This is a genomic window from Ideonella sp., assembly GCF_036277275.1.
Taxonomy (GTDB): Bacteria; Pseudomonadota; Gammaproteobacteria; order Burkholderiales; family Burkholderiaceae_C; genus Ideonella.
This window is the reverse complement of the sequence record NZ_DASUNH010000009.1, coordinates 1-55765: the sequence shown is the minus strand read 5'-3', so window position 1 is coordinate 55765 and position 55765 is coordinate 1. Positions and strand designations below refer to the sequence as shown.

Genomic DNA, 55765 nt, shown 5'->3' with positions numbered 1-55765 from the left:
GGCGTCGGCGAATCCACCGTCAGCGTGCCGGCCACGTCGCTCGACAAGGTCAGGGTCAGGGCCGTGGCGTAGCCCCCCCTGCCGTCGACCTTGAGCGTGTACGTCCCCGAGGCCGGCAACGCCGGGAAATCGCACTCGAAGTCGGTCGAGCCCGAGCCGCAGTCGGCGACCACGGCGCCAGTCGGGCCGTGCAGCTTGACGGCCACGTCGCCACCTGCGGGTGTCGTGGCCACGCCCGAAACGCCCAGGCCCAGGCGACGGCCTGCCACGCCGGCGAAGGTGTACTGCCCGTTCTGGCCCGCCAGCAGGTTGACTGAAGTCGGCGCCCCGTCGATCGTGAGGCTGCCAGCGGCGGTTTCCGCCAGCGCGAGACGCAGCTGACCGGTGGCCGCACGGAACGGGTCGACAAAGACGCTGTAGGTGCCGGTTGCAGGAACGTTGGAGACATCCACGGCGGGTGGCGGATAGCCCGCGCCGGTGTAGCCCTGGGCCAGTTCCGTGCCGTCCGGCGCATGGACGGTGACGTTGGTCCAGGTGCCGGGGATGGTGACGTCGCTCAGCGCGATGCTGTAGTTCCGGCCCGTCGTGCCGCTGAAGGTGTAGCGGCCGTTCTGGCCCGGACGGGTCGTGTTGAAGGTCGTCGGGGACGGGGCATTGACGACCAGCTTGTCGGCGATGTCGGCCGACAGCGTCAGGGTCATCGCGGCCGCATGGATGCCCGCCGGATCGACCTTGACCGAGTACTTCCCTTGCACCGGCAGCGGCGGGAAGTCGCACTCGGTGTCGGACGTGGCGGCTCCGCAGTCGGCCACCAGGGCCCCGGTCGGGCCGTAGAGCCTGACGTGGACCGACCCGCCGGCGGGTGTCGTGCTCAGCCCGGACAGACCCAAGCCCAGTCGCCGGTCGGCCGCGCCGGTGAACGTGTAGACACCGTTCTGCCCCGGCAGCAGGCTCAGGGCCGCAGGCGCACCGTCGATGGCCAGGCTGCCGGCTGCAGGCTCTCTCAGCGCGAGCTTGACCTGCCCCGCGCCGGCACGATAGGGATCGACGAAGACCGTGTAGGTGCCGGTGGTCGGCACATTGACGACATCAACCGTCGGTGGCGTGTGGCCGGCCCCCACGTAGCCATAGACCAGTTCGGCACCGTTCGGCGCCAGCACGCGGACGTACGTCCACGTTCCGGGGATGGTCACGTCACTGAGGGCGATGCCGTAGCTGTTGCCGACGCTGCCGGCAAAGGTGTAGCGCCCGTTCTGCCCCGCGCGGGCCGCCGTGAACGTGACCGGATCGGCGTTGGGCACGAGTGCGGAGCCGCCGTCCGTGCTGAGCACCAGGTTGAAGCTTGCCGAATGGGCGCTGTCCGCCCGGACCAGCACCTGGTAGGTCCCGCTCTGTGGCAACGAAGAAAGGTTGCAGCTGCCGTCGCCATATCGCGCCTCCACCGAGGTGCATTTCGGATCGATGGCCGTCCCGTCCGGCGCCCTGAGCAGCACGGAAACCGTGCCGTTGCCATCGGCCGGCAGCCCGGTGAAACCAGAGAAACCCAGGCCGAAGCTGCGGCCCGCGACCGCGTCGAACAGGTATTGGGCGTACTTGCCCGCCGCCAGGTCGGCGACGGCCACCGGCGCACCATCGGGCTGGATCCGCCCTCGCTCCTGGATGTCCGCCGAACTGATGCCGGAGGGCGTCACGAAGAAGTCGGCTGAACTGGTGGCACTGCCCGAGGGCGTCCTGACGGTGAATTTCCCGGAAGTAGCCTGCGCCGGCACGACGACCTGGAGCTTGGTCGACGTGGCCGTCGTGACGGCGGACGCGCGGCCGTTCAACAGCACCAGGTCGTTGGCTTTGTCCGGGTCGAATCGGGTTCCGGTCAGGGTCACGGCCGTCCCTGCATCCCCGAAGGTCGGCGTGAAACTCGTGATCTTTGGCGCGGCGCCCGGTGCGGCACCGACGACGAATGCCGCCGCGGACGAGACGGTGTTCGTCCCGACCTTGACCGAAACCGGACCGGTCGTCGCATCGGCCGGTACTGTCACCGTCAAGGTGTTGGCCGTCGCTGCAGTCACCATGGCGACCGTGCCGTTGAAGCGGACGGTGTTGCTGGCCGGCGTGGTGCTGAATCCGCCGCCGTGCAGTGTCACGGACGTGCCCGCCGGACCGACCGCCGGGGAGAACTCGCCCAGCCACAGTTCGTTCACCGCGAACTGCTTGATCGACTTGATGTTGCCGGCCCGGTCGTACTCGTACCGCGCGCTGCCGCCGTTCGCGTCCACCACGCCCACGAGCCGACCGGCACGGTCGTACACGTACTGGACATCACCAGCCCAGGCCACTGAGCCGGCGCAGAGGATGGCGACCACGGCCAGCTTCTCCAGCAGCCGCGCTCCGGCGTCCAGCCCGAGGGATCCGCCGCGGACAACGGGCAGTGCACGATCCATCCTGGCCGACCGACGCGGAAACAACCCGCCCACCTGCCGCCACGCACTCGCAATGACCTGGTGCATTCGCCCCTGCCTCCTCACTTGGACACGCGCACCCAGGCCCCCCGCCAGGCGGGCGCGGTGCTGCGCGCCGTTCATTTCGTCTGCTGCGAAGAGGCCACGCCGCACCCTCTTCGCACAGGAAGATTCACGTTTTCACAGGGGGCCCAATGCGCACCTGCCAGCCTGGCCATGGCCTTCGCGGGCGCGTCTCCTCCCGGTTTTTTGTCGTCGCGGCCCAAGGCGCTCCGACCATTCGTTACGGCGCGATGTTAGGTAGGCCAAACCGCAGTCGGCAATTTACGTTACCGACCGTTTCATTCGGGTCCGCACGCCAGCGCGTCATCCAGCGCGTTCCCTCATCTAACAAGGCATCAGGGTTGACAGGTGCATCGGGACCTTGGCCCGAACCCTTCAGCTCAAAGGTTCGGCCGCGGCGGCCGAGTGTCGCCACATCAGCCCAAGCAATCGGGCGACTTCACGCAGCAACAGCTCGCGGTCGACCGGTTTGGGCAGGAATGTCGAGGCCGGCAGGTCCGGCACCGCGCGCATGTCCGCCGCATCGACCGACGCCGACACGATGATGATCGGCACCGCGCGCAGCGATTCGATCTGGCGTATCGCGGCCATCGCCTGGCGTCCGTCCATGACCGGCATCGCGATGTCCATCACAATCAGGTCCGGGTTGATTGCCCGGGCGCGTTCCACGGCCCGCCGGCCGTCGGCCGCTTCGTCGATCTCGAAACCCAGCGGCAGCAGCAGGTCGCGCATCACCAGCCGATTGGCGGCCAGGTCGTCGACGATCAGGACGCGCTTGCGCGGCCCCTCGTAGCCCACGATTTCCGCCTCGGCCGTGGCGGTGGCTGTTGCGGGCGGCACGACGCGAAACTCCAGCTCGAATGAAAACACCGTGCCTCGCCCCAACTCGCTGGCCACCTGGATGTCGCCCCCCATCAGCTGCACCAACTGACGGCTGATGGCCAAGCCCAGGCCGGTGCCGACCGTGCGCCGGCGCGCATCGCCCGTCTGCTCGAAAGGCTGGAAGACCTTCTCCAGTTGGTCCTGCGGCATGCCGACGCCGGTGTCGCGCACCTCGAAGCGCAGCACGGCGTGGTGACGCACGGCTTCACCCACGCGGTGCACGCCCAACACGACCTCGCCCCGGTCGGTGAACTTCACCGCATTGCTCAGCAGGTTCAGCAAGACCTGCCGGAGCCGCTTCTCGTCGGCCAGCACGGTCGGCGGCACATCGGGCCCCACGTCGACCCGGAACACCAACCCGGCCTGGTCCGATTTGACGCGGATGATGTCCGACGTGACGCGCAGGCATTCGAGAAGGGACATGCCGTCCAGGCAGAGCTCGAGCTTGCCGGCGTCGTGCTTGGCCAGGTCGAGCAGGTCGTTGATCAACGCCAGCAGGTGCTCGCCGCTGCGGCGGATGGTCTCGGCCGCCAACGCCTGCCGCTCGGACAAGGACGTGTCCAGCTCCAGGATCTGCGCGTAGCCCAGCACCCCATTCAACGGCGTACGCAGCTCATGGCTCATCGTCGCCAGGAACGCCGCCTGGGCGGCGCGCGCTGCCACCGCCGCATCGCGTGCAGCGATCAGGTGTTGCTCGGCCTCCTTGCGCAATGTGGCGTCGCGGATCACCAGCACGATCAGGTCGCCGGCGCGGCCGGCCACCCGGTTCAGCGACGCCTCGACCGGGATGTGGCACCCGCCGCCGCTGCGCGCCGTGGCGTCGAGCGTCACGCCCGGCAAGGTCGGCGCCTGCCAGTCGAGGCCGGGTATCAGCTCTTCGCCTGGAAGGCCGGTGGCCTCGGCCTGGCGCAACCCGAACATTCGCTCGGCCGCCCGGTTCAGCTGCCTCACCCGGCCGGCCTGCAGCACGACGATGCTGTCGGCCGTGTTGTCGATGATCGCGGCCAGGCGCTGCTGCTCTTCCTCCAGCCGCGCCTGGGTCAGCGCCAGCTGGCGCCGGTCGCGCAGAAACTGTTCGACCGCGCGCGCCATCTGGCCCACTTCGTCGTCGCCGTGCACGGCCGCCAGCGTCGATGTCGGCAACGCCTGCACGTCGACGTCGACGCTGCGCAGGGTGAGGCTGACCTGCTGCAAACGCGCCAGCACGTGTCGGCCCAGCAGGCGCCGCGCAATCAGCCAGGCGCCCAGCAGGCTGAAGGCCAGCCAGCCGACGACCCACCACGCGCTGACGTGTGAGGCGTCGACCACCCGCTGCACGGCCGCCTGATAGGCCCGCGTCAGCTGGTCGGACTGTGTGCGTGCGGCGCCGACCATCGCCAAGGCGTGGGCCTGCATCTCGTCGCGGTAGCTGGCCAGTGCCACCGCCCTCACCTCCGGAGCGCCGCCCATCGACGCATCCCCGCGCACGTGGCTGATCACATGGGCGGAGTTGCGGAACAGCTGGCTGGCCATGTGCAGGTCGAGCACCGAAGCATCGTCGCTGACGGCGAGCCGTGCCGTCAGTTGGTCCAGCTCGTCGAGCTTGCGCAGGATCTGCTCGTAATGGCGCCGCACGGCCGGGCCGGTTTCGGCCGCCACCATGCGGTCCGACAACAACTGGATCTGCTGCGTGTGCTGCTGCAGGTCCTGCGCCACCTCGACCAGCGCCAGCCGCTCTTGCGACACCTGGCGCGCCGCGTCGCCGGTGGCACGAAGCGCATAGACCGCCGTCACGCCACCGGCCACCACCAGGGCGCCCATGGCCATCAGCGCGGCGGCGAACTGCCCCTGCAGCGAGTGCGGCATCCAGCGGTCCAGCCGCCCGGCCGGGGGCGGCTGAACAGGGCCGTCGGTAGCGGGCCGGCGCGGCATGGGTCAGCGGCCCTTCCAGATGCGCAAGTAGGCTTCGCGGTAGCCGTTGGCCGGGTCGTACACCTGGCGTGCCCCCCCTTCGGTGGCTATGTTGGCCGCGTTGATCAGGTGGACCGGCGCGATGAACCTGCTGACCGCCTGGCCGTGCATCAGCCGGTTCAACTCGTCGACGACCTGCCAACCCTGCATGTTCAAGGGTTCGGCCACGGTGCCGGTCTGGTACGAGCCGGCGCGAATCCGCATGAAGGCCGGCGCACTGCCATCGCCGGCCGACAGCAGGCTGATGCCGGCGTTCGGCACGCCCATCGACATCAGCGTCGGCACGGCATAGTCGAAGTAGATGTCGTTGATCGCCAGCGCGTGCGTCCAGCGGCTGCCATGGCGCGCCAGCAGTTCCCGCGTCACCGTCGGCATGCGCGACGCCGCCTCGGAAATCGCGACATCGCGGACTTCGAGCAACGCGCAGCCGCCGCACCGGCGGATGACGGCCGCCATCGCTTCGGACTTCGCGGTGGCGATCCGGAAGCGTGAATCGGTGAAGACCACCACCCCGGCTTGCCCTGCGGACTGCACCACGGCCGCCATCGCGGTGGTGCGGGCCACGGCCAGCGGGTCGGTGGTCACGTTGGTCGCCACCGGCGTGCCCTCGACTGGCCCGGCCTCGGCCGCCGCATGCCAGCCGACCACCGGTGGCAGGCGATCGCCGCCCTCCTTCAGCGCCGACAACAGTTCGTAGGCGTCGGAGCCGCAGATCGCCAAGCCGTCCGGCCGCCCGGCCAGCGCGTCGGCCACCGCCCGCTTGCGCCCGGCGGGCGTGCCACCCGCGTCGTAGACTCGGACCGCCCACCCGATCTCGCGCGCCGCCTCGCGGATGCCCTGCGCCACGCTCAGCACGCCGCCGTTGCGCAGGTCCTCTGCCAGCACGGCCACGGTCTTGCCGGGCTGCGCGCTCGGGCCCGCGACGGGCCCGCTCCATCGGGTGGAAGGGCGCGTGGCCTGCTCGACCACCGCTTTTGCCGATTCGAGAGAAAACGTTTCCGCCAAAGAGCCTGGCGCAGGCGACACACCGGCCAGCAGCACGCCAACCAGCGGCAACACCGAACGCCAACGCCCGCAGCAAACCCCACCCAGGCGACTCAACGTGTTCTCCTCGCCACGCCACGAGATGGCGGGGCCAGCCTGTGCGGCTCCCTGGCTCGCAGGATAGCGCCGCTCACCAGGGCGCGGCAAGCCGCCGGGCAGGGCCCATGCACGGGTCCGTCAGAACCCCGGGCACTCTGATTGCTCCGCCCCTCGCCATGGGCGTCACCCGCCGGGCTCGGCGACCCGTTCAAGTCAAAGCTTTTCTTGCGGAGGGGTTTCTGCCCATGTCGAACATGCTTGATCAGTCGCCCGCTTCCCGGGCTCGACTGCCCAAGGCGGCCACCGGTATCGCGGGGCTGGACGAGATCACCGGCGGCGGGCTGCCACGCGGACGGCCGACGCTGGTCTGCGGCAGCGCCGGTTGTGGCAAAACCATGCTGGCGGCCGAGTTCCTGGTCCGCGGCGCGGTCGAACAGGGCGAGCCCGGCGTCTTCATGATGTTCGAGGAAAGTGCGGCGGAGCTGACGGCCAACATGCGCTCGATCGGCTTCGACCTCGACGACTTGCAGCGCCGCAAGCTGCTCGTGCTCGACCATGTGCACATCGAGCGCACCGAGATCCAGGAGACCGGAGAGTACGATCTGGAGGGCCTGTTCATCCGCCTCGGCCACGCCATCGACACGATCGGCGCCAAGCGGGTGGTTCTGGACACCGTCGAGGCGTTGTTCTCGGGGCTGCCCAACCACGCGGTGTTGCGTGCCGAGTTGCGACGCCTGTTCCGCTGGCTGAAAGACCGCGGCATGACGGCCGTGATCACCGGCGAGCGCGGCGAAAGCTCGTTGACCCGCTTCGGCCTCGAAGAGTACGTGGCCGACTGCGTGATCATCCTGGACCACCGGATCGTCGAACAGGTCTCGACCCGCCGGCTGCGCGTGGTCAAGTACCGCGGGTCGGCGCATGGCACCAACGAGTACCCGTTCCTGATCGGCGCAAAAGGCCTGTCGGTGCTGCCGATCACCTCGCTGCAACTCGACCACGAAGCACTCGATGACCGCGTCTCGACCGGGGTCGCCGGGCTGGACGCCATGCTGGGCAGCCAGGGTGTGTTCCGCGGCAGCAGCGTGCTGGTTTCCGGCTCGCCGGGCACCGGCAAGAGCACACTGGGCGCAAGCTTCGCCGAGGCCGCCTGCGCGCGCGGTGAAAGAGCGCTGTACTTCGCGTACGAGGAATCGGCCAGCCAGCTGTTCCGCAACATGCGCTCGATCGGCATCGACCTGGCCCGCTGGCAGCGCGACAACCTGCTGCACGTGCATGCTTCGCGCCCGACCCTGCACGGGCTGGAGCAGCACCTGGTGCAGATGTACGAGCTGGTGCGCGAGCTCAAGCCCCGCGTGGTCGTCGTCGACCCGATCAGCAACCTGTCGATCGAGAGCAACGACGCCGCGCTCAAGCCCACGCTGATGCGGTTGATCGATTTCCTCAAGCACCGGGGCGTGACGGCCATGTTCACCAGCCTCACCTCCGACTCGGAGGGGTCACAGGCCGACTCCGAAGTCGGCGTGTCGTCGTTGATGGACACCTGGCTGCTGCTGACCAACCATGAGCACAACAGCGAACGCATACGCACGCTGCAGGTGCTGAAGTCGCGCGGCATGGCGCATTCGAACCAGGTGCGCGAGTTCGTGATGAGCGCCCACGGGGTCGACCTGATCGATGTGTATGTGTCCGGCAACCAGGTGCTGACCGGCTCTGCCCGCGTGCGCGCCACCCGCAACGTGCAGACCGGCGCGCCGAGCGCCGGCAAAGGCAAATGATGACCAGCTTCTCCCCCTGCCTGATGCCCAGCGCGGCCCCCCCGCCCGCCAGCGAGGCGCCCACGCCGGAATGGCAACTGAAACTTTATGTGGCTGGCCAGACCGCCAAGTCGATCGCCGCGCTCGAGAACCTCCAGCGTGTCTGCGAGACCCACCTGGCCGGCCGTTACCAGATCGAGGTGATCGACCTGCTGGTGAACCCGCGCCTGGCCGCGGGCGACCAGATCCTGGCGGTGCCCACGCTGGTACGCAAGGTGCCCGAGCCGATACGCAAGATCATCGGCGACCTGTCCAACGAAGAGCGAGTGCTCGTCGGGTTGGATGTGCGGCCCTTGATGAAGTAGCCCATGCTTCATCATCGGCTCTGTCTCTATGTCGTCGGTACCACACCGTCTTCGTCCCGCGCCATCGTCAACGTGCGCAAGCTCTGCGAAGAACACCTGGAAAGCGGCTACGACCTGCAGGTGGTCGACATCTCGCAAAACCCGTCGATCGCATCGCAGGCCCAGGTCATCGCCGCGCCCACCCTGGTCCGTGAGTTGCCGCCGCCGGAGCGCCGCTTCATCGGCGACATGTCGGACACCGCGCGCCTGCTGTCCGGCCTGGGGCTCACCGCGCCGCCGGCGCCTGAAACCACGTAGCCGATGCCACCCATGAAAGACGACGCCTGCCCGCCCCCCCACGGCAAGGACTGCGCAAGCCTGCTCGCCGAGATCAGTGCACTTCGGATGCGTCTGGAGGAGGCGGAAGAAACACTGCGCGCGATCCGCGGGGGCGAGGTGGACGCGCTGGTGGTGGGCGACCGGCTGTACGTGCTGGAAGGCGTCGAAGCGGCGTCGAACCGGTTCCGCAGCGAGGTGATTGCCCAGATCGACGACGCGGTGATCGCGGTCGACAACGAACAGCGCGTGACCTACATGAACGAAGCCGCCGCGCGGCAGTATGGCGTGGCCGTGTCGCACGCGCTGGGCCGGCCTTTGCCGGCGCTGTATGACTACCGCTGGCTCGACCCCGCCGATGCGCAGGCGGCGGCCACCGCGCTCGCCCGCACCGGCTCTTGGCGCGGGCGTAATGTGCACGTCAAGCACTCGGGCGAGCAGATCCATGTCGAGTCGACCGTCACGGTGACGCGCGACAACGCCGGCGAACCGACCGGGCTGCTCGCGGTGGTGCGCGATGTCAGCGAGCGGGTCAAGGTAGAGGCAGCCCTGGAAGACGCCGACCGCCGCAAGGACGAATTCCTCGCGACGCTGGCGCACGAACTGCGCAACCCGCTGGCGCCGATCCGCAATGCGCTGCAGATGATGCAGATCGCGCCGGACACCGACATCCACGCCGAAGCGCACGGCATCATCGAGCGGCAGCTCAAGCAGATGGTGCACCTGGTCGACGATCTGCTCGACGTGAGCCGCATCAGCCAGGGCAAGGTCGAACTGCGGCGCGAACACGTGGACCTGGTCAGCGCGATCCAGGCCGCGATCGAAACCAGCAAGCCGCTGATTGCGGCCGGGCGGCATGAGTTGACGGTGCGGCTGCCTGCGCCGCGCACGCTGATCGTCGATGGCGACCTCACCCGGCTGACCCAGATCATCGCCAACCTGATGAACAACGCCGCCAAGTACACGCCGGAAGGCGGGCACATCACGCTGTCGGCCGAGCGCGACGGCGAGCAGGTCGCCATCCAGGTATGCGACTCGGGCATCGGCATCCCGCGCGACATGCTGCCGCGGGTGTTCGACCTGTTCGCGCAGGTCGATCGTTCACTCGAGCGTGCGCAAGGCGGGCTGGGCATCGGCCTGGCACTGGTGCGCAAGCTCGCCGAGATGCACGGCGGCAGCGTGGACGTCGACAGCGACGGCGCGAACCGCGGCTGCACCTTCACCGTGCGGCTGCCGCTCCTGCACGCGCCCGCCGACCGTGATGCCGATGCGGCAGGCCCGCTGCCGCGTGGGGTGGCCAACGACATCCGCGTGCTGGTCGTCGACGACAACATCGACAGCGCGCAAAGCATGTCGCTGCTGCTGTCGATGCTCGGCTACAGCACCCGCACGGCGCATGACGGGCTGGAGGCAGTGCGCGCGGCCGGCGCCTACCAGCCCCAGGCCGTGATCCTCGACATCGGCCTGCCCAAGCTGAGCGGGCTCGACGCAGCGCGGCGCATCCGCGAGCAGGCATGGGGGCAGGAGATGCTGCTGATCGCGCTCAGCGGCTGGGGCCAGGACGAAGATCGCCAGAGAACGCGCCAGGCCGGCTTCGACCACCACTTCGTCAAGCCGGTGGCGGTCGACGCGCTGATCCAGGTGCTGGCCGAGGTTCAGGCGGTGCATTCGCCGTGCGAATAGGCCGTTATCACTAAAGCATTGCTTGCGTCGCAGCGAAGCGCCCCGCACAGTTGGGCTTCCCCGCCACTTCGACTGCGCCCCCCATGACCAAACCCGCCCCCGGCGCGCCGCGCCTGAAGGTTCCGCTGCGGCCCGCCGATGTCCGCGGGCTGTCGCGCCTGGGCGTGGATGCCGTGGTCGGCGTCACGGACCTCGTCGAGACGATGCACCACACGATCGCGTCGGTCAGCGGGATCACCGGCAGGGCGCCCGACGGTCGGCCTTCAGGCATCACCGGCTTCGTCTACCGCGCGGTGCGCGGCACCGCACGCACGGTAGGCCAAGGCCTGGACGTACTGTGGGGCGCGCTGCCGTTCGACACCGCCACCTCCACCCCTGAGCGCGAAGCGTTCGTCGCGGCGCTGAACGGCGTCTGGGGCGACCACTTGGTCGACACCGGCAACCCGCTGGCCATCCCGATGTCACTTCGCATCGGTGGTCGGCCGTACCGGCAAGCCCTGGCCAACGCCCGCCCCACCGGCAAGCTGCTGGTGTTGGTGCATGGCCTGGCGATGAACGATCTGCAGTGGTCGCGCCGCGGGCACGACCACGGCCAGGCGCTGGCGCGCGATCTGGGCTTCACCCCCGTCTACCTGCACTACAACAGCGGCCTGCATGTGTCGCAGAACGGGCGCGCGTTCGCAGCGCTGCTCGACGACCTGGTGGCCGACTGGCCGGTGCCGGTGGACGAGCTGGTGATCGTCTGCCACAGCATGGGCGGGCTGGTCACCCGCAGCGCCTGCAGCGTGGCGGAGGGTCGTCCGTGGATGGCCGCGCTGCGCAAGCTCGTCTTCCTCGGCACGCCACACCATGGCGCACCGCTCGAACGCGGTGGCCGGCTCGTCGACACGCTGCTGGGCGTCAGCCCGTACGTGGCGCCATTCGCCCGCCTGGGCAAGACACGCAGCGCCGGCATCACCGACCTGCGCTTCGGCAACCTGCAAGACGCCGACTGGCAGCACCGCGATCGCCACGCCCAGAAGCAGGACGACCGGCGGCCCACACCGCTGCCTGATGGCGTGCAATGCTTCCTCGTCGCCGCCACCACCTCCGCCCAGAGCACGGGGCTGCGCAGTGCCATGCTGGGCGATGGGCTGGTGCCGGTAGCCAGCGCATTGGGGGTGCACCGCGATCCGAAGCTCGCATTGAACGTGCCCCAGAGCCACCAGATGGTCGTCACCGCCGCCAACCACTGGGACCTGCTCAGCCGCGGCGACGTCTACCAGCAGATCCGCACGTGGCTGACCTGACAGCTCTCAGCGACCATCGGTCGTGAACGGTTGAGGGGGTGCGCCAAGCGGCTCGCTGTCCAGGCGTTCGTATTCGGCGATCACCTGGGCGCCGAGCAGCAACAGCGTCGCGCCGATCTCCAGGCTCAGCAACACGGCAATCGCCGTCGTCAGCGAGCCGTAGACCGCGCTGATCTGCGACAGCGTGGCGAAGTACCAGACCAGCACGCGCCGCGAGACCTCCCACAGCAGCGCCGCGACCACCGCCCCCACGAGCGCATGGCGCCACGACAACCGGCCGACCGGCATCACCATGTAGATCGAGGCCAGCACGAACACCTCGCCTCCAAAGCCGACAAGGTAGAGCAGCACCCGCGACAGGCCGGTCATCGACCACTCGCGGCCCAGCAGCCGCAGCTCCTCGTCGCCCATGGCCTGCAGGCCGCCCGCCACCAGCGTCACAAGCAGCAACCCCAGGCCCAGGCAGAAGATGTAGCCATACGGGATCAGCGCCGACACCATGAAGTGCCGGCGGCGGATCGCGACGCGGTGGTGGAAGATCACCGACATCGCGTTCTCGAGCACCGTGAACGCAAGCGAGCTGAAAAACAGCATCGTGACCAGCAGCAGCCAACCGATCACGTCGCGGTGCGCCAGGAAACGGGCGAGCTCGGCGACGATCGTCTCGGACTGCCCCGGCACCAGCCATTCGAGGTAGCGGCCGACGGTCTGCAACAGCTCGGCCTGGTCCACCACGTGCGACAACGCGATCGCCGTGATGATCAGCAGCGGCACGATCGACAACAGCGCGTAGTACGCAACCGCACCAGCCAGCAACAGGCCCTGGTTGGCGCGAAAGGCCTTGAGCGTGCGCAAAACGAACGCGACCGGATGGCGCGCGAGCTGCCACGCGGCATCGTGCGGACGGCTTCCACTCAACGCCACACCGGCGCGCTGCCACGGCCGCGACGGGCCGGGGGACGGCGCCGCGAGGTGATCAGGTTCCTGCAGTTCATGGGTCAGGGGCAGCAAGCCGTGTGCCGGAAAGTTTGTACCGGTCAGAGACGTTCCACCAGCGCAAGAAGTTGCGCCAGCAGCCTACGCTACCAGCTCCATGCGCGCCGACAGGGCCGACGAGCGCGCCCGCAAGAAAGTCCACAGCTGCGCCGGGTAGTCCGGCTGAACCGCCGACGACACCGAAGGTCGTCGTGCCAGCGAGCCTCGCCAGCGATCGAGCCTGGGCAAGCCTGCGAAGAAGCCGAAATCGTCGATCGCATCGAAGGCGTCGAAGTAGCGAAAGACCGGCCCGAACACTGCGTCGACCAGGCTGAAGCGCTCGCCCGCGAAGTACGGACCTTCGCCGAGCACCGGGTCCAGTTGCCGCAGCCGCGCGCGAATGTCCTGCGCGCGGGCCTGCAGGCTGGCTTCGTCAGGCGCCGAGTAGAAGGCCCCGATCGTGTTCAGCAGCGCGGAGCCGAACTCCATCCATCCGCGGTGTCGGGCACGCTGCAGCGCATCGACCGGGTGCAGGCGCTGGCCACGGGTCTCGTCCAGGTACTCGCAGATCACCGCCGATTCGAACAAAGCCTGGTCGCCCACCTGCAGCACGGGCGTCTTGCCGAGCGGCGAGATGGCGAGGAACCAGGCCGGCTTGTGCGCCAGGTCGATGTCGCGCCGCTCGAAGGCGATGCCCTTCTCCGCCAACACGATGGCGGCACGCTGCACATACGGGCACAGCACATGCGACACCAGGGTCAACGGCGTGCTCATCGCCCCCCCTGCGCGAAACGCGGTGCCAGCAGCGAGCTGCGCCGGATCACCAGCGCACCATCACCCAGCAGCCACAGAGCGAGCGAAGCGAAGACCAGGAACACCGGGTACTCCCAGCCGCCGTTCGGGCTGGTGAAGACCCAGCCGTTGGGCATGTGCACCCAGGCCGCAGCGACCATGATGGGCACCAGGGCCAACGCCACCTGGCGGGCGTAGATACCCAGCACCAGGGCCAAGCCGCCGAGCAGCTCCGCCGCGAAGACCGGGTAGGCCAGAAAGCCCGGCAACCCGACGCTGTCGAAGAACTGCGCTGTGCCCGGCAGCGTGAAGACGAGCCACTTCAGCAGCGCGTGGGCAAGCCACATCACGCCCAGGCTGAGGCGCAACAAGGTGATGCCGAGGGGAGCGGTGGCGGCGGGGTCGGACGTGGTCATGGGCGCTTCTCCAAGATTTCCCAGGGTTGATCGATGGCCGGACTGTAGGATTGCAGACTTGCCATGAAAACTGGCACGATGGCAAACCATGAATGCACGACTGCAATACCAACTGACCGCGACGGATCTCGAGGTCGTGCTCGCGATGGTCCGCACCGGCACCTTGGCCGAGGCGGGCGAGCGACTGGGCGTGGATGCATCGACCGTGTTTCGCGGCTTGCAGCGCATCGAGCGCGGCCTCGGGCAGGCCCTGTTCGAGCGCTCGCGCACCGGCTATGCCGCCAACGAACTCGCGCTGTCGCTGGCTGATCAAGCCGAGCAGGTGGAGGCTGCTCTGGAAGCGGCACGCTCGGCCGCGCAACTGCTACCGGAGCAGGTCTCAGGCACCGTGCGCATCACGACGACGGACACGGTCCTGCATGCACTCGTCGCACCGGCGCTGGCGGACCTGCATGGCCGGCACCCGCGCCTGAGCTACGAATTGCATGCCGGCAATGAACTGGCCAGCCTGACCCGGCGCGACGCCGACATCGCCGTGCGGGCCACCAAGCGCCCGCCGCAGCACCTGGTCGGCAAGCTCATCGGGCCGGTGCGCGTGGCGCTGTACGCCAGCGCCAAAGGGCCGGTCAAACGATGGGCGGACGTCACGGCAGGCAAAGCCGCATGGGTCGCACCGGACGACGCCCTGCCCGAGCATCCGTCGGTCGTCTGGCGCAAGCGCCATTTTCCCAAGGTGGTGCCCAGCTACCGCGTCAACAGCATCCTGACGGTGATGGAACTGATTGCGCTCGGCTTGGCGGTGGGCGTGCTGCCGTTGTTCCTGGCCGGCCGGCGTCGAGACCTGCGCCAGCTGACTGAAAGCCTCGACGATGCCCAGACCGACCTGTGGCTGCTGACGCACCCTGAATCGCGCCATCTGCGCCGAGTGGCCACGGTGTACAGCCACCTGACGCAAACACTGGTGCTGGACTGACGGCGAATCACGCCGTCACGGCCCCACGGCGGTGGCGACACCTGCCTGAGGCATTTGGGCCAGCGGTCACCGAAGCTTTCAACCGGCCTGATTGATTGCCTCGGCGACTGCGGCTCGTTCAGCGCCGCACCTTGCCGTACTCCGCGAGCATGGTCAGGTCGACGAAGGTCGATCCGGTGTGCTTGCGCGGCCCGAAGCTGACGTTGAAGCCGCCAAAGCCGGTGTCGATCGACTCCAGCGCCGTGACGAAGGCCTCGGCCCCATTGCCGCCTCGCATGCGCTTCAAACCTTCGCAGAACACCTTCGCCGCCAAATAGCCTTCCATGCTGGAGTAGTTCGGCTCGGCCCCGGCGGTGCGGCTCGCCGCCAGGTACTCTCGCGACAGGCCGGACACCGCGGCAAACGGATAAGGCACCACCTGGCTGACCACCACGCCGCGGCTGTCGGGGCCCAGCTCGTCCGCCAGGGCCTTGGTGCCGACGAACGAGACGTTGTAGAAGGTGCCGCCGTAGCCCGCGCGGCGGGCCTCGCGGATGAACGCCGCGCACGAGCGGTAGGCGCTGATCTGCACAACGGCGTCGGGCCGCTCCTTGACGATCGCCGCCACCGCGTCGCCCACGGCCACCGTGTTGCGCTCCACCGTACCGAGTGCCGCGGGCTTGAGGTTGCGCGCCTCCAAGGCGCGGGTGACACCCGCCAGGCCGGCCTTGCCGTAGCTGTCGTTCTGGTAGAACACGGCGATCTTGCCCATCCCCAACGACGTCACGTGCTTGACGATCTCGGCGGTCTCGTCGAAGTAAGACGCACGGACGTGGAAGGCGTAGCGGCTGAACGGCTCACGCAACCCCTGCGCACCGGTGAAGGGCGCGAAGAACGGGACACGCGCCTCGTTCGCCAGCGGCAATGCCATCAGGCTGGTGGGCGTTCCGACATAGCCGAAGAGCGCAAACACCCCGGCGTCGATCAGCTTCTTGGTATTGGCTTCGCAGCGATCAGGCTCATACCCGTCGTCCAGTGTCTGCAGCTCGATGGTCCGCCCGTCGATGCCACCAGCCGCATTCACCGCATCGAAATATGTTCGGGCGCCGAGGTTCATCTGGATGCCCAATTGCGCCGCCGGTCCGGTGAACGCGGCCGACTGCCCCAGCACGAGCCGGTTGCCGCTGCCAAGCGCCCTCAAGCCCGTGCCGCACAAAAGGCTGGCCGCCACCCCTTGCAGGGTTTGTCGCCGTGTCCAGGTTCGTCCATTCATGTGTCGCCCTCACGCACATCGGTGTATGCAATGGCTCAAGGGCAGACTGATCGGAAGTGCCCCGCCACGACGCCGCCATTAGTAACACCCGGTTTCAGATTCGTCGAGACGGGTTCGTGAGCGCGGTGTGAACTTGTTGTCCCCCGTTGCGCGATGCCGGCCCCCTTCGTGAACTCGTCAACGCGGGATCAACAGGCGCCTCGGGTCCGGCGCATACTGCACGCCCGAACGGAGGCCCCTTCCCGATGCGAATCCTTTTCTCGATCGCCGGCCTGCTGGTCGTGCTGGCCATCATCGGCTTCACGGTGAAGCAACAGCTGAATGCCCTGGCACCACCCCCGGCGCCGGAGACCACGGCACCGGCCGACACCGATGCGACCGCGCCCTTCACCGAGATCCCCACCTCGGCGCCGCAGCAACGCGTGCAGCAAGTGCAAGGGGAAATCCAGCGGGCTTTGGAGCAAGGCGCCGCCCGCGCTTCTGAAGCAGAACGCTGACCCCTGCTCCACCTGTACGCCATGCCCGACGGCGGGCTCTACGGCACCGGCTCCCTCGCCAGCTTGTTCAACCAAGCAGCACCCGCGACAGCGAGCTGAATGTCGGCGGCATGCTGTTTCGCATCGGGCCTTGAAGGCCGCCGATTGACGTCGAAGTCAGCTTTTCGATCGAGGCCGCCAATCAGTGCGGGCTGCCTGAAACCCCGCTGGCATTGGCATGCACCACGGTCATGGTCATCGGCAGGCGTGTGGATGACACACCCGACCCGAAGCATCACATTCCCCGGTCGAAGGCCACGGCTGAGGGGAACTCATGGCGGATCCAGAGAAGCAAGAAGGCGCAGGGCCACTCGGTCGAATGCAGGGCTTTGTTGCGTTCCTCAGCGCGGTTGTTGGAGTTGTGGCCGCGATCCAGGCTGTCGGTTCGAAAGCGGACGCGGATCGATCTGCACAGGCGGCCGAAGAGTCCAAGCACGAATTGGATCGACGCGCCAACGACAGAGCCGACCGCGACACGAACGCCAAGTACGACGCGATCGCCTATGAGGCAGTCGTCAAGGTGCTGGAGATAGACCGTTCGAAGACTGCTGGCACGGTCGCCGAGAAACGCGAGCGCGCGGTGATGGCACTCGTCGCCGCCACGGCCAGTGAACCAATGAAGGTTGCACTATTCGACGTGGTCAGCACCGGGAACAACGTGACCCCGGCGGTGAAGGAAGACGCGACCAAGGCTGCCAACTTCTTGCGTGAAGTCGGCAGCCTGGCGAACGACTCCGCTGCGGCTGCAACAAGCAAGGAATCAACCAAGCCTGTCTCGCCCAACGACTCACCAACATCTCTCAGGGACTATCGCGTCGTGGTCTTCTACTGCCAGGCGCCCGATCAGAAGATCGTCGGAGTTCAGCGTCAGGCGGCCGAGCGTCTGGTGCAAGAGATGAGGGCAATCGGCGCATCCAGTGCATTGCAGATGACATGGGACATCAAGGAACTGCCCGAGGTCTTGAACGCATCGCCAGGCTACGGCATTCGAACAAACCAGATCCGCTTCAACCCTGCAGAGGGTGAGGAGGCGCCCAGCGTCGCATTGAAGTCATTGCTCGAAGGTTCAAACACGCTGAAGTCGGGCAACGTGCAGTTGGAGCGGCAGATTGTTCGCAAGCAGACGCCCAACTACTTGAGCGTTTTCTTGTGTGGCCTCAGCACGTGAGGTCGGCTCGGCCACACCAAGCACGGCGGTCCATTCCGACGTTAGTCGTACCAACCCACCCCGCGCAGACCCCGATTTCCCCAAATCGCTCAGGGCCTAAATTCCCGCGTTGCGCTGCGGTTGGGTGATCCTCTCACGTGGCGCGCTCAGGCCAGGCGCGCTACCCCGTGCCTGGAACCCCCACGCACCCGGAGATTTGCCATGACCCTGCGTCGATCGACGATGACTGCGGCCGCGGCCGCCCTGCTGCTGTCGATGGGGGCCGCGCCCCTGTGGGCCGGCGACCGCGCGAACAGCACCAACGACGAAACCACCGCCCAGAAGACGACCCGAGAGGCAGCCCGCGCGGCCGCCGAAGAGATGCGCCTGGCGCGCCAGCAAGAGCGCCAGCGCAACAACATCTACAAGGTCTGGTTCCCGGACAAGGCCACCGCCCGCAAGGCGGCGATCAGCTACCACCACGCGCTGCTCGAATCGAAGTACGACGCCGGCTACCTGGTGCTGCAACTGGAATCAGAGGAGTACGCAGCGCTGCAAGCCCAGGGCTTCCGCCTGGAGACGGCGGACGATTTCATCAAGCGGCGCAACGAGTTCCTCGACCGGTTCGACAGGGCCGCTGACGAGAACCGCAAAAGCGGCGGCACCGGCGACGTCGGCATCGAGTCCATCCCCGGCTATGCCTGCTACGAAACGGTCGAAGAGACCTTCGCCGCGGCGCAGGCCTTTGCCACCTCGAAGCCGAATCTGGCGCAGTGGCTCGACGTCGGCAACTCGTGGCAGAAGACTGCCGGCAGCGGCGGCTACGACATCCGCGTGCTGAAACTGACCAACACCGCCATCGGCGGCACCAAGCCCAAGCTGTTCGTCAACAGCGCCATCCATGCGCGTGAATACACCACCGCGCCGCTGGTGCTGGAGTTCGCCCGCTGGCTGGTCAACGGCTACGGCACCAATGCCGACGCCACCTGGATGCTCGACCACCACGAGATCCACCTGATGCTGCAGACCAACCCCGACGGCCGCAAGAAGGCCGAGGGCGGGTTGTCGTGGCGCAAGAACACCAACACCGCCTACTGCGGCGCCAACAGCAACAGCCGCGGTGCCGACCTGAACCGCAACTTCACCTTCAGCTGGAATGCCACCAATGGCCAGGGCTCGAGCGGCAACGTCTGCGCCGAGACCTACCGCGGGCCTTCGGCGCACAGCGAGCCCGAGACCCAGGCGGTCGAAAGCTACATCGCCAGCATCTTCCCGGACAACCGAGGCCCGAACCAGAACGACGCCGCCCCCACCAACACGATGGGCGTGCACCTGGACATCCACAGCTACAGCCAGCTCGTGCTGTGGCCCTGGGGCACCACCAACACGCCGGCACCCAACGGCACGGCACTGCGGACCATGGGGCGGCGCCTGGCCTGGTTCAACGGCTACACGCCGCAGCAGTCGATCGGCCTGTACCCGACCGACGGCACCAGCGACGGCCCAAGCTACGGCGACCGTGGCGTGGCGGCGTACACGATCGAGCTGGGCACCAGCTTCTTCCAGAGCTGCACGACCTACAACAACACCATCAAGCCGAACAACCTGCCTGCGCTGATCTACGCCGCACGCGTTTCACGCGCACCGTACCTGCTGCCCGCAGGCCCCGACGTGGCGAGCCTGTCGCACAACGGTGGCACGGGCGTCCCGGCCGGTACACCGGTGACGCTGACGGCCTCGATCACCGACACGCGCTTCAACAACAGCAATGGCACCGAGACGACGCAGGCAATCAACGCGGCCGAGGCCTACATCGACACGCCACCGTGGAGCCCCGGCGCCACCGCGATCGCGTTATCGGCATCCGATGGAACGTTCAACTCGACGACCGAGACCATCACCGGCACGCTGAACACCACCAACCTGTCGAACGGCAAGCACCTGGTGTTCGTGCGCGGCAAAGATGCGTCGGGCGCATTCGGCCCCGTCACCGCGGTGTTCCTCAACATCGGCCCCGGCACGCCGCCGGCGACCGAGACCGAGCCGAACAACAGCATCGACGCAGCGAACCCGGTGACAGCCCCGAACACCCTGAGCGGCACGATGAGCTCGAGTTCGGACAACGACTACTTCCGTGTCGACCTGCCTGCCGGCGCCACGCTCACCTCGACGCTGACGCCAAACGCCTCGAGCGACTACGACCTGTACGTCTACGACAGCGCCGGCACGCTGCTCGGCAAGAGCGAACGAAGCACAGGCCTCACCGACACGGTCAGTCTCACCAACTCGAGCGGCAGCACCGCTCAGCGCTTCGTGCGGGTGATGTACTACAGCGGCCAGACGGGCGGCAGCGGTACTTACAGCCTGCAGTTGAGCTGGTAGGCGACCGGATGGCGGCCACCCGCTGGGGTGGCCGCCATCGAACTGAGCATTGACGGGGCAAGCGGCTTGCTGGCGCTTGTTCGCGCCCTACGTGTTGCCCCGCAACTGCAACGACCGCACGAGCGCATCGGCTGGAGTTCGGCATGGTCGGGCTGCGTGGCGACGATGCGCGACGAGAACATCAGCCGGTACATGTGGGGGCGCGTGCGCGCGAACGCCAGGTAAGCCTGACCGAGCAGCGGCAGGTGCTGCGCGGCCGGCCGCTTGGCGATCGCCACTTGCAGTGCAGCGCCAAAGTCTTTGAACCCTTGCTATCCGGTCAGCGTGGCGCCGCATCGGCAGCATCGCCGCGGCCACGCTGCTGATCGGCTTCTTCCCGGTCAACGTGTATACGGCGTGGCACCACCAAGGTGGCGAGCCGGAGCGCGAGCAGGGGCTGTCGTACCTGTGGGTGCGCGCCCCGGTGCAGCTGTTCTTCATCGCCTGGGCGCTCGTGCCATTGAGCCGAACGAATCAGAGAGTAGTCCGCTGAGCGCGTCAAGGCAGCTCTGGCTTCACAGCGACGCAGCGACCGCGGCGATCAGCTCCCTGAACCACTGCTGCGCCGGGTGCGTGTCGTTGCGGCGGTGCCAGATCAGGTCGTAGGCGACAGTCGGCAACGCCACCGGTGGCGGAAACAACACCAGCTTGCGGCGGGCAGGCGAATTCAACGCCACGCGTTTCAGCACCGTGGTCGTCATGTTCGTCTGCGCCACGACGCTGGGCGCCGCGAACATGTGGGGCAGCGTCAGCGCGAGCGTGCGCTGCTTGCCCAACCGGGCCAGCGCCTGGTCGACATGCCCGTGGCGATCGCCCTCGGGTGACACCAGCACATGCGGCAGCGCCAGAAACGCCTTCATGTTCATGCCGTGCCTGGCCGTCGGGTGGTCGCGGCGGACCAGTGTCACGAACTCGTCCGTCAGGATGGTCTTGGTCAGGATCCGGCTCTCCTGCTGCGTGGGCGGCACGCCGATGGCGGCGTCGATCGTCCCTGCATCGAGCAGGTCCACCGCAAGGTCGCGGCCGGTGAAGGCATGAACGCTCAGTGAGACACCCGGTGCCTGCTTTCCCAGCGCTTGCAGCAGCGTGGGCAGCAGCACATGCGCCGGATAGTCGGACAGCCCCAGCGTCAACGTCAACGACACCTCGCTCGCCACGAACTCGGGCTTGCTGACCACCGCCGCTTCGATCTGACGCAAGGCCTGTGACACCGGCTCGGCCAGATCGCGGGCCCGCTGCGTCGGCAGCAAGCCATTTGCGCTGCGAATGAAGAGCTGGTCGCCGAACACCTTGCGCAAGCGCGACAACGCGGCACTCATCGCCGGCTGGCTCACGCCCACGCGCGCCGCGGCACGCGTCACGTTGCGCTCGCTCATCAACGCGTCAAGCGCAGCGAGCAGGTTCAGATCGAGCCCATGAAAATCCATAGAACGAATAGTGATCTATATCAGCCATTTGTTGGACAGATTTTAGGCGGCTTCCCAGAATGAAGCCGTTCCTGATCAACACCAAGGCCGATCGACATGAGCCCCCTGAACCTAACCAACAACATCACCGGCGACACCGCAAGGCTGAACGCCGAGCGCCAGGCCGTGGAAACGCTGTACCGCGCGTTCAGCGACAAGAACCCCGACCTGCTGGACATCGCCGTCACGCCCGACTGGGACGACATCCCGCTGGCGCCCGGGCAAGGCCCCGGCCCCGAGGGCTTGAAGCCGATCATCCGCGGCTTCATCGAAGCCCTGCCGGACGTGCACATCAAGATCCACGACCTGATCCAGCTGCCCGGCCGCATAGGCGTGCGCGCCGAGATCACCGGCACGCACCACGGGCCGTTGTTCGGCATCCCGGCCACCGGCAAGAAGGTCGGCTTTCGGCTGCACGAGTTCCACGAACTCAATGGCCAGCGCATCACGCGGACCTGGCATCTCGAAGACTGGTTCGCGCTGTTCCAGCAGCTGGGTGCCTTCCCTGCCTTTGACCAACACTGAACACGAAAGACAACCATGAAAGCCCTTCGCATCCACGAGTTCGGAACCCCGAGCCACACCATTCTGGAAGACATCGCACCGGCCACTGCCGGGCCAGACGAGGTCACCGTTCGCATCGAAGCCGCCAGCGTCAATCCGCTGGACCTGAAGATGCTGGCGGGTCACATGCAGCCCGTGTTCCCGGTGAGCTTTCCGTACACGCTGGGCACCGACTTCGCCGGCGTGGTCGAGACGCTCGGCGCGAACGTCCGCGGGTTCCAGCCCGGTGACCGCGTCGTCGGCCGGGCTGGCGCGTCGACCGGTGGCGCGTTCGCGCAGACCGCCGTCGTGCCCGCGAACTCGCTGTGCCGCATTCCAGCGAGCATGAGCTTCGAGCAGGCCGCCGCCCTGCCTACGTCAGCAGGCACAGCCTGGCAAGCTTTGTTCGGCGTCGGCAAGCTGGTGGCCGGTCAACGTGTGCTGATCCATGCGGCCGCTGGCGGCGTGGGCAGCTTCGCGGTGCAGTTTGCGAAGCAGGCGGGCGCCCGCGTCATCGTGACGGCCTCGTCGAAGAACCACGGTCTGGCCAAGGAACTCGGGGCGGACGAGGTCATCGACTACCGCCATGAAGACTTCTCGGCCCGGCTGCGGGACCTGGACCTGGTGATCGACCCGCTGGGCGGCGACACCGCCGGACGCTCATGGTCGGTACTCAAGCCCGGCGGCACCTTGGTGTCGCTGGTTGACCCGACCATCGCACCGCGCGGTGACGTCAACGCGGCGTTCGTCTTCTTCCAGGGCGACACCGAGGTCTTGCAGGGGATCACCAAGCTCTTCGAGGCGCGGCGACTGCAGGTGATCCTGGACTCCATCCACCCACTGGATGACGCCCGCGTCGCGCTGGAGCAGGTGGCCAGCGGTCACGCGCGCGGCAAGGTGATCATCCGCGCGTCGCGCTGATGGCCTCTCTCGCCTTGCGCGGTGCCTCGAGCCCGCGGCCCTGCAGCACCGGCAGGGCCCGCAGCTGCTCTGCCGCGAAGTGCACGAACTCGCGCACCTTGGCCGCTGCCACGCGGCCAGCGGGGTACACCAGGTGCACCGGCACCGGCGGCGGCTCATGCGCTTGCAGCACCACGCGCAGGCGGCCATCACGCACCTCGTCGGTCACCTGGTAGGCCAGTGCGCGCGCCAGGCCGTGGCCGGCCACGGCTGCGGCCACCTTGACGTCGTTGGCGTTCACCACCAGCCGCTCCTGTGGCGCCGCGGCGGCACGGCCACGCACGAAGTTCCAACCCGTGCGGTCTTGGCCTTCGATCGTGAAACCGATCGCGCGGTGGTGCTTCAAGTCGGCCGGCGCGCGCGGCGTGCCTTGGCGCTTGAGGTAGTCCGGCGAGGCCACGATCACCGCGCGCATCTTGCCCACCGGCACGGCCGTGAGGCCCGAATCTGGCAGGTTCGCGATGCGCAGGGCCACGTCGAACCCTTCGTCGATCAGGTGCACGAGCCGGTTGGTGAACAGAGCCCGGGCCTGCAGCTGCGGGTGCTGATCGAGGAACTCGAACACCAGCGGCGCGATGTGCCGGCTGCCGAACAGGGCCGGCGCCGTGATCGCCAGCGTGCCCTGCGGCTCGTGACGCGCCCCGGTGACCGCGGCCTCGGCAGCGTCCAACTCGGCCAGGATGCGACGGCAGTCGGCCAGAAAGGCTTCGCCCTGCTCGGTCAGGCGCAGGCTGCGTGTCGTGCGCTGCAGCAGCAGCGCGCCCAGGTGCCGCTCGAGCGTAGCCACCGCGCGCGTGGCCGCCGGTGCCGAAATCTCGCGCAAGCGCGCACCACGCGCAAAGCTGCCGCATTCGGCCACGGCCACGAAGGTACGCAGGCGTTGAAGATGGTCCATCAAGATTATTCCTCCAACTGCAATTCTCAACTGTATTTCGTGCGTCTTCATTCCGGCAACTGCAAGCCATACGCTTCGTTCATTCGTCATCTGGAGCCCCCATGAACAAGCCCATCCGCCTCTACCGCTTCGCCCTTTCCGGCCACGCCCACCGCGTGCAGCTGATGCTGTCGCTGCTCGACCTGCCCACCGAATTGATTGACGTCGACCTCATCGCCGCCGAGCAGAAGAAGCCCGAGTTCCTCGCCCGCAACCCGCTGGGCCAGGTGCCGGTAATCGAAGATGGTGACTTCACGCTCGCCGACAGCAACGCCATCCTGGTCTATCTGGCCCTGACCTACGACGAGCGTCGCCGCTGGCTGCCGGAGCAGGCCACCACGCAAGCCGAGGTGCAGCGCTGGCTCGGCGTCGCCGCCGGACCGCTGGCCTCCGGCGCAGCGCATGCCCGCTTCGCCACGCTGTTCAACCGACCCGTGAATCCGCAAGCGCAACCGACGGCGCGCAACTTGTTCGGCGTGGTGGAGAACCATCTGGAAGGACGCACCTGGCTTGCAACCACCGATCACCCGACGATCGCCGACGTGGCGATGTACAGCTACACCGCGCACGCACCCGAAGGCGGCATTTCGCTCGAACCGTATCCGAGACTGCGCGCCTGGCTGCAACGCATCGAGGCCCTGCCGGGCTTCGTCGGCATGCCACGCTCACCCTTGCCGGCAGCTGCATGATGGACGCGGCGCCCTTTCACACCGGTGAGCAGGCGCTGCAGGCACGCACCGGCGTGCGCGAGCGCATGGAAGAGATCGGCGACAAGGTGATTCGCGACCACATGCCGGATCAGCACCGCGAGCTCTTCGGCAAGCTGCCGACCATGTTGCTGGGCGCGCAAGACGATCAGGGCCAGCCCTGGGCGACAATGCTGCATGGGCCCGTCGGCTTCGTCACCAGCCCCGATGCGCGCACACTGCGGCTGCAGGCCAGGCCGGCGCCAGACGACCCGGTGGCGCCGTGGCTCAGTGAAGGCGCCGCCATCGGTCTGCTGGGCCTGGAGTTCCACACCCGCCGGCGCAACCGTGCCAACGGCCTTGTGCGGGCGCTGGGTGACGAGGGCTTCGAGGTGCAGGTGCTGCAGAGCTTCGGCAACTGCCCGAAGTACATTCACGCGCGCCGGCCAGAGGCTGTCGAGCGGAGATCGGCGTTGCCGGCACAGCGGCTCGAGCCCGCGCTGGATGGCCCGTCGATTGCGCTGCTGCGCCGCGCAGACACGCTGTTCATCGCCTCGGCCAGCAGCGCGCGCGCAGGTGAATCCAGCGCGAACGCCAAGAGCGAAGGGGTGGACGTGTCGCACCGCGGCGGTCTCCCCGGCTTCGTCCACGTGGCCACCGGCCCGCGAGGCCTGCGCCTGACGCTGCCCGACTACCAAGGCAACTTCTTCTTCAACACGCTGGGCAACCTGCTGGCTTGGCCGCGCGCCGGGCTGGTGGTGCCCGATTTCGACGACGGCAGCTTGCTGCACCTGGCCGCACAGGCTTCGATCTGCTTCGATGGCCCCGCGCTCGATGCCTTCCCTGGCGCGCAACGCCTGCTGCAGTTGGACGTGCGGCATGGCTGGTGGCGCCCCGCGGCGCTGCCACTGCGCTGGTCAACCCCCGAAGCGCCGCCGCAGTTCGGCGTTTGACGCCACGGCGGCGCGATGGCGCGCCCGGTCGTTCTAACCCTTCAGCCAAGCGGACATTTCGCAACGAGGCACACTGGCGCGTCTTCGAATCGGCAATGTCGCCGTCGCCCGCCGCTGGCCTCAAGCGCCACCCGTCTCCTGAAGGATTCGCTCCATGCCTTGGCTGAATGACCTTGCTTTGCGGTGCCGCCAATGCATCGATGCCGGTGGGGGCGCCGCCGAGATCCGGGACCTGGCAGCGAAGGCACTCTCTGAACAGAAGGCCGTGCCTGCGCAAACCGACATCGATCGCATCGTCTACCGCGCCGACGATCTTCTCGTTGTCAGTCTCGCGCAGCCGCCGTTCGGCAACACACCGATTCATAACCACGGCATCTGGTGTGTCATCGGCGTCGCCGTCGGCCGGGAAGACAACGCCTTCTACGAGCGCGGCCCGTCGGGGCTGGTGGAAACGCACCGAGTCAGGCTGGGTGCCGGCGAATGCATCGCACTCGAGCCGGACGTGATCCACAAGATCCGCAACCCCGATGCCGTTCAGTCTCAGGTCTTGCACATCTATGGCGGAGATCTCCTGGGTGCCAGCCGTACGATGTGGAACCCTCACACCGGCGAGGAGCGGCCGCTCGATCAAGCACAGTTCGAGGCCTGGTGCGAGGAACTGACCGACTTGGCCTCCAAGCCTATTGAGGCGGCGCCTGCTTGGTGAAAAGGCCGGTCACCAGTGCAAAGGATCGCTGCGATTTCAAGCCACTGCCGTTGGCGCGGCCGAAGTTGAAACGCCAGCGCCCACGGCGCTCAGACACTGCGCGACGTAGTCGACGAACTGCCGAACCTTGCCTGCACCGGCCGCTCGCGAGGTGGTCATTGCATGGATGGTTTGCTCTTGCAGGCGGTAGGTGGGCAACAGCTGGACGATGTGCCCATCGATGCGTTCACGCTGCCAGAACCATTCGGGCGTGACGGCTATGCCAAGGCCGCACAGCACGGCGTCCTGCAAGGCATCGACGCTGGACAGCATCAGCCGCCCGTCGACCCGAACGCTTGTCTTGCCTTGAGGCCCCTCGAAAGTCCATACCCCTGGCTGCTGCGCGTCGGCGAACAGCAGGCATTGGTGCTGCTGCAGATGCGCCGGTGAGGTGATCGGGCCATGCTTGCGCAGGTAGGCGGGCGTTGCGACCACGATGCGTCGTGACACCCCGACCGGCCGCGCAACGAGGCTGGAGTTCTGCAGCGGCGCGATGCGGATGGCGACGTCGACCTGGTCTTCGATCAGTTGGGAAAGCTGGTCGGACAGTCTCAGTTCAAGCCGCAATTGCGGATGCAGTGCCATCCACTGTCCGAGCGCGGGGATCAGAAGCTTGCGTCCGAACCCGTTCGAGCATGCCACCCGCAAGCGACCGCGCAGTCTTGCGCTCTCTTGCTGGACAGCGGACTCGGCCTCTTCATTGAGCGCCAAAAGACGCAGCGCGTGCTGCAGGTAAACCTCGCCCTGTTCGGTGAGGCTGATGGCGCGCGTGGAGCGCTGGAACAACCGGCACCCGAGGTGCGCTTCCAGGGCAGCCAGCTGGCGGCTGAGGGTGGCTTGTGCGATGCCGATGGAAATCGATGCGCCCGTGAGACTGCCCGCCTGCGCGATGGCCACGAAGGCTTTGATGTGTTCGTGCAGTCCGCTATTCATCCATTTTCATCATAACTCCAACGCCACCGGGTCGTTGAATCGCGTCGGTCCGATCTCTAGAGTCCAACCGTCGAAACCGAGAGACGGAAGACGGAAGACGGAAGACCTCATGTTCGATCTCATCGATTCCCACACGGCCACCATACCGATTGATCCATTTCAAACACCAGTGCAATACGGCCAAGTCGACCTCGATGGCCTCGTCGGCCAGCGGGACATCGTTCAGTTGTCGGCGCCGCAGGCCCCACCATTCGTCGGAGTGTGCGCCCTGGCGCCGGACGACACGCTGCAACTCGCCGACCGTGCGCGCCAGGACATCTATGTGCTCAGCGGCACGCTGATCGAGGGGGGCCGAACGCATTCGACCGGCAGCTTCCTTGGTCGCGGACATGCCGTGACGCTGCGCGCCGGGCCATCCGGCGCCATCGTGTTCATGTACCGCGACCACGTGGCACGCACCAGCGGGCACGAAACCCTGCACCCGAACGAACTCGCATGGCATGAAGGTGCGGTGGCGGGCATGACGGTGGCCCCCTTGTCCAAGACCCATCATCGGCTGGCGCTGGTGGGCTGGCGGCCAGGCACGCGCGCCCCTGCTCACAGCCATCCACACGGCGAAGAAGTCTTCGTTCTTCGCGGCGAGTTGCGCGACGAAAAAGGCGCCTACCCGTCAGGCAGCTGGCTGCGCTTTCGTCCCGGGTCAGGTCACGCCCCTTACGCCGAGCAGAGCACCTTGATCCTGCTCAGAAACGGCCATCTGTCGACTCGACCGGCCATCACCCCTGCATCGCCCCAACCACTCTGAAGGAAATCACATGACAACGAACTCTCACCGCACCCTGATCACCAGCTTGTTGAGCACGCTGCCGTTCATACTTGCCAACTCGGCGCAGGCCCATGCGCAGGCACAAGAAGCCCACTCGCACGGCCCCGTCGCCGTCAGTGCCAGCAAGCTCGTGCAAACCGATGCCACGCTGCGCGACCTCTGGCTGGGCCACGCCTTCTGGACACGCGCCGTCAGCGCTGAACTGCTGAGCGGCAACGAACCTGCGGCCGCGGCCGCCGAAGAGCAGGCTGTCGCCAACGCCCGGCAACTCTCGCAGGCAATGGCAGCCTTCTATGGCAGCGCCGCCTCCGAGCAGGTGTTCAAGCTGCTCGCGGGGCACTACGGGGCGGTCAAGCAGTACACGCTGGCGACGCGTGCGCACAGCGCACAGACCCAGGACGCCGCTCGCCAGGCCATGGTCAAGAATGCCGAGGAGATCGCCGTGTTTCTGAGCAGCGCCAATCCCAACCTGCCGATCGACGGCCTGCGCGGCATGCTGTTGGCGCATGGCGGCCACCACATGCAACAGATTCAGCAATTGGCCGATCGCCAGTACACGCAAGAAGCGCAGACCTGGGGCGCCATGAAGGACCACATGTATGGCATCGCGGACGCACTGACTTTGGCGATTGCCAAGCAGTTCCCCAAGCGATTCGACTAGCAAGCGAGTTGCTGCACCGTGGGCCGTGAATACTCCCGACCCACCATGGCTCGTGCGCCGAGGTATGCCGTTCGGAGCCGGAGCGTGAGTGAATCAATGTCAACGTTGCCCACCTTGTCGCACGGCACGGCAATGGCGCGTCCGCGGTCATACAAAGAGGTGAATCGCAACAGGTAGGAGCATGCGACCTCTGCGTTGGCGGGAGTATGCAAGTCCATGACGTTCCTCTTCTCACGCGCATCGAAGACGGGGAGCACTGCATCCGTCTCAACGTCTGCGCTGCTCCATTTCCGGGCGCCGGGCGCTTCATCGAGCACGACGCTCAGGTCATCCACCGGCCGCCGCGCGAATGTGCGATCCGGCAATCTGTGCAGTGCAGTACATACCAATTCCGGCGTCTGCACTGTGCGCTAGCGTACATGGAGCCGAGTCAGGCTCGCCAGCGTCACCCAGCCTGCACCAGCAGCGCGTCGACCATCGTGCGCATCCGCCGCCAGTGCGTGCCCTCCCAGAACACCCGCCCGCAACCTTCGCAGCAGGCAAAGCGTTCGTGGCGCTCCCGCACGCTAGTCGGCAGCCGCTCGACAACCTCGGCCTTGTCGATGGTGCGCAGCGGCGCATTGCAGCACAGGCACCGTGTGAAGGGCCGCGCCGAGCCGGCGAGGTCGAGCCGTTCGAACACTTCGCGCAATTGCTGATCGCGGTGCAGCGCGCGCACATAGCAGCCATGGGTGATGTCCCGGCGCTTGAGCAGCTCGCGGTCCCGCGTCAGCACGATGCGGCCTTGCTCGACCGCAAGGCGCACGATCTCGGCATCTTCGAAGTGGTTGTCGTAGAGCGTGTCGAAGCCGAACAGGCGCAGCTGGTGGGCGAGCCCGCCCAGGTGAGCGTCCGCAACAAAGCGTGTCACTCGCAATGCGCGCTCACGCACGCGCAGCAGCGGCGTCACATCAAGCGCCTCGAACACCGGGTACACCGCCACCCGGTCGCCATCGCCGAGCACCCGATCGAAACCCACCGAGTCACCGTTGACCAGCACCAGCTCGACCTCGGTGTGCGGCACGCCCAGCGCCTCGATCATGTGCTTGACGGTGGCATTGCTGGCGCAGCGGCAGCTGAACTCCCGGCGGCGCCTGTCGGGCGCAATGAAGTCATTCAGCTCCTCGTAGAAGCGGAAGGTGACGGTGGCGGGCGAGGCAGCCATGGCAGCAGGCTGAAGTTTGCACCTTTGCCCCCGGGCGCCGGGGTGGACCGCCCGCGCACAGCGGCGCCATTGGGACAACCTCGAATAGGGTATTCAAGCGGTGGGCGCCGAAAACGTCGCTTCCCAGAATCGACCGGCCCGCTACAGAACTTTGGTCACTTGCACCAATGCTCAAGCGAGGACGTCGTTGTCGCGGTTGAACCGCTCCATGCTTGAAGGAGACTGTGAAATGTTGAATCCCCTATCACCGTGGGCTGGCCTGGGACGCCGAGTGTGTCGCGCAGGGGCCAGCTTGTGCATGCTCGGCGCTTTGCTGGGCAGCGCTGGTTCGTTTGCCCAGGCCGCACCAGCGACGCAAGCACAAATCCAACTGCAGGAGACTGCTGCCTCAACGGCCGCAGCCCAAGACCTGGCCCGCTTCGCGCAGCATCACCAGAAGGTGCACGCCGATGCCCTGCCCAAGGGCTTCCCGCTCGCCGTCGACAGTGTGGCCGACCTGGCCCGCCTGCGCCTGGGCCGCGGCTTCGCGGTCTACACCGTCGAGCCCGCCGACATTGCATCCGGCAGCGACCTGAGCTCCGCCGCCAAGCCCACCGGCCAGTGGCGCTTCGTCGTGCGCCTGGGCAGCCGCCCGGTCGGCCTGGTCACGCTCGACCAGGCGAACGGCCAGTGGCAGGCCGTTTCATACGGCGGCGCCGCGTTGGCCGGCGACGTGGACGCGAAGATGCGCCAGCACGGCACACCAGACCGCGCAAACCTGCGCTTCGTCCGAATCTTCCAGGCGCACTCGGACTTCCTCGAAGTGGTGTCGCCGGCCGACGGCCGCGTGCGGCTCGCGCCACTGTTGTCGGCGCGCGCATCGCTGCGCATGCCGGTGGAGGAATTGCTGGAGCAAGGCGACGTTCTGCCTTCGCTGCGTGCCGCCGTTGCGGCCAACCTCGCTGAATTTCAGCCCTGAGCAGGCCCGACCCGGAGACCCGTCATGAAACTTGCAATCAAGCGTACCGTCGTCACCGCGTCCCTGCTGTCCGCCATGCCCTTGGCGATGGCCGATTGGCGCCAGCTGAACGTGGCCGAAACCATCCAGGAGCACAGCCAGTGGTGCTGGTCCGGCTCCAGCCGCGCGGTCATGCGCTACTACGGCACCAACTACAGCCAGTGCTACATCGTCAACTGGGCGTTCGGCATCAACTACGCCTGCGGCAACAGCTATTTCAACTGGAACAGCCCGGCCAACCAACCCAACTCGCTCTACGGCACCCCAGGCAGCGTGCAGTCGATCCTGTGGAACCTGGGCGGCATCTCGAACACGGCGTACAGCTACGCGTCGTCGTGGAACAGCGTGACCTGGGACATCAACAACAACCGCCCCTTCGTGATGCGCTACGGCTGGACCAGCGGCGGCGGCCACATCATGGTCGGCGACGGCTGGGAGAACTGGAACAACACCAAGTACGTCTACATCATGAACCCGTGGCCCGGCGAGGGTCAGGAGTACAGCACCTACTCGTACGCGGTGTCGGCCTCCGACCACCAGTGGACGCACACGCTGCGGATGAATCGATAGCGAGACCTTGCCGGCGCGCACCTCTCCGCGCCGGGTTCATCCTTTGACACGCCGCGGGCTCCTGCTGGTCCGCGGCGTTTTTTCTTGTGGCCCTTTTGTGCCTTGCGTGGGGTCGCCGGTCACGTCACGCAGCACGATGCGAAATCGGTTGCCCTGCAGATCACCGGGGCGCAGCTTCTTCCCATGGCGGCTCTGATTCGGGACGTTGAATTCCGGGTGCTGAAGCAGGGTCAGGTCGGGCGTCTCGCCTTTCCCTTTCCCATTCGGCAGATAGATGCTGAACCACTGACGGGTGATGGCGTAGCGGTCCTTGAGGCCGGCATAGCCCACGTCCCTTTCCTGCACGCAGGCGACCTCGGCCAGCTGCTGGGCGACGAAGGCGGTGTTGGCACCGTTCTTTTCGATGTCCAGCCAGATGTGTTCGCCCTCACCGCAGGGCAGCTGCAGCGGCAGTTCCGTCACGATGAAATCCTCGTCGAGGAGTTTCAGGGTGGCGCTGGCGCCGCTGGCCGGATAAGCGTGGGGCCACTGCGGCAAGGTCGCGTATTGAGCGTCGGTCATGAGGAGTCTGACGGCACCAGCTGTCGATAGGGACAGGCTGTCCAGCCGACCATGGGGTGGTCCAAACAGTGATTCTCTCCCTACCCGCATACCTTGACGAGCGTCGACAGACGCGACTTCAATGGGAACCGTTGTGCGCTACGACAGGCGGCTTCCGGGCGGCGACGTCAACTCACGGAGCTGTTTAGGGTTGTCGGACACCTGCCCGCGTGTGCAGCGAGCTGTCGATCTGCACCGGTCGGAGGGCAGGTGTCGGACAAGCCTCGGGGGAGGAAACCGCGGCGCACGCCACGGTGGTCAGTGAACGCGCGATTGCTATGGCGATAGCGGACGCGCCGCTTGTGTCGGAGTCGGCAATCGCGGCGTCCGCTGTGAGGCCGACGGCCGGCAATGCCGACAGTGAGCCACGCTGCGACGGCGGTTCTCGCGAAGCCTGCACCGAAGACGCGCGTCGCGCGTGGGTTGGCGCGAGGCGGCCCGGCCACCGTCGGACGGTGGACGTCGATGTGTGCTCGCGCTGGTCATACGGCAAACCTGTGGGGCGGCGCACGGATAGCAGGGTCGGGCTCAAGCAGCCGCACGATCAGCATCGGCTTGCCACAGTGCCGGCACACGAACGTGGGCGGCGCTGCGGCCTGCTCGGTGTTGGCCTGCGCTTCATCGCAGCCGGCGCTCGTGGTGCTGGCAGGCAGCACGAGCAGCCTGCGAATCGTCGCGAGGTTGTGGCGCCGATTGCCATTGGCCAGCAGCCCGTAGTGCCGGATGCGGTGGAAGCCGCTTGGCAGCACGTGCAGCAGGAAGCGGCGCATGAACTCGTCGGGGGCGAGCGTCATGGCCTTGTAGCGAGTGCGTCCCTTGGCTCGGTAGTCCTTCCAGCGGAAGGTCACGCCACGCTCGTCCAGCGCGAGCAGGCGGCTGTTGGAGATCGCCACGCGATGGGTGTAGCGCGACAGGTAGGCCAGCACGGCCTCGGGTCCGGCGAACGGTCGCTTGGCATAGACCACCCACTCGCATTTGCGCATCGGTGCCAGCCATAGCTTGAACGCCTGCGCATCTGCCAGGCCCTCGTGCACACCGAAGAACCGCAGCTTGCCCGCCAGATGCAGCTGCTTCAGCTCTTCGAGGAAGCGGCGCCGGAACAGTCGTGACAGCACCCGCACGGGCAGGAAGAACCCGGGCCGGCACGCGACCCAACGCCCACCGTCCGCGGACAACCCACCGCCGGGCACGATGCCGTGCACATGCGGATGATGGGTCAACGCCGAGCCCCAGGTGTGCAGCACCAGTGTCGCGCCGATGCGCGCTCCGAGATGCTTGGGGTCAGCAGCGATGGTCTGCAACACCCCGGCGGCCACGTCGAACAGCAGCCCGTAGATCGCGACCTTGTTCGTGTACGCGATGTCGGCGAGGGGTGCCGGCAGCGTGAAGACCACGTGGTAGTACTCCACCGGCAGCCAGTCGGCCTGCCGTGCGTCGAGCCAGCGTTGGGCCGCTGCACTCTGGCACTTCGGGCAGTGGCGGTTGCGGCAGGAGTTGTACGAGACCTGGTCGGTGCCGCAGCCTTCGCAGCGCAGCACATGGCCTCCCAGCGCCGCCGTGCGGCACTGGGTGATGGCCGACATCACCTTCAGTTGCGTCAGGCTCAGGTGGCCGCGCTGGGCTTCGCGCCAGGCCGGGCCGTGTGCGCGGAAGATGTCGGCGACCTCAAGGGCGGGCCGCCCCACGGCGCCGACCTCACGACGAGGGCGGCACCTCCTCCAGCGGGCCGATCACCTCGCGCAGCAGGTCGGTGGCCACGTGGGCGTAGATCGATGTGGTCTCGAGCTTCTTGTGGCCCAGCAGGACCTGGATCACGCGGATATCGACCTTGCGCTCCAGCAGGTGGGTGGCGAAGGAATGGCGCAGCGTGTGCGTGGTCACGCGCTTCGTAATGCCCGCGGCCGCGGCGGCGTCATGCACGGCGCGGTTGAGCTGTCGTGCGCTCAGCGGTTCCATCACATCCAGCCCCGGGAAGAGCCAGCCGCCGGGCAGGATCTTGCCCTGGGCATGGCCGATGCGCCACCAGGCGCGCAGCCGTTGCAGTACCACCGGGCTGAGCATGGCGTAGCGATCCTTGGCGCCCTTGCCCTGCTCGACACGCAGCGCCATGCGCTCGCTGTCGACATCGCCGACCTTGAGCCGGCAGACTTCGCTGGCGCGCAGACCCGCACCATAGGCCACCGACAACGCCGCCTGATGCTTGATATTGCGCGCCGCGGCGATCAGCGCCGCAGCCTCTTGCATGCTCAGCACGACGGGCACGGTGCGGGGTAGCTTCACCGGCTGCATCCTGGCCATCAGCTCGGCGCGGCCCAGGGTGATGTCGAAGAAGAACCTCAGCCCGGTCAGCGTCGCGTTGAGCGTGATGGGCGAGGTGCCGGTGTCGACCAGGTGCAATTGGAAGTTGCGCAGGTCCTCGACCGTGGCGGTGTCAGGCGAACGCTTGAGGTACTCGGTCAACTTGCGAACGGCGCGGATGTAGCCTTCCTGCGTCCTGGGCTCCAGCTTGCGCATGCGCATGTCTTCGATCATGCGTTGCCGCAGCGGCGAGACCTTGCGGGTGGTCGTGTCCATGGTTGCTGCTCCGTTGAAGAACGAGGCGAATTGCCTCGCCCGTCAACTTCGCAGAACCGGCAGCGCAACGAGTCGCCGCGACATCTCGGGACCGCCTACCGCGAGAGCGGTTTAGTCCGGCGGCCAGGAGCAGTCATCGGCGAAGGGCTGCTTTCGGATAGGCTGGTGGAGCACTGATCCACTCAACGAACTGACTGCTTGGGCCCATGTTCCGAAACCTCAAGAACCCAACGAAAATCGCTCCCCCGCCTGACCCCATGGAAGTCTGGCGCCCCGGCAGCGCGGATCCTTCTGAGATTGCCGACGACCTGTTGCTTGCGCGTCTGGCCGAGACGGTGGCTTGGTGCGATTCGCTCGGCCAATCCGACAGCTATCGAACAAAGGCGCTGCGCCCGTCACTCTTTCATAACGGCTTCGACGATCTCGTCTGTCGGGTTGGAAGTTCGCGACAGAACCATTTGCGCTACAACAGCCTGCCTGTGCAGCTTGAGACCCCGTTGATCGTGCGAGGTCGTTTCATGGTGTACTTCCCGGACGAGAATCTCTGCGACGGCTACGCTGAACTGGTGTCCAACGGCTTCTTCGACATCGACAACGTGCCGGCTCACGATACCTGGGTGTCGTACTTCGAGGAGAACCGCTTGTCGCCAAGCGCCCGTCGTCACCTGCTTTGCTATGTTCCCCTTGCGGCCATTGACGCCGCAAGCGAGGGCATCGACGGGAATCCAGAGCAGTGCATAGACTGGTTGGATCTGGCGGGTGTCTCGATCCGCCAGCGTGTCGAAGGGCTGGTCAGAAGAGCCTGACCAAATTCGCCAAAGAACCGACGATCAATGGTTGTCCTCAGCTTCATCATTGGAACGCTGGTCGTTGGCCTGGTCCTCTACCTGCCATTCTTCCTCTGGTTCAGATCTCGCTGCGAGAAGACAAGCGGCTTGATCGCACTCGACCTCGAGGTCAGCTTGCACATGATCTTCGTCGCCGCGCGCAGGCAGCGCTACGAGACGATCTCGCTGGAACAGTTGCTGCTCGCGCTGCTCGACAACCCGCGCGCCCCCGACGTGCTGCGTTCGTGCACGATCGACATTGAGGCCATGCGCGCTGGCGTCTCGGCGATCGTTCGAGACTCGACACCCGTAGTCCCTGGCATAGGGCAGAAGGACTGAACGGGTCGGCCGCGTGAGTTTGCCGGCCGAAGCAGCAGCCGTTCGACCACCGGCGGTTCGGAACGGCGCTCGCCTACTGTTGGTAAGCGCTCAATGAACCACGTTCTTGTAGGTCCGGTCCAAACCTGAGAGGCTACGTGCCCACGTAGGTACGTGGACATGTGATGACAGAGGACATCGAAGCTATCGCCAAGCGTCTGGTCGTCGGTCGTAAAGAAGAAGCGCGCGCCCAGGCCGAACTTCGCAGCGCCTATCGCCAATGATTTTCGCCGAGCCGCTTGCAGGGGTTCTAAAGCGACGCGCTCCACGTTGTGATGATGCTGAAGCTTCCCACCAAGACACGCAAGGGATGGGGCAACGCATTCGAAGCGGCGCCAGGACGGCGTCAACACATCGAACGAAGGCAGCCCTTGCGGGGCTGTTCGACATCATGCGGGTTCTTAGGGCTTTCCGAGGCGCCTCGGCCGTGCCCATCGGGAGCCGTTGCCTGGCACCCTATTCGCGGGTGCCCAGACCAGTCACCACGCTGGGCACAACGGTCCGCAGGTGCTTCGAGAACTCGTTCAGGTGAGGTGAACGAAACCCGGATCTTGTCCAGCTCGCCTCGAAGCCGATGACCACAGGTTGACCCGACTTGTCCGCTATCGGAACCGCCGCATGCGGGCGTTCGGTGATCTTCGAACTCGGCAAGATCGCTGCACCAATTCCCAGCGCAGCCCACTCTTCCAGCACCTGATAGCTCATGGCCTCGCCGGAGTATTCGCGCAGCTTGCGACGCTGGCTGCGAAACAGCGCACGGGTGGCGCGCGAAAGCCCGCAAGCGTCGGGGACCATTACGTATGTCTCGGCAGCGATGTCCTTGAGTTGCACCGAGCGCGGGCGCGGCCCAGCCTGCCAGGCCGCACCACGCGGGATGAAAAGCAAGGGTTCTTGATACAAGAACGTTGCGGCCCACGTCCCCTTATGAACGCCAGCGACGCCGAACACAAAGTCGAGCAGGCTGTCGTCGAGCATGCGGTACAGATCGGTCATGTTCATTTCGCGCAGGACTACGTCGACGCCCGGATGGCCCCGTTGAAACGGCTCGATCATCAGGCGCAGCAGGTTGGCGCTGATCAGCGGCGACGTGCCAATGCGAATCAGGCGCTTGTCGGGGCGAAGGTAGGCCTGGGTCTGTTGTACGAGGCTGGACTGTGCGGCGAGTACCTGATCCACGTAGGGCAGGACGTGCACGCCAAACGGCGTTAGGGCGACTTTGCGAGTCGTGCGCACGAACAAGCGCTCTCCCAACTCGACCTCCAGCTGAGCAATGCCGTTCGACAGCGTCGGCTGGGTCACACAACACGTCGCCGCGGCCGCGGTGAATGAGCCGCTGGAGGCGACGGCGCTTGCAAAGCGGAGCTGGCTCAGGTTCATGCCAAATTTATAGCACATGTGAATAGATCGCATGTGAAAAGACAATTTCCGAATGAAGAGAAGACTGCCTAAGCTTCACTCGAGTCGGCGAACTGCTGGCGGAGTCTGCGGCCTGGTCCGCGGCGATCAACTCACATCTGTACCTGGAGCAATCTTATGAACCGATCCAATCTCGCGATGCTCACCGCCGCGTTGCTCACGCTCCCAGCATTCGCCTCCGCCGAGAAGGCCTACCTGGAAATCACGCTCAAAGTCGATACGCAAGATCGGGCCGCGGCGGGGGCTGTCTACGCCAAGTTCAAGCAGCCTTTCCTCAGCAAGATTGCCGGCGCGACATCGAAGGAACTACTGATCCGCGACGCCGACGTTCAAGTCCTTCATGGATTCGCCACGCGCAAGCAAGCGGAGGCATATCTCAGCAGTGAGCTCTTCACGAAGGATGTGGTCGTCGGCTTGAAGCCATTGCTGAAGGCAGACCCCGAGATCCGCATCTATTCAGCCGACTGATCGAGCAAAAAGCCCGGCTGACAATCGCTCAGTCCGGGCCGAGCGCTTCAGCCAGCCGGCGGGCCTGCGAGCTGAAGGCATGGCGCCCCAACCGCCGACGCCGGCCGTCAGTGCTAGCCGGTTGGGTGCACGTAGGCAGTGCCTAGCGGCACCGTCGCCGCCGCCTGCCACGGTTGCTGGGGCAGCCGCAGGCTTGACAGCCCGTGGCAGCCGTGGCGACGCCAGCCGCGCTACGCTTGGCCACCCGGGTAGGTCGAGCACACGGCCATGGATGTCTCGCTGCAACAGGTGTTTGTCAAACACTTCGAGGCCTACGCCTCGGGGCGACGGCTGCATCCGCGCGAGCAGCGCGCGGTCTGGTGCATCAGTCAGTGTGCCACCGTCCGGCGCTGGGTGCGCACCTGCTGGAGTGCCCTGCCGCACGGGGCCGTCTTGCAGTCGCACGCCTGCCGCCACCGCAGTTGCCCGCGCTGCGTTGAGCCAGCGCGTGCCAGCAGTGGCTCGGGCGCGAGTTGCAGCGGCTGCTGCCGCGCGAGCACTTCCACGTCGTGTTCACGCTGCCGCACGAGTTCCTCGCGCTGTGGCAACTCAACCGCACCTGGTTCACCCAAACGCTGTTCGATTCATTGTTTAGACTGCGCAGCATGTCGCACCTCTGACATAGGCTATTACAGGGCTGGCCAGGTGCAGTGATGGAGGTTGGATGATGTTCGATCAGGAGATCGCCGAGGGCTTCAACCGGGCTGAGGATGAACGAACGCTCCGCGGGCTGATGCAGGAGATCGCCTACCGCGTAGGTGCCAATTGCTTCCAGGCGCTGCGCTTCACATCGACTGAGCATGGATGGGCCGCCAATGAAATGTCGGGCTACGCGACCGGCTTGTTTGAGGCCTACGACGCCGCCGCCCCAGCCAACTGGAGAGATCCGGTTGTGGAGCACGAACGCTGCTCGTCGACACCCATAGTCTGGAACCGAGATACCTATGAACAGTTGGGTTCAGAAGGCCGGCTTGTCTACGAAGTCTTCGGCGATTTCAACATTGGCTTTGGAGTGGGAATTGGTGTCCACCTGGACCCCAAGAGGCACTTTACGCTCGACCTGACGTGGCCCCATCACCGTAAGCCCGACGCACAGCTGCCGATCGCCATCCAGCTTTACGCTTTTCATGCCGAGGCGGCATTTCATAGAGTGTGGACTGCGGTGGAGAGGCAACAACTTGCCGCCCTCTTGCCAGAAAGAACCCTCACTGAGCGCGAACTCCAGACGCTGTTCTTGGCAAGCCGCGGGTTCCGGATACCCGATATGGCAGCTCACCTTTGTAGGTCCAAGCGAACGTTCGAGAAGCACGCTCAGGCTTTGATGGAGAAACTGAATGCGTCGACGCTCGCCGAGGCTGTATCGATTGCGGAAAGGCTCGACCTTTTCGCTCCGCTTCGCTCGCCCAAACGCGATCGGTAGCAGCCACCGTCCGCGGACGTGGTACTCCGGTCCTCTCTCGCAACGATCGGCCCAGCAAAGACCAACCTTGCTGCGCTTGAAGCCGCCAGCCTGAAGCGCGTCTCGACTCGACCGCCGGCGCCCGCGTCTTCAATTCCGACGCCACAGGCTTCAGCACCCCGCGCCCTCTCGTACCGCGGCGAAGTGGATCGGCGGATCAACCGAATGGGTTGATTTACGACTACCTCGGGCCCAGCGGCGTCCCCAGAATCGTCGCGAGCGAAAACGCATCTCCACAGCAGAACGCCGTGGCACCTACTCGCAAGCGCCGCACTTACCGGGGGCGACGCCGGCGGCTGCCTTTCGGCCTTCAGCGTTCATTCCATATTGAAGATCACCGAGTCGTGCCCAGAAGCATACAAGACGTTCGCATGATGGAGCTATTTCATGCTCTGGAAGAAGTCCACAGTCCAGAGACATTCAAAGCGTGCATGGACCACCAGATGCAGGCCGTTTTGCCTCACGGAATGGTGTTGTGCAGTATCGGTCGACTTGTGGCGGGCGGCGTAGAAGCATGCCAGTTGCTCACCTACAGGTACCCACTTCAGTATCTCGAGACACTTCGTGGCCCAAATGGAATTCTCAGATCTCCAGTCATCGAACGTTGGAAAGCAACCCACCGTCCCGTTCTGGTGGAGTTTGAGCATGACATAAACAGCTGGCCCAACAATTGGGTTCAGACGGCGCGAAAGTACGATTTCAAGAACTTGGCCTCGCATTCATTTTTCGATATGACGGGCGAGCTCTATTCGAACTTCTGTTTCGCGCAAATTCCGGAAAGGCTGGGAGAGAAGCATGACCAGCTCATGCGCCTGCTCGTCCCACACCTTCACTTAGCACTCGTGCGGGCGATGCCACCTGATCCAGTTCGCGTTCGGCGTGCAGCAGCCTCCTTGATCACCGAACGGCAACGAACGATTCTCTACTGGGCTCAGTTCGGAAAGACGAATGCCGATATCGCGGCAATTCTCGATATGTCGGAGGCAAACGTCAAATATCACCTCAAGGCCGTGTTCCGCGCGCTCAATGTGTCCAATCGCGCGCAGGCGGTGGCGCGCGCTTTGGAGTTGAAACTGGTGGATGCCGCGACCGCAGTATCCGGCACCTGAAGGGGGCGCCTAACCGTTCGAGTAGTCCGCCACCGGCCGTGTTGTTCATCATGGTGATGTCATGATCAACTCAGGCCTACGAAATGTCCAAAAAGAGGCACCTCAACAGCGACAAAGCAGGTTTTGGCAGCACCGTCTTCGGTTTCCCTTACGGTTTGGAGCGGCAGCAGGATAACCCTTCCAGCGCTCAAGATGCGCTGGCTGAAGGCGCCGCCGATTCAGAGGAAAGAAGCGAGTTCAAAATTCGATTGGCGCGCGACGCATTGCGCCTTGAGTCGGCCAGCATCTTGATACGACGCCGCTACGAGTGGCGCGGCTACAAAACCGACGGCGCCGTAAAACCACGCTCTGACTTCATCACGCTAGTTGCGTCTATTGCCAACGCATCCGTGGCCACAGTCTCCGTTGGCCTCGATTTCGGCGGAGGCCTTCTGGCTGAGGAACTCTATCCCGATGAAGTCCAAGTCCTGCGTGGACGAGGGTACCGCCTGTGCGAATTCGTCAAGCTTGCGGTGGACACCAATAGTCGCTCGAACGCGATTCTCGGAGCGATCTTTCATGTGGCAGTCATCTACGCAAAGCGCATCCACAATCGTTCGCACGTACTAGTCGAGGTAAACCCGCGACACGCAAAGTTCTATGAGGTGTTGTTGGGGCTCAAGGTTATCGGCGAAGCACGCACCAACTCAAGGGTAAATGCACCGGCCGTTTTGATGCTGCTCGACCTCGAATATGCAGGCGAGCAAATCAGCATGTTTCGTAGCAGGAGCACACTTCGACGGCGAGAGCGTTCAATCTATACATTTGCCTTCTCCGAGGAAGAAGAAGAGAGCATCTATCGGCGCTTGATTGGCACGATGCAGCTGCAGCCGCAGCAGCCTACCTGAACGGATAGTACGAGCGCCTGCGATGCGGGCATCATGCCAGCCAGACGCGGCCGGAATGCGGCGGAACTGTTGAACTGTTGATTAGGAAGGTCCTCACGCAGCAACAGCCGTCATGTCCAAATGGTCGGACACGATCGAAGCTGAATAGAGTCGCTAACGCAAAGACAACGGCCGCGGGTTCAAGACAAAGATTCGCGCGTGGCCTAGCCCGCCCTGCTACCTGAGTGCACTGCCTACATGGCCGCGTCTGCGCAGAAATCCTTTTCCTTGCGAGTGAGTTCACGTGAGATCCTGCCGAAATTGCCTGCTGCCTCACGCCGTCCCCGGCGCCGAACTGAACGAACAAGGCATCTGTCGCAAGTGCCGCGAACACAAGCCAGTGGACAAAGAAGCCGCAGATGCTCTACGCCGCGCCCGCGAAACTGACCTGCTGCGCACGATCGAAGAATGCCGGGGACGGGGCGAGTACGACTGCGTGGTTCCGCTGTCAGGTGGAAAGGATAGCGTCTTGCTAATCCACAAGCTTAAGAGTGAGTATGGCCTGAGGGTTCTCGCCCACACCACAGACATCGACATCGGTGAGGTGGCTTGGGCCAACATACATCGTGCGGTGGACAAACTAGACGTGGAGCATCTGGTATACCGCCCGTCGGCCGAGTTTTACCGAAAGCTATTTCGCTGGTTGCTAATGAACCAGGAGGCACGCGGCGCAGTACATACCGTGTCCCATGCCTATGCTTCACTGTTTGAAGGCAACGCGCTGCGCCTCGCCGCCGAGAAGAATATTCCGCTTGTTCTCGCCGGCTATTCACCAGGACAACCCTGGCCTGAACGTATGGAGTATGATTTTCCGAAGCTTGCCATATCTGACGTGGACTGGGCACCGCCGGAACTTACGAATTCTGGGCAATTCGACGACGACGATCTCAAGCGATTCTGGAATCCCAGGCAATACCCAGCAGGGACAGTATTTCCCCGCTACCTCGCGCCTTATCATGCCTGGACCTATGATCAGGATGAGGCGATGAGAAAAGTTGTCGAACTCGGATTGATAAAGTCGGCAAAGAACGCCAGCCCAGTCTTCTCAAACTATCCGATCAACTGGCTGCTGATGTATTCAGATCTGCGGAACTTTGGCTACAACCCTTATGCACCAGAGTTTTCTGCGTTGATCCGTGAAGGAAAGGCGAATCGGGATTACTGGAAGGTGATGGGAAAGGTGGTTGATTTCATCACTTTAAGAAGAATCTATCTTGGTCGTCATGTGCGCGATCATATGAAATGGCTCGGTCTGCGCGATGAGGACTTGAGAATTACCCGGCCAAGTCGACCCGATTGGCCAGAGTACGTCTATCAAGACTGGGTCCGGTTACGTGAACCGAATGCGCAAGCGCCGTTGGGGACGGCCAATAAAAGGCAATAAAGAGTGTGGGCCGCGCGCTGGTGTCCCGTTCGAGAGGGCGGACTCCCGCGTTGCTTCTCATCCGAGCTTCGGCACGTGACAACGCAATGTGCAAAGCACACCGAAGTGCCGCCCACTGAGACCCCCGGGCACGGAATGGTGCCCCGGATCAGTGTCTTCTGCGCGACGATATCCTTTAACCCGGCTTCCCGCCTGGACATGAAATATGTCCGCCGCTCCAAGGGGTTTTCAAAGTGAATCGAGCATTCGAAGCGATTTCCATGCTGTTCAAGGAAACCTTCATTTTGGGAGGCTTTCCGCGAAAGCCAGAAGACCACCTCGTCATGGACAGCCAAGATCAAGTTGACGCCTGGCATGCGCAGGGGTCCGGTGAAGGGCCCATTCTCTCCATTTATCACCTCAACGCTTTGGCTTGCAGCCGCCTTACCGCTAGTGGCGGAACGGTCATTGACGTCGCATGCGGAACTGGCCGCTTTGCAGCCTATTTGGCGAAGATGCGTGCGGCGGGCCTCTCCGAAAGGGTCGAGTAAAGAAGGGGAAACATGACCGCCTTCGCCGATCAAGTTCCCAATACAACGGCGTTGGTTAATTGTCTCTTTGCAATGCACCATCTTCCGAGCATCAGAGAGGTTGAGCAATGCCTAGCGGAAATTCGGACCGTCTGCGGGCGGACCGGTTGCGGTTTCTTGATATTCGATTTGGCGCGTCCGCGCCACGCAAGCACGGCAGCTGCCTATCCCCGAGTGTTCACCCCGGACGCGGCAAAGGTATTTTGTGATGATTCCACCAATTCTCTGTTGGCAGCCTTTTCTCACAACGAACTGAAAGAGGTATTTTGTGGAATTCACGACCTCTCGGTGAATGTGGTTCGGGCGCGGGTTTTGCCTCTATTTCAGATCTATTGGTCCCCCCCCCAGGGGCTCGACGAGAAGCGCCCGCCAGTCAGCGTTGAAAAATTGTCAGGTCAAGCGCGATGGCAGTACCGTGCGTTGCGCGCAATATTGCGCGGCTTGCCGCGTTGAACTTGAATGCATCGCGACGCGACACCATGGGCTCGATTGCTGTGCAGCGGCGATTCGCCGCCCTTTTTCTCCATCGGCCAGCGCTACTAGATCATTACCAAAACGCTGATCGGTGGCAAAGGCAGACGGCCACTGCGGAGCGGCAATATCGGCAAAGCGATCCAGACTCCGCGCAAGGTCTTGCGGTCGATGGCAACGGTGGTTCCGGCTTCAGCTGTGCTCAGCACCGCGCGCATGGCGTTGCGGTGACTGTTCGAGCAAAGCGAACGCAATTGCACGCGGGTAGAGGGAAAGCAGCCAGTGCTGCCGAAGTCCGTGATGCGCTCCAGAAAGCCTAGTCAGCCAGCTGGCAGAAGTGGCGCTCCTATCCGAACGAATAGCCTCTCTTCAATGCAAGTCTGGCCAAATGTCCTCATGCCCGACCTCCCGCGCCGCGACGCTCATTCGGCGTAGCCATACACGCACCCGCATTGATTGCCGATGGCTGTTTCACCGAGGCTGAACTTTCGCACTTCTCGAACCCGCACCGATTTTCGGAATGAACGACGGCTGGTGGCGCGCCCCTCCCACGCCAGCCTTATCCGCAGCAACTACCCGATCAATTGGCTGTTGATGTACTCCGACCTGAAGCACTTTGGCTACAACCGCTACGCGCGGGAACTCGCGGCACTCATTCGCGAGGGCAAGGCCAGTCGAAGTCACTGGTGGCTCATGGCGCCGGTGGTCGACTTTCTGATCCGGCACAAGCTGCTACTGGGCAGGGAGACAGTTCATCAGTTGAAGTGGCTGGGACTGCGAGAAGACGAGCTTCGGATCACGCTGCTACTGGGCGCCTATGACCCGCCATTTCGCAACTGAGGTGACTCAGCACTGTTCTTCCTCAACCATCGTCGCCCGATTCGAAGAACGCGTCCGCGCCACGCCGGACCGCACGGCGTGCTTCGAGTATTCCGATGCGCGTGGCTGGACGCCACGCTCCTGGCATGAGTATGCGGTGGATGTCGAACGCCTTCGCGGCCACCTCGTCGCGAAGCGAGTGGGATGCGGGACACGGGTCGGCATTTGCGCGCCCAACAGCTACACATGGGAGACGCTGCAGATGGCAGCCTGGAAGTGCGGCGCCAGCGTGGCCGGCTTCGATCTCCACTACCCCACACCCTTGCTCTCTCGGCTCGTGGCACAAAGCGGGGTGCAGGTGTTGTTCGTGCAATCCGCAGCGTTCGCTGACGCGCTTCCACTACCCACCGGAGTACAGGTGGTCGCGTTGGAAGGCCCGGTTCACGCCGGCGTGAGCACTCTGACCGCGTGGCTACAAGCGGGTGCTGAGGCGTCTGCTTCCTCGCTGGTGAGGCCAGAAGACGAGGCGATGGTGATCTTCTCGTCAGGCACCACGGGCGATCCCAAACCGACGACGTACCGACACGAGCAGTTGGTGTTCGCCATCGATGCGATCCTGCAGAAATTCAGTGACCTGCGCGACGACAGCCGGCTGCTGTGCTGGCTGCCGTTGGCAAATCTCTTCCAGCGCATGGTCAATCTCTGCGGCATTGTGCGCGGAGCCACCACGTATCTTGTTGCGGACCCGCGCACGGTGATGGCGCGTCTGCCGGAAGTCGATCCTCAGGTTTTCATCGGAGTGCCGCGGTTTTTCGAGAAGTTCCATCAGGGCGTGGTTGGGGCCGACAACGGCCGCAGAGGTGTGCGAGCCTGGACGATCGATCATGCGGTTCGCCTCGCTCAACATCGCGCCCATGCTGGCCGGCAGGGAAGGCCGTTGCCATTGCATGTCGCAATCTCCTGCCGACTGGCTGACCGCTGGGTGCTGCGCCGCATCCGCCGTGCCTTCGGGCGTTCGCTCGGCTACTGCATCAGTGGCTCGGCGCCGATGCCCATATGGTTGATCGAGTGGTTCGATGCGGTGGGCGTTCCCATTCTGGAAGCCTATGGCGCAAGTGAAAACATCGTGCCCATCGCCATCAACACTATCGGGTGCCGCAAGATCGGCACGGTCGGTCGACCATTGCTGCCTTCATCGGTTGCCATAGCCGCGGACGGTGAGATTGTCGTGAGCGGCCCCGGCGTCGCCGCAGCGGGCAACACCTTGCACACCGGAGATGTGGGCGCGTTTGACGAGGACGGCTTCCTTCGCGTCACCGGGCGCAAAAACGACTTGCTCAAGTCGCCCAATGGGCGTTGGATAGCGCCTGCAGAAGTTGAGGCGCGACTAAGCAAAGTGCCGACGGTCGAGTACGCGGTGGTGTTTTTCGCGCGGGGCGCACCGCTGACAGCAGTGGTCGCGGTATCGAACTCAAGGTCCAATGCGCCGCCCACGCTTGAGTCTCTACGGCAATTCGGCCACGAGTTGTCTTGCGCGCTTTCAGACCTGCCGGACTACATGCAGGTCAAAGGCGTCGTTGTAATACCGGCGCATTCGATCACCGTCGCCGGCGGTGAACTCACCACCAACCTGAAATTGCGGCGCAACCAAATCGCAGCGCGATTCGCCGCCGAACTTGACATGCTGCGACGCACGCCAAACGAGACAGCGGGGAAGCCCGCGGGACAGATGGCGCTCCTGATTACCGTTGCGGGTTGGAGAGTCGAACAGTGAGGCACTATTTCGTCACCGGAGCAACCGGCGCGATCGGCAGCACGTTGGCGTGCATGCTGCTATCTGACCCGGGCAACGAACTCAGCCTCTTGATACGTGCGGCATCCGACGACGATGCAACAGCGCGCTTGCGAACCTTGTGCGACTTTTGGCAAATGGATCCTGCCAATGTGAAACGTAGGGTCAAGCTGGTGCGCGGAGATGCGGCGCTTCCGGCCTTCGGGCTCGATGCCAGCCAATGGAACGCGTTGACCCGTACCTGCTCCCACATCATCCATTGTGCCGCTCTGGTCAAGATGAATCTGCCGTTGCCGCAGGCACGCCAGAGCGCGATGAGCACGGCCTGCAACGTGATCGACATGGCGACAGCCTCTATGGAGCACGGTCGGTTCAACAAGGTCGAGTTCCTCAGCACCGTCGGTGTCGCAGGCCGCCGACCCGGTGTCCTGCCGGAAGAGTGTGTGAAGGGCGCGCGCTCGTTCCACAACACCTACGAACAAGCCAAATCGGAAGCAGAAGATCTTGCCTGCGCCGCGGTCGAGCGGGGATTGCCACTGACCATACACCGTCCCAGCATGGTGGTAGGCGATTCGCGTACGGGGCGTATCGTTCACTTCCAGGTGTTCTATCACCTCGTGGAGTTTCTATCGGGACGCCGTACATTCGGTGTCTTCCCGTCACTTGATGCGGCAAGTCTCGATGTCGTGCCGGTGGACTATGTCGCCGCGGCAATCGCTTGCTCAAGCACCATGTCGTCGTATGCGGGCCGCATACTCCATTTGTGTTCTGGATCAGAACACGCGGTCGGCCTCACCGTCTTGCAGGAGACGGTGCGCACGTGCCTTTTGGCCAGAGGTGAGCGTCTGCCGCGACGCCGCTTCCTGCCTCGCCGGGTATTTCGTGCCGCATTGCCTTTGCTGCGCACCACCGCGCCCGCATCACTGCGCAAGGCGATCGGAGCGCTGCCGATATTACTGGACTACCTCGGGGGAGCTCAGACTTTCGGTTGTGAAAGAACGCGCGCCCTGCTGGAGCCTGAGGGGCTGGCACTGCCCGACCCCGCCTCTTATCTACCGCAGGTGATCGACTACTACCTCGACCGCAAGCATTCGTGATTCAAAGGCGGCCGGTGCAATGAATTGAGTTCGATGAAGCAGGCTTTTCCTTCTGAATTGTGCGACGCACTTGCCGGTGATGTCCCTCCAACCACCCATTGCACAGGCGCGCCTGGCAAGGAGAAACGATGACCAACCGCCCTCAGTTCCCGACTCGACGCCAGTTCGTACAAGCAGGCGCCGCCACTCTCGGCAGCGCTGCCTTGCCGCACTGGGGGCAGGCGGTCGAGATACCCGCGCAGTACCGCAAGCCGAAGTCCGCCGCCTTCGACTATCGGACCGACGTGGGCAACGGCGCCTTCGATGCTGTCGCGCTGGACCTTCATGCGCGCTTTTCGTTCTCTATCTTGGGCATGTTGCCCAGCCAAGCAGCCCCCGGCGCTGCTGGCAACGTGTTCGTAAGCCGTCTCAAAGCGCGGAACTCGAACATCAAAGTCGGCCAGTACGTCATTCTTAGCCAGGCGGTTGATGAATCCACCGGTTCGGAATACGCCGCGATCTATGGCGCAGTCAATGCCGGCGGCACTGACAACAAGGACTGGTGGGCACGGGCAGGCGAAGCAAGTCCGGTGTCGCCCGGAGCAAAAACGAAATCGGTTGGCGTCAAGGGCTATGCGGCCTGGGAGGTGAACCAGACCGAGTTCGTCAAACCCGACGCGCTTGGCAGGCGGGCGCCGGAGGCGATTGCAGACGCGTACCACCAAATCTTGCTCGCCAACCTGTACGCGGTTGGGTTGGATGTGGTGTTCAATGACAACGTCTGGGGTAACCCCGGCTCCCAAAGCTCAACGGGTAGCGACGGCGTCAACGACTTTCCAAAAGGCACGGTGGCAAACTACGACCTCGACAAGGCCGGTACAAACGACGCTTCGTCGAACGCCGATCTCGCACTCGGTGTCAGCCCAGCCTATCGCCGCGGGTACAAGCGCTTCATCGCCAGACTGAAGGCTTTGAAGCCAGGGATCGAATGCATGGCCAATGCCGACTTCGACAGCACGACACCCACGTTTGTGTCCTGCCTTACAACCAAGGAACTTTCGAAGAAGTACGAGTATGGCTTGTTGGAAGCGTTGACCAGCAAGAACTACTCGATTGACACTTGGCGCGGCAATTTCGCCGACACGATGGCGTGCTACCGGTCCCAGAGGGCCGGCGTCACCAAGGCAGTCTTCGTTGGCGCATACCTTGACACTGCTGTCGACCCGCTCACGCGGACGTTGCAGAAAGCGCGATACGGTCTGGGCGTTTCAATGCTGGACGATGGCTATGCAGTGATCGGCGATACGCCTGCCGGCGCCGACGTTCGTCCATACTGGTTTGACGAACTTGACGCACCCATCGGGGATGCAATCGAGCCGGGACCAACGGCGCCTTGGTCAAACGGCATGTGGCGCAGAAACTATCGCAATGGCTGCATAGTGGTCAACCCAAGTTGCAACAACGGTCGCTGGATGGGCAACGCGCCAGGCACGCTGACTCTAACGCGCTCAATGAACGTAGTGACGCTCTTTTGGTCGGATATGCCCGAGCACGGCAAGAAGCCCGGGAGTCTCATCCGAATCCAGGATTGCACGACCGACGCGACATTCAACGGCACCTTCACGATCGGCGCTGTGGATGACGCGGCCAAGACCATCAGTTGGTCGCAAGCCGGCGAAGACCGCGCGCTGAACATGCCCACCGGTTTCTGGGGGGTTCAGACCACCGTGGACCTTCGAGGCCAAGGCTATCGCCGGCTTCTCGGGGTCGACGACGCCCACGACAACTACGATGGCGGCACTTCGCAGAATGATGGAAGCCTCGTGAGACGACTCACCCTCTGGCCGAATGACGCCATCCTGCTGCTAAGACGCTGAGGGCCGATAGTCAATCGCTCGCCGTCTGCCATTTAAGGTCGGTGCCTCCGTTTCGCCACCGGCCTAACCCCTCCGTCAAGGGGACCTGCCTTCGGCAGGCCCCTTACGTCGAACGTTAGCCCTCACTGGAGCCCTTCGTGGAGCAGAACGACATTCGCTTGTATGTAGACACCCAGTTCGCAAGCCCGTATGCAATGTCCGCATTTGTGGCTCTCAGTGAAAAGGGTCTGGCATTCGAGGTCACGACCGTGAACTTGGCAGCCAAGGAGAATCACGAGGCAGGCTTCGCAGGCAAGTCGCTAACGCGGCGGGTTCCAACCTTGATCCACGGTAGTTTCTCCCTCTCTGAGTCTTCGGCAATCACCGAATACATAGACGAGTCGTTCTCAGGGGTGGCGTTGTATCCAGCGGAGCCTCGCAGCAGGGCGAGAGCGCGCCAGGTACAAGCTTGGCTTCGTAGCGATCTAATGCCTATTCGGCAGGAGCGCTCCACTGAGGTTGTGTTCTACGGGTCAAAGACAAAGCCGCTTTCAGCTGCAGCGCTTGAGGCTGCCGAGAAACTCTTTTCGGCAGCTGAAGCATTGCTCCCCGCAGATTCAGAGCACTTGTGTGGTCAGTGGTCTGTCGCAGACGTTGATCTTTCACTCATGCTCAATCGGCTCGTGCTCCACGGTGATCCTGTGCCTGAAAGACTGGCAGCCTACGCAAGCCGCCAATGGCAGCGGCCCACAGTGCAGAAGTGGGTCAATCAAAGAAGGCCGGCGCTGTGAGCGTGAGGGCTAACCCTTCATTCGAGAGGATGCCTAACGGCGCCTCTCAATTCAAACGTTAGATCACAGATGCACAAGCTCGCGCACCTCGTCGACGGGGAGTGGCAGGAGCACTCCTTCCCACCCCTCTACGAGCTCTCCGTCGCAGGGGATACGCAACGCCTTGTCGCCGGCGCCCCTGGCGGGCAGTCCGAGCCGTTCGAGCGCCTCACTCTCTGCTTGGAGCCGCCCTACCCTTTTGTACGTTCTCCACACACCACGAGGCGAAGGCGAGCCGGGCCGCTACCAGAGCGCCGAGATCGGCGTCGAAGGGTTTCGCGCGTTTATGTCAAGGTTCGGCTCCTATCTCGCAGCCGACGCCCGGTTTGATCTCTGGCTGCATTCGCCATCGGAAAATGCGACGCTTGTATGGGATCGGCACAATCAACTATTCGCCTACGGCCCGCTCGGTCGCTTTGCAACGGAGCTACTGGCACTCGGGTTTGCTGAGGGAGAACTTCCCCCTCTCGGCGCTCACCAGCATCACTACCGTTCCGAGTGCGATGCCAAAGCAACTGAACTGTTGTCCTTTACCGCCTGGCAGCGCACTGCACTGCGTCGGGAAGACGAGCAGTGAGGCTGTGGTCGATACGCGCATCCAGCCCCATCGCCAGCAGCCGCCGCGCCCAATGGTGCGCGCTCGAGCTGACCTCCATGACCTCCATGACCACCAGGCAGCCCGGCGGCAGCTGCGCGCACCCGACGGCATGCACCTGGATCACGCGCTTGGCCAGGTCCACATCTACGCGAACGGCTTCAACTCGGGTAATCTTGTCCACGGACTTCCCCTTTCATTGCCTGCAGATTGATGACTCAGACCACCAATCTTGGCGCATCGCCGCCGTTGCCCGAAGGTGGGAAGTCCCTTCGCATTCCCGTCAAGGGGACAAATTGCGGCAAGCTGCAATTGGCCCCTTACATCGAACGTTGGACGTCACGAGAAGCATGAGCACTTCTTCAATCCTGTTAGTTATCGGTGCCGTCGCTTTACTAGCGTGGGGGTTCTTCTTTGGCGGCCAGCTTCCCAAAGGCTATCGGGCACGTGCCTGTCAGGGCCGTGGATGGCGCAAGGCCTTTCCTTCAGCCACAAAGCAAGAAGTCCGAGAGTTCCTTTCCGTGTTTGTCGAAGCGTTCGGATTCTACGAGAAGGAAAAACTGAAACTCGCTCCCACGGATCAGATCCTGCAAATCTACCGAGCCCAATATCCAAGTCGTTTGCAGCCTGACGCAATGGAGTTTGAAACACTGGCATTCGATCTCGAGCGTAAGCACGGCTTCAAGCTCGAACCACTGTGGAAAGACACCCTCACACTTGGTGAGCTGTTTTCCCAGATGCAATCACACCGGGCGCCACAACGTGACGCTTAACAGGCTGTTGAAGAACCGGTCCGCGAGCCGTGCTTGATCACCGGAACTTTCGCCATGTCGCTCATCCAGTGCGTCGATTCGACCGAGACCGGCCATTTGGGCCTGTCGCGAGGGTATTCATGCGGCAGAAAGGGGCCCTTCCGACGGCCTGCGCGCTCATTGGGCGCACTGCGGGCGCAATTGCGCCAAACCACGCAGTCGCATGAGGTTGTAGGCGGCCATGTTCAGCGTCAACAACTGGCCGACCTTGTCCAGTCCTCGCACCATCACGTTGCCCAGTTGGCCAATGGTCTTGGCCCAGCCGAAGCACTGCTCGATGCGTTTTTCTCACCCGCATGCTGATGCCGTATCCGGCGTGGCGCGTGGTGCGTGGTGCGCTCATCGATGGCGCTGCCGCCTCGGCGCTTGGTGTTCTGAGCGACTTGCGGCGTGACCTTGAGTTCGCGGCAAGCCTTGACGAAGCCTCTGGTGTCGTAGGCTTTGTCGGCGCCCACCGTCACCCGTTTGCCAGGGCTGGCCGCGTCGGCCAGCATCTGTGCGGCAATGTCGCGCTCTGCCGTGCAGTAGGCCTGGCTGGCGCGCACATTGACCACCAGGCCGTGCCGGTTGTCGCTGAGCACGTGGCCCAGGTAGCTCGGCAGCGCCGGCGCGGCATCTCTTACGATAAAGCTGCGAATCTCCGTCGGTCTTGGACTCGTGCGTGGCGTTACTGCGCGGCTCGCCGCGCCAGTCGTCGGGCGGGCGGGCGGTCATCGTCCGACCCATCCTTGCGCCGCACGCTCTTGCGGCTGGCCCAGGCCTTGATCAGCGTGCCGTCGACGCTGAAGTGCTCGCCCGACAGCAGGCCACGTTTATTGGCCATCTCCACCGTGGCGTTGAACATCTCGATGACCGCCTCATGCTCGATCAAGCGGTCGCGGTTCTTGCTGAACACCGAGTGATTCCAAACGAGGTCGTCGATGGACAGCCCCACGAACCAGCGGAACAGCAGGTTGTAGGTCTTCTGGAACCTAACGTTTGAGATGAGAGGCTTGACCCGGCCTGCCGGGGCAAGTCCTCTCGATTGTAAAGGGTTAGACGCTTTGTGCGACAAGGCGAATCATTCCGCGCATTCCAGTTTCGCGCCGGACGTTGAAGCCGCATGACTGGAACTTGGTGATTAGATGCTCGGGAGATAGCCGAAGCTTCCGGTAGTGACTTACCTGAGTCTGCCAACCGTCCGGTTTGCGCTGGTGAAGGATGTCATGGACAAGGACAGACTCTGGCTCGTATTGGAGAAAGCAAGTAAGGATGCGACTGTCATCGCTCCTTACTGGGATGAAGCGTTGGTCCCCCACGAGAGGCACAGAGTAGTCTCGGAAAGAGACCACGAACGTGCCGCCAGGCGGCAGTTCAGTGGATGCTCTTTCAATGAGACTCTCTACAGCTTTGAGGCTAGGCAAGTGAGTAATCGTGTCTCCCATGCACAGGATTGCTGACGGAGCTTCTGAAATGTGGCTTTGAAACTCGAGCAACTCGTCATTTACTGTTTGGACAGGTAGGCCGCCACTGATTTCAGTGAGTGTGTGCAGTAGCTCTGTCGACGTATCGATGGCAGTTACGCGCGCGCCTCTGCGTGCGAGCGGTATGGAATGCATGCCAAAGCCAGCTCCAAGATCGAGTACGACGGCTCCTTGTTGGAGCGGCAAGTTCAGCGCTTCAATCTCGGCGGTGCCAGCTTCAAGTGCTGCGGCGGAGCCACCCGCCATCCAAACGTAGACCGGGGCGAGGTGCTTTTCGTAGTGTTCTGTGACTGTGGTCATGAGACTGTCCTGAAAGCGTCTAACGTTGGAGTTAAGCGGCGACGCGCGGCTTGCCGCACGGCGTCCGCTTGAACGACTGGTTATGCAGAGCCCGACCGACGGAGGCACGATGGACGGCAGGGCGCAAGCATAGCCGAGAGCTACGCCCGCAAGCAGGAAGAGATTGGCGGCCGGCGCTCTCCAACGGTGCTACGCGGGTGGCAAGAGAAGACGGTGGCCCGAACGCGTGCCCAAGTACGGCGATAACGAGATTGGAACGCGGCAACAGGCCGCAGAGACAGCAGCCGTTGCGAGCGCCAAGCGTTGGCCGAGAAGGAACGCGACGGGTTCCGGCGCGCCGCGATGAGCGTGGCACTGCGCCAACTCTAGCTACTTTCCGGCGCAAAACGGGCCTTCGTGACGCGAGGCTCTTCCTGGTTGCACGCCAATCGTTAGCTCATCCAGTGGTGCCGAGTCGCACGAGTCCACCTGGTTTGAATCCGGGTTGACATTGGCACGGCCATCATCTACCTCAATCTTCAATATGAGTAAGGATGACTTGCTGGCGGAATTGGCGCAGGTTGCGCATCTCATGGTCCCGGGGTCGCTGTCCGAGATGACACGACAGTGTGGTGACTCTTCGTGCGCATGCGCGCGCGATCCTTCTCGGCGCCATGGGCCGCACCTGTACCTGAGGTTCAGCGCCAGCGGTAAGGCGAATTCGGTTTACGTGCCTCCTGAGGATCGAGATGCGGTCATTCAGGGCCACGAAGCCTGGCTGCGATTCAACGAACTTGCATCGCAAATGGCGGAGAGCAACCGTCAACGCCTGCTGCATGAGCTGAGTGGCCACAAGAAGGCGGCAAAAGCTCAGCGAGCGAAGTCCCGCGCGAGGGCCTGAGGTGATTGAGCTGAGCCGTCGCCAACTCGACTTCGGCGACGGTCTCATTGCCGAGGAGGTCAGCGATCTGTGGGAAGACTGGATGAGGTGCGTCGACACCTTCCTGGACGATCCGAACACGCTCGCACGGATCTTGGCTGGGCAGAGGCCGCGCATGCGGAAACTTGCCCTGACGCCAGCGATCCCGTCATTGAGTTGTTGGAGTGCGGTCTGGTCGAAGCGGACCCGAACGATTCGCCTCGCGAAAGAGTCGCTGATCGCACGTGCATATGGAAGTGACCATGCCATTGAAGGCTATCGCTGCCGCTATGGTGTGGCGAAGGCGCGCCAAAAGGCCTTCGCTCGAAGAGGCTCGGGAATACGAATCCATCCAGTCCCCGCAGCATGATTCCTGCCATTGCAATTGACATTGGGTAGCGCGTTCGATCCTCTGAAAGGAATAGCTCCCCAAGGCACCGATGCGCTTCATGCAGGTTCTGCTTGCCGAACTCGTTCAGAGAACTTCCCACGCTCGCTGCGATGTTCTTTCCCATGCATGAGATCCAATCCCGCTCTGGCGAGTTGTAGACACCAACGTGCAAGAGTGCGAGCGCGTCTCGAATGGCGTACTCAGCCAGGACGAAGTGTTGCCCGGGGTCAACCTTCGCCTCCTTGATCGCAACGGCTGGACTCGTCGCAACGTAGAGCACCCGAATGTCCCGCCCTGTTTGCTCGACCCATGCCGGCAACGCCGGGCGGGGGATAACTCAGGGCTCGTGTCGTTTCACAAGCGGCTGCGGGATCAAATGCCCGCACACGGTAGAGAGACAACTGACCGGGGCCGATGATGATTGGCGTCATCGGCGTCATTTCCAGCAGTGGGCGCGCTGCCGCCAGGAGATCATCTACTGAAGCGCCAGAGGCGTGAAGGGCTTCGTATTGATCCTTTGCGCGCGTGATTTCTGTACCGTGGCGGTCATTGATCGCAGCGATCAATTGGCGTCTCTGCTCATCCGGATTCAGCTTCATACCCATCTTTCTCCCATGACCAATGCTATCGGGCTCCGCCATCGTGCCCGATGTCATAAGAGAGTGCGCAGTTCGGTGAGCCTGTGGTTCGCGGGTTCTTGATCGGACGGCCGCTTTCGTGAGCTTCGTTCAGTCTCGGCTACTTCCTCTTTGGGTCGGGTGCCGACGGCCAGCGCCCGCGGATGAAGACGCTCGCTCGCCACCCGCCGGCCACAACGGTCGAGTGACCGGTGCCGTAGGTGCAGCGGCCATTCGCGGCGCCGATCGACGAATGACAGGTGTCC

58 protein-coding genes and 1 pseudogene (1 of these 59 cut by a window edge) are annotated in these 55765 nt (G+C 64.4%); 37 read left to right on the top strand and 22 right to left on the bottom strand.

What is annotated here, in order from left to right; translation table 11 throughout:
* The 3 genes from VFY73_RS02150 to VFY73_RS02140 all read right to left on the bottom strand — a co-directional run.
* Nucleotides 1-2438, bottom strand: partial view of an IPT/TIG domain-containing protein gene (locus VFY73_RS02150; RefSeq protein WP_329716259.1) — the 5' end (the start) only. It extends 3226 nt beyond the left edge of the window; only the first 2438 of its 5664 coding nucleotides appear in the window; the start codon lies at nt 2436-2438; its stop codon lies beyond the left edge, outside the window.
* Nucleotides 2439-2894: 456 nt separating this feature from the next.
* Entirely contained in the window at nt 2895-5246 is a 2352-nt protein-coding gene (locus tag VFY73_RS02145) for an ATP-binding protein (RefSeq protein WP_329716258.1), read from the bottom strand.
* Between the two features lie 69 nt (nt 5247-5315).
* A complete protein-coding gene (locus VFY73_RS02140) occupies nt 5316-6410 on the bottom strand; it encodes a substrate-binding domain-containing protein (RefSeq protein WP_414654374.1) in 1095 nt (364 codons plus the stop codon).
* A 269-nt stretch (nt 6411-6679) separates the two neighbouring features.
* Here VFY73_RS02140 and kaiC point away from each other — a divergent pair, with 269 nt between their 5' ends.
* The 5 genes from kaiC (at nt 6680) to VFY73_RS02115 (ending at nt 11840) form a co-directional block, all read left to right on the top strand.
* Complete coding sequence (gene kaiC / locus VFY73_RS02135) at nt 6680-8209, top strand: circadian clock protein KaiC (RefSeq protein WP_329716257.1); 1530 nt, start codon at nt 6680-6682, stop codon at nt 8207-8209.
* Nucleotides 8209-8553, top strand: coding sequence for a circadian clock KaiB family protein (locus tag VFY73_RS02130; RefSeq protein WP_329716256.1), 345 nt, complete (start codon nt 8209-8211; stop codon nt 8551-8553). The genes kaiC and VFY73_RS02130 overlap by 1 nt, the downstream gene beginning before the upstream one ends.
* 3 nt (nt 8554-8556) lie before the next feature.
* A complete protein-coding gene (locus VFY73_RS02125; protein WP_329716255.1) occupies nt 8557-8850 on the top strand; it encodes a circadian clock KaiB family protein in 294 nt (97 codons plus the stop codon).
* Nucleotides 8851-8862: 12 nt separating this feature from the next.
* Complete coding sequence (locus VFY73_RS02120) at nt 8863-10551, top strand: hybrid sensor histidine kinase/response regulator (RefSeq protein ID WP_329716254.1); 1689 nt, start codon at nt 8863-8865, stop codon at nt 10549-10551.
* Between the two features lie 83 nt (nt 10552-10634).
* A complete protein-coding gene (locus VFY73_RS02115) occupies nt 10635-11840 on the top strand; it encodes an alpha/beta hydrolase (RefSeq protein WP_329716253.1) in 1206 nt (401 codons plus the stop codon).
* A gap of 6 nt (nt 11841-11846) precedes the next feature.
* Here VFY73_RS02115 and VFY73_RS02110 read toward each other — a convergent pair whose 3' ends face one another.
* The 3 genes from VFY73_RS02110 to VFY73_RS02100 form a co-directional block, all read right to left on the bottom strand.
* Complete coding sequence (locus VFY73_RS02110; protein WP_414654373.1) at nt 11847-12758, bottom strand: YihY/virulence factor BrkB family protein; 912 nt, start codon at nt 12756-12758, stop codon at nt 11847-11849.
* A gap of 159 nt (nt 12759-12917) precedes the next feature.
* The gene (locus tag VFY73_RS02105) at nt 12918-13589 is read right to left on the bottom strand and encodes a glutathione S-transferase family protein (protein WP_329716252.1); all 672 of its coding nucleotides are present in this window, start codon (nt 13587-13589) and stop codon (nt 12918-12920) included.
* Entirely contained in the window at nt 13586-14023 is a 438-nt protein-coding gene (locus VFY73_RS02100; RefSeq protein WP_329716251.1) for a DoxX family protein, read from the bottom strand. The genes VFY73_RS02105 and VFY73_RS02100 overlap by 4 nt, the downstream gene beginning before the upstream one ends.
* Nucleotides 14024-14111: 88 nt before the next feature.
* Between VFY73_RS02100 and VFY73_RS02095 the strand changes: the two genes are divergently transcribed.
* Nucleotides 14112-14996 (top strand): LysR family transcriptional regulator, encoded by an 885-nt coding sequence (locus VFY73_RS02095; RefSeq protein WP_329716250.1) that lies wholly within the window; start codon nt 14112-14114, stop codon nt 14994-14996.
* A gap of 118 nt (nt 14997-15114) precedes the next feature.
* Here the strand turns inward: VFY73_RS02095 and VFY73_RS02090 are convergent, their stop codons facing one another.
* Nucleotides 15115-16248 (bottom strand): ABC transporter substrate-binding protein, encoded by a 1134-nt coding sequence (locus VFY73_RS02090; RefSeq protein ID WP_329716249.1) that lies wholly within the window; start codon nt 16246-16248, stop codon nt 15115-15117.
* A gap of 245 nt (nt 16249-16493) precedes the next feature.
* Between VFY73_RS02090 and VFY73_RS02085 the strand changes: the two genes are divergently transcribed.
* The 3 genes from VFY73_RS02085 (at nt 16494) to VFY73_RS02075 (ending at nt 20313) form a co-directional block, all read left to right on the top strand.
* Nucleotides 16494-16745: a hypothetical protein gene (locus VFY73_RS02085; protein WP_329716248.1), complete on the top strand. Its 252-nt coding sequence runs from the start codon at nt 16494-16496 to the stop codon at nt 16743-16745.
* Between the two features lie 313 nt (nt 16746-17058).
* Nucleotides 17059-17952: a hypothetical protein gene (locus tag VFY73_RS02080; RefSeq protein ID WP_329716247.1), complete on the top strand. Its 894-nt coding sequence runs from the start codon at nt 17059-17061 to the stop codon at nt 17950-17952.
* A gap of 201 nt (nt 17953-18153) precedes the next feature.
* Nucleotides 18154-20313: a M14 family zinc carboxypeptidase gene (locus VFY73_RS02075; protein WP_329716246.1), complete on the top strand. Its 2160-nt coding sequence runs from the start codon at nt 18154-18156 to the stop codon at nt 20311-20313.
* Here the strand turns inward: VFY73_RS02075 and VFY73_RS02070 are convergent.
* Nucleotides 20289-20591, bottom strand: coding sequence for a TetR-like C-terminal domain-containing protein (locus VFY73_RS02070; RefSeq protein ID WP_329716245.1), 303 nt, complete (start codon nt 20589-20591; stop codon nt 20289-20291). The two genes, VFY73_RS02075 and VFY73_RS02070, sit on opposite strands and share 25 nt — an antisense overlap.
* A 107-nt stretch (nt 20592-20698) precedes the next feature.
* Between VFY73_RS02070 and VFY73_RS02065 the strand changes: the two genes are divergently transcribed.
* On the top strand, nt 20699-20845 hold the full coding sequence (locus VFY73_RS02065) for a hypothetical protein (protein ID WP_329716244.1): 147 nt from the start codon (nt 20699-20701) through the stop codon (nt 20843-20845).
* Between the two features lie 22 nt (nt 20846-20867).
* On the opposite strand, the gene VFY73_RS02060 is transcribed toward VFY73_RS02065, so the two are convergent.
* Entirely contained in the window at nt 20868-21779 is a 912-nt protein-coding gene (locus tag VFY73_RS02060; RefSeq protein ID WP_329716243.1) for a LysR family transcriptional regulator, read from the bottom strand.
* 96 nt (nt 21780-21875) lie between these two features.
* On the opposite strand from VFY73_RS02060, the gene VFY73_RS02055 reads away from it, so the two are divergent.
* Nucleotides 21876-22343, top strand: a complete 468-nt coding sequence (locus tag VFY73_RS02055) for an ester cyclase (protein ID WP_329716242.1) — start codon at nt 21876-21878, stop codon at nt 22341-22343.
* A 15-nt stretch (nt 22344-22358) separates the two neighbouring features.
* Nucleotides 22359-23282, top strand: a complete 924-nt coding sequence (locus VFY73_RS02050) for an NADP-dependent oxidoreductase (RefSeq protein WP_329716241.1) — start codon at nt 22359-22361, stop codon at nt 23280-23282.
* On the opposite strand, the gene VFY73_RS02045 is transcribed toward VFY73_RS02050, so the two are convergent.
* Nucleotides 23263-24216 (bottom strand): LysR family transcriptional regulator, encoded by a 954-nt coding sequence (locus VFY73_RS02045; protein ID WP_329716240.1) that lies wholly within the window; start codon nt 24214-24216, stop codon nt 23263-23265. The genes VFY73_RS02050 and VFY73_RS02045 overlap by 20 nt on opposite strands.
* 101 nt (nt 24217-24317) lie before the next feature.
* Here VFY73_RS02045 and VFY73_RS02040 point away from each other — a divergent pair, with 101 nt between their 5' ends.
* From VFY73_RS02040 to VFY73_RS02030, 3 genes are all read left to right on the top strand, one after another.
* A complete protein-coding gene (locus tag VFY73_RS02040) occupies nt 24318-24944 on the top strand; it encodes a glutathione S-transferase (protein WP_329716239.1) in 627 nt (208 codons plus the stop codon).
* Complete coding sequence (locus VFY73_RS02035) at nt 24944-25894, top strand: pyridoxamine 5'-phosphate oxidase family protein (RefSeq protein WP_329716238.1); 951 nt, start codon at nt 24944-24946, stop codon at nt 25892-25894. Before VFY73_RS02040 ends, VFY73_RS02035 begins: the two co-directional genes overlap by 1 nt.
* Nucleotides 25895-26048: 154 nt before the next feature.
* The gene (locus tag VFY73_RS02030) at nt 26049-26600 is read left to right on the top strand and encodes a hypothetical protein (protein WP_329716237.1); all 552 of its coding nucleotides are present in this window, start codon (nt 26049-26051) and stop codon (nt 26598-26600) included.
* A gap of 36 nt (nt 26601-26636) precedes the next feature.
* Here VFY73_RS02030 and VFY73_RS02025 read toward each other — a convergent pair whose 3' ends face one another.
* The gene (locus VFY73_RS02025; RefSeq protein ID WP_329716236.1) at nt 26637-27572 is read right to left on the bottom strand and encodes a LysR family transcriptional regulator; all 936 of its coding nucleotides are present in this window, start codon (nt 27570-27572) and stop codon (nt 26637-26639) included.
* 169 nt (nt 27573-27741) lie between these two features.
* Here VFY73_RS02025 and VFY73_RS02020 point away from each other — a divergent pair, with 169 nt between their 5' ends.
* Both VFY73_RS02020 and VFY73_RS02015 read left to right on the top strand, forming a co-directional pair.
* Entirely contained in the window at nt 27742-28377 is a 636-nt protein-coding gene (locus VFY73_RS02020; RefSeq protein WP_329716235.1) for a cupin domain-containing protein, read from the top strand.
* A gap of 10 nt (nt 28378-28387) precedes the next feature.
* Nucleotides 28388-29059: a hypothetical protein gene (locus VFY73_RS02015; RefSeq protein ID WP_329716234.1), complete on the top strand. Its 672-nt coding sequence runs from the start codon at nt 28388-28390 to the stop codon at nt 29057-29059.
* 445 nt (nt 29060-29504) lie between these two features.
* Here the strand turns inward: VFY73_RS02015 and VFY73_RS02010 are convergent, their stop codons facing one another.
* Entirely contained in the window at nt 29505-30263 is a 759-nt protein-coding gene (locus tag VFY73_RS02010) for a Mut7-C RNAse domain-containing protein (protein WP_329716233.1), read from the bottom strand.
* Nucleotides 30264-30561: 298 nt separating this feature from the next.
* On the opposite strand from VFY73_RS02010, the gene VFY73_RS02005 reads away from it, so the two are divergent.
* The gene (locus VFY73_RS02005) at nt 30562-31221 is read left to right on the top strand and encodes a hypothetical protein (protein ID WP_329716232.1); all 660 of its coding nucleotides are present in this window, start codon (nt 30562-30564) and stop codon (nt 31219-31221) included.
* 24 nt (nt 31222-31245) lie between these two features.
* On the top strand, nt 31246-31830 hold the full coding sequence (locus VFY73_RS02000) for a C39 family peptidase (RefSeq protein ID WP_329716231.1): 585 nt from the start codon (nt 31246-31248) through the stop codon (nt 31828-31830).
* Nucleotides 31831-31866: 36 nt separating this feature from the next.
* Here the strand turns inward: VFY73_RS02000 and truD are convergent, their stop codons facing one another.
* The 3 genes from truD to VFY73_RS01985 all read right to left on the bottom strand — a co-directional run bounded on the left by truD (nt 31867) and on the right by VFY73_RS01985 (nt 35004).
* Nucleotides 31867-32391, bottom strand: coding sequence for a tRNA pseudouridine(13) synthase TruD (truD, locus tag VFY73_RS01995; protein WP_329716230.1), 525 nt, complete (start codon nt 32389-32391; stop codon nt 31867-31869).
* Between the two features lie 521 nt (nt 32392-32912).
* Complete coding sequence (locus VFY73_RS01990) at nt 32913-34115, bottom strand: IS91 family transposase (protein WP_329716229.1); 1203 nt, start codon at nt 34113-34115, stop codon at nt 32913-32915.
* Between the two features lie 10 nt (nt 34116-34125).
* Nucleotides 34126-35004, bottom strand: a complete 879-nt coding sequence (locus tag VFY73_RS01985) for a site-specific integrase (protein ID WP_329716228.1) — start codon at nt 35002-35004, stop codon at nt 34126-34128.
* A 257-nt stretch (nt 35005-35261) separates the two neighbouring features.
* Here VFY73_RS01985 and VFY73_RS01980 point away from each other — a divergent pair, with 257 nt between their 5' ends.
* Together VFY73_RS01980 and VFY73_RS01975 are read left to right on the top strand one after the other, a co-directional pair.
* Nucleotides 35262-35810, top strand: a complete 549-nt coding sequence (locus tag VFY73_RS01980) for a hypothetical protein (RefSeq protein ID WP_329716227.1) — start codon at nt 35262-35264, stop codon at nt 35808-35810.
* A 27-nt stretch (nt 35811-35837) separates the two neighbouring features.
* Nucleotides 35838-36170 carry a Clp protease N-terminal domain-containing protein gene (locus VFY73_RS01975; RefSeq protein ID WP_329716226.1) on the top strand — a complete coding sequence of 111 codons (333 nt, stop codon included), beginning with the start codon at nt 35838-35840 and terminating at the stop codon, nt 36168-36170.
* A gap of 495 nt (nt 36171-36665) precedes the next feature.
* On the opposite strand, the gene VFY73_RS01970 is transcribed toward VFY73_RS01975, so the two are convergent.
* Nucleotides 36666-37586 (bottom strand): LysR family transcriptional regulator, encoded by a 921-nt coding sequence (locus VFY73_RS01970; RefSeq protein ID WP_329716225.1) that lies wholly within the window; start codon nt 37584-37586, stop codon nt 36666-36668.
* Nucleotides 37587-37763: 177 nt separating this feature from the next.
* On the opposite strand from VFY73_RS01970, the gene VFY73_RS01965 reads away from it, so the two are divergent.
* The 8 genes from VFY73_RS01965 (at nt 37764) to VFY73_RS01930 (ending at nt 44032) form a co-directional block, all read left to right on the top strand.
* Entirely contained in the window at nt 37764-38093 is a 330-nt protein-coding gene (locus tag VFY73_RS01965; RefSeq protein WP_329716333.1) for a hypothetical protein, read from the top strand.
* Nucleotides 38094-38605: 512 nt separating this feature from the next.
* A complete protein-coding gene (locus VFY73_RS01960) occupies nt 38606-38752 on the top strand; it encodes a hypothetical protein (protein WP_329716224.1) in 147 nt (48 codons plus the stop codon).
* A gap of 44 nt (nt 38753-38796) precedes the next feature.
* The gene (locus VFY73_RS01955; RefSeq protein ID WP_329716223.1) at nt 38797-39552 is read left to right on the top strand and encodes a helix-turn-helix transcriptional regulator; all 756 of its coding nucleotides are present in this window, start codon (nt 38797-38799) and stop codon (nt 39550-39552) included.
* A 410-nt stretch (nt 39553-39962) separates the two neighbouring features.
* Complete coding sequence (locus VFY73_RS01950; protein WP_329716222.1) at nt 39963-40700, top strand: helix-turn-helix transcriptional regulator; 738 nt, start codon at nt 39963-39965, stop codon at nt 40698-40700.
* A gap of 83 nt (nt 40701-40783) precedes the next feature.
* Nucleotides 40784-41587: an N-acyl amino acid synthase FeeM domain-containing protein gene (locus VFY73_RS01945; protein ID WP_329716221.1), complete on the top strand. Its 804-nt coding sequence runs from the start codon at nt 40784-40786 to the stop codon at nt 41585-41587.
* A gap of 283 nt (nt 41588-41870) precedes the next feature.
* Complete coding sequence (locus tag VFY73_RS01940; RefSeq protein ID WP_329716220.1) at nt 41871-43010, top strand: hypothetical protein; 1140 nt, start codon at nt 41871-41873, stop codon at nt 43008-43010.
* Between the two features lie 260 nt (nt 43011-43270).
* Complete coding sequence (locus VFY73_RS01935) at nt 43271-43540, top strand: hypothetical protein (RefSeq protein WP_329716219.1); 270 nt, start codon at nt 43271-43273, stop codon at nt 43538-43540.
* 12 nt (nt 43541-43552) lie between these two features.
* A complete protein-coding gene (locus VFY73_RS01930; RefSeq protein ID WP_329716218.1) occupies nt 43553-44032 on the top strand; it encodes a hypothetical protein in 480 nt (159 codons plus the stop codon).
* Between the two features lie 86 nt (nt 44033-44118).
* Here the strand turns inward: VFY73_RS01930 and VFY73_RS01925 are convergent, their stop codons facing one another.
* Complete coding sequence (locus VFY73_RS01925) at nt 44119-44268, bottom strand: hypothetical protein (RefSeq protein WP_329716217.1); 150 nt, start codon at nt 44266-44268, stop codon at nt 44119-44121.
* 244 nt (nt 44269-44512) lie between these two features.
* Here VFY73_RS01925 and VFY73_RS01920 point away from each other — a divergent pair, with 244 nt between their 5' ends.
* The 5 genes from VFY73_RS01920 (at nt 44513) to yfcF (ending at nt 50384) form a co-directional block, all read left to right on the top strand.
* Nucleotides 44513-44890, top strand: a complete 378-nt coding sequence (locus tag VFY73_RS01920; RefSeq protein ID WP_329716216.1) for a hypothetical protein — start codon at nt 44513-44515, stop codon at nt 44888-44890.
* Nucleotides 44868-46643: an AMP-dependent synthetase/ligase gene (locus VFY73_RS01915; protein WP_329716215.1), complete on the top strand. Its 1776-nt coding sequence runs from the start codon at nt 44868-44870 to the stop codon at nt 46641-46643. Before VFY73_RS01920 ends, VFY73_RS01915 begins: the two co-directional genes overlap by 23 nt.
* Complete coding sequence (locus tag VFY73_RS01910; protein WP_329716214.1) at nt 46640-47758, top strand: SDR family oxidoreductase; 1119 nt, start codon at nt 46640-46642, stop codon at nt 47756-47758. Before VFY73_RS01915 ends, VFY73_RS01910 begins: the two co-directional genes overlap by 4 nt.
* Before the next feature lie 128 nt (nt 47759-47886).
* Nucleotides 47887-49614, top strand: coding sequence for a hypothetical protein (locus VFY73_RS01905; protein ID WP_329716213.1), 1728 nt, complete (start codon nt 47887-47889; stop codon nt 49612-49614).
* A 137-nt stretch (nt 49615-49751) separates the two neighbouring features.
* On the top strand, nt 49752-50384 hold the full coding sequence (gene yfcF, locus VFY73_RS01900; protein ID WP_329716212.1) for a glutathione transferase: 633 nt from the start codon (nt 49752-49754) through the stop codon (nt 50382-50384).
* Nucleotides 50385-51010: 626 nt separating this feature from the next.
* On the opposite strand, the pseudogene VFY73_RS01895 reads toward yfcF, so the two are convergent.
* A pseudogene (locus tag VFY73_RS01895) lies at nt 51011-51202 on the bottom strand (IS110 family transposase); the annotation flags it as partial.
* A 166-nt stretch (nt 51203-51368) separates the two neighbouring features.
* On the opposite strand from VFY73_RS01895, the gene VFY73_RS01890 reads away from it, so the two are divergent.
* The gene (locus VFY73_RS01890; RefSeq protein ID WP_329716211.1) at nt 51369-51791 is read left to right on the top strand and encodes a hypothetical protein; all 423 of its coding nucleotides are present in this window, start codon (nt 51369-51371) and stop codon (nt 51789-51791) included.
* 266 nt (nt 51792-52057) lie between these two features.
* On the opposite strand, the gene VFY73_RS30410 is transcribed toward VFY73_RS01890, so the two are convergent.
* From VFY73_RS30410 to VFY73_RS01880, 3 genes are all read right to left on the bottom strand, one after another.
* Nucleotides 52058-52411, bottom strand: a complete 354-nt coding sequence (locus VFY73_RS30410; RefSeq protein ID WP_414654368.1) for a transposase — start codon at nt 52409-52411, stop codon at nt 52058-52060.
* A gap of 86 nt (nt 52412-52497) precedes the next feature.
* Complete coding sequence (locus tag VFY73_RS30405) at nt 52498-52764, bottom strand: transposase (protein WP_414654372.1); 267 nt, start codon at nt 52762-52764, stop codon at nt 52498-52500.
* Between the two features lie 100 nt (nt 52765-52864).
* Nucleotides 52865-53593 carry a class I SAM-dependent methyltransferase gene (locus VFY73_RS01880; RefSeq protein ID WP_329716210.1) on the bottom strand — a complete coding sequence of 243 codons (729 nt, stop codon included), beginning with the start codon at nt 53591-53593 and terminating at the stop codon, nt 52865-52867.
* Between the two features lie 523 nt (nt 53594-54116).
* Here VFY73_RS01880 and VFY73_RS30400 point away from each other — a divergent pair.
* Both VFY73_RS30400 and VFY73_RS01875 read left to right on the top strand, forming a co-directional pair.
* Complete coding sequence (locus VFY73_RS30400; protein WP_414654367.1) at nt 54117-54473, top strand: DUF6788 family protein; 357 nt, start codon at nt 54117-54119, stop codon at nt 54471-54473.
* A 1-nt stretch (nt 54474) separates the two neighbouring features.
* The gene (locus VFY73_RS01875; protein WP_329716209.1) at nt 54475-54861 is read left to right on the top strand and encodes a hypothetical protein; all 387 of its coding nucleotides are present in this window, start codon (nt 54475-54477) and stop codon (nt 54859-54861) included.
* Between the two features lie 248 nt (nt 54862-55109).
* On the opposite strand, the gene VFY73_RS01870 is transcribed toward VFY73_RS01875, so the two are convergent.
* Nucleotides 55110-55481 carry a hypothetical protein gene (locus VFY73_RS01870; RefSeq protein WP_329716208.1) on the bottom strand — a complete coding sequence of 124 codons (372 nt, stop codon included), beginning with the start codon at nt 55479-55481 and terminating at the stop codon, nt 55110-55112.
* Nucleotides 55482-55765 lie beyond the last annotated feature (284 nt).

What these genes read in the sequence shown, in the direction of transcription:
- VFY73_RS01985 (WP_329716228.1), bottom strand. Translation starts at nt 35,004, where the DNA reads ATGGACACGACCACCCGCAAGGTCTCGCCGCTGCGGCAACGCATGATC.
- VFY73_RS01870 (WP_329716208.1), bottom strand. Translation starts at nt 55,481, where the DNA reads ATGAAGCTGAATCCGGATGAGCAGAGACGCCAATTGATCGCTGCGATC.
- VFY73_RS01920 (WP_329716216.1), top strand. Translation starts at nt 44,513, where the DNA reads ATGGCTGTTTCACCGAGGCTGAACTTTCGCACTTCTCGAACCCGCACC.
- VFY73_RS01970 (WP_329716225.1), bottom strand. Translation starts at nt 37,586, where the DNA reads ATGAACCTGAGCCAGCTCCGCTTTGCAAGCGCCGTCGCCTCCAGCGGC.
- VFY73_RS02105 (WP_329716252.1), bottom strand. Translation starts at nt 13,589, where the DNA reads ATGAGCACGCCGTTGACCCTGGTGTCGCATGTGCTGTGCCCGTATGTG.
- VFY73_RS02095 (WP_329716250.1), top strand. Translation starts at nt 14,112, where the DNA reads ATGAATGCACGACTGCAATACCAACTGACCGCGACGGATCTCGAGGTC.
- VFY73_RS01975 (WP_329716226.1), top strand. Translation starts at nt 35,838, where the DNA reads ATGGTTGTCCTCAGCTTCATCATTGGAACGCTGGTCGTTGGCCTGGTC.
- VFY73_RS02100 (WP_329716251.1), bottom strand. Translation starts at nt 14,023, where the DNA reads ATGACCACGTCCGACCCCGCCGCCACCGCTCCCCTCGGCATCACCTTG.
- VFY73_RS02045 (WP_329716240.1), bottom strand. Translation starts at nt 24,216, where the DNA reads ATGGACCATCTTCAACGCCTGCGTACCTTCGTGGCCGTGGCCGAATGC.
- VFY73_RS02000 (WP_329716231.1), top strand. Translation starts at nt 31,246, where the DNA reads ATGAAACTTGCAATCAAGCGTACCGTCGTCACCGCGTCCCTGCTGTCC.
- VFY73_RS02145 (WP_329716258.1), bottom strand. Translation starts at nt 5,246, where the DNA reads ATGCCGCACTCGCTGCAGGGGCAGTTCGCCGCCGCGCTGATGGCCATG.
- VFY73_RS01930 (WP_329716218.1), top strand. Translation starts at nt 43,553, where the DNA reads ATGACCGCCTTCGCCGATCAAGTTCCCAATACAACGGCGTTGGTTAAT.
- VFY73_RS02080 (WP_329716247.1), top strand. Translation starts at nt 17,059, where the DNA reads ATGGCGGATCCAGAGAAGCAAGAAGGCGCAGGGCCACTCGGTCGAATG.
- VFY73_RS01965 (WP_329716333.1), top strand. Translation starts at nt 37,764, where the DNA reads ATGCTCACCGCCGCGTTGCTCACGCTCCCAGCATTCGCCTCCGCCGAG.
- VFY73_RS01980 (WP_329716227.1), top strand. Translation starts at nt 35,262, where the DNA reads ATGGAAGTCTGGCGCCCCGGCAGCGCGGATCCTTCTGAGATTGCCGAC.
- VFY73_RS02050 (WP_329716241.1), top strand. Translation starts at nt 22,359, where the DNA reads ATGAAAGCCCTTCGCATCCACGAGTTCGGAACCCCGAGCCACACCATT.
- kaiC (WP_329716257.1), top strand. Translation starts at nt 6,680, where the DNA reads ATGTCGAACATGCTTGATCAGTCGCCCGCTTCCCGGGCTCGACTGCCC.
- VFY73_RS02120 (WP_329716254.1), top strand. Translation starts at nt 8,863, where the DNA reads ATGAAAGACGACGCCTGCCCGCCCCCCCACGGCAAGGACTGCGCAAGC.
- VFY73_RS01950 (WP_329716222.1), top strand. Translation starts at nt 39,963, where the DNA reads ATGATGGAGCTATTTCATGCTCTGGAAGAAGTCCACAGTCCAGAGACA.
- VFY73_RS02015 (WP_329716234.1), top strand. Translation starts at nt 28,388, where the DNA reads ATGACAACGAACTCTCACCGCACCCTGATCACCAGCTTGTTGAGCACG.
- VFY73_RS02025 (WP_329716236.1), bottom strand. Translation starts at nt 27,572, where the DNA reads ATGAATAGCGGACTGCACGAACACATCAAAGCCTTCGTGGCCATCGCG.
- VFY73_RS02115 (WP_329716253.1), top strand. Translation starts at nt 10,635, where the DNA reads ATGACCAAACCCGCCCCCGGCGCGCCGCGCCTGAAGGTTCCGCTGCGG.
- VFY73_RS01905 (WP_329716213.1), top strand. Translation starts at nt 47,887, where the DNA reads ATGACCAACCGCCCTCAGTTCCCGACTCGACGCCAGTTCGTACAAGCA.
- VFY73_RS02085 (WP_329716248.1), top strand. Translation starts at nt 16,494, where the DNA reads ATGCGAATCCTTTTCTCGATCGCCGGCCTGCTGGTCGTGCTGGCCATC.
- VFY73_RS02035 (WP_329716238.1), top strand. Translation starts at nt 24,944, where the DNA reads ATGGACGCGGCGCCCTTTCACACCGGTGAGCAGGCGCTGCAGGCACGC.
- VFY73_RS01935 (WP_329716219.1), top strand. Translation starts at nt 43,271, where the DNA reads ATGCTGTTCAAGGAAACCTTCATTTTGGGAGGCTTTCCGCGAAAGCCA.
- truD (WP_329716230.1), bottom strand. Translation starts at nt 32,391, where the DNA reads ATGACCGACGCTCAATACGCGACCTTGCCGCAGTGGCCCCACGCTTAT.
- VFY73_RS02005 (WP_329716232.1), top strand. Translation starts at nt 30,562, where the DNA reads ATGCTCGGCGCTTTGCTGGGCAGCGCTGGTTCGTTTGCCCAGGCCGCA.
- VFY73_RS02060 (WP_329716243.1), bottom strand. Translation starts at nt 21,779, where the DNA reads ATGGATTTTCATGGGCTCGATCTGAACCTGCTCGCTGCGCTTGACGCG.
- VFY73_RS02055 (WP_329716242.1), top strand. Translation starts at nt 21,876, where the DNA reads ATGAGCCCCCTGAACCTAACCAACAACATCACCGGCGACACCGCAAGG.
- VFY73_RS01945 (WP_329716221.1), top strand. Translation starts at nt 40,784, where the DNA reads ATGTCCAAAAAGAGGCACCTCAACAGCGACAAAGCAGGTTTTGGCAGC.
- VFY73_RS02075 (WP_329716246.1), top strand. Translation starts at nt 18,154, where the DNA reads ATGACCCTGCGTCGATCGACGATGACTGCGGCCGCGGCCGCCCTGCTG.
- VFY73_RS02125 (WP_329716255.1), top strand. Translation starts at nt 8,557, where the DNA reads ATGCTTCATCATCGGCTCTGTCTCTATGTCGTCGGTACCACACCGTCT.
- VFY73_RS02090 (WP_329716249.1), bottom strand. Translation starts at nt 16,248, where the DNA reads ATGAATGGACGAACCTGGACACGGCGACAAACCCTGCAAGGGGTGGCG.
- VFY73_RS02010 (WP_329716233.1), bottom strand. Translation starts at nt 30,263, where the DNA reads ATGGCTGCCTCGCCCGCCACCGTCACCTTCCGCTTCTACGAGGAGCTG.
- VFY73_RS01955 (WP_329716223.1), top strand. Translation starts at nt 38,797, where the DNA reads ATGATGTTCGATCAGGAGATCGCCGAGGGCTTCAACCGGGCTGAGGAT.
- VFY73_RS01925 (WP_329716217.1), bottom strand. Translation starts at nt 44,268, where the DNA reads ATGCGCGCGGTGCTGAGCACAGCTGAAGCCGGAACCACCGTTGCCATC.
- VFY73_RS01915 (WP_329716215.1), top strand. Translation starts at nt 44,868, where the DNA reads ATGACCCGCCATTTCGCAACTGAGGTGACTCAGCACTGTTCTTCCTCA.
- VFY73_RS30400 (WP_414654367.1), top strand. Translation starts at nt 54,117, where the DNA reads ATGAGTAAGGATGACTTGCTGGCGGAATTGGCGCAGGTTGCGCATCTC.
- VFY73_RS01890 (WP_329716211.1), top strand. Translation starts at nt 51,369, where the DNA reads ATGAGCACTTCTTCAATCCTGTTAGTTATCGGTGCCGTCGCTTTACTA.
- VFY73_RS02130 (WP_329716256.1), top strand. Translation starts at nt 8,209, where the DNA reads ATGACCAGCTTCTCCCCCTGCCTGATGCCCAGCGCGGCCCCCCCGCCC.
- VFY73_RS02030 (WP_329716237.1), top strand. Translation starts at nt 26,049, where the DNA reads ATGCCTTGGCTGAATGACCTTGCTTTGCGGTGCCGCCAATGCATCGAT.
- VFY73_RS01880 (WP_329716210.1), bottom strand. Translation starts at nt 53,593, where the DNA reads ATGACCACAGTCACAGAACACTACGAAAAGCACCTCGCCCCGGTCTAC.
- VFY73_RS02040 (WP_329716239.1), top strand. Translation starts at nt 24,318, where the DNA reads ATGAACAAGCCCATCCGCCTCTACCGCTTCGCCCTTTCCGGCCACGCC.